This window comes from Roseibium hamelinense (assembly GCF_007830545.1).
Lineage (GTDB): Bacteria > Pseudomonadota > Alphaproteobacteria > Rhizobiales > Stappiaceae > Roseibium > Roseibium hamelinense.
On record NZ_VLLF01000008.1, the window covers coordinates 228,405 to 285,540 of the forward strand.

The window sequence follows — 57,136 nt, forward strand, 5'->3', positions numbered from 1 at the left end:
TGCGAAAAACCAGCTGCAGGATTTACGGGGAGTCAAAGGCGAAATGCTGATTGTGCGTGCCCCAGAGGTTCAGATCGGAAGGCCGGTTCGGCTGCTTCATCCGCGTATTCCGGTCTATGTGGTGCCCCGCGGGGATGGGGTCTACATGATCGGGGCCACGATGATTGAAAGTGAAGACAAATCCGGGGCGACTGTCCGGTCCGTTCTGGAGCTTTTGAGTTCCGCCTACGCGCTAAACCCTGGGTTCGGCGAGGCTGAACTCCTAGAAATTGGGGTCGATCTGAGGCCCGCATTTCCGGACAACCTACCGAGAATCCGTCGGAGAGGGCGCTATATTTATGCGAACGGTTTGTACCGGCATGGATATTTGCTTGCGCCGGCGCTTGCGAGCGGTGTTGCAGACTTAATTTTGAACAATGAACAGTCGGAGTTGGTCGATGAAGATTGTCCTTAACGGCGAAGTGCACGACGTGTCAGCCCGGACCCTAGACGCAGTCCTGGTGGAAATCGGTTTTGACGGGCTGCTTGCAACGGCTGTGAACGGTGATTTTGTACCTCAGCTAGAGCGTAAAACACGAGTTCTAAAGGACCATGACCGGGTCGAGGTTCTCGCACCCATGCAAGGAGGCTGATGTGAAGTCCTTTTATGGCGTTTCCCTTGCAAATCCTCTCATGTTGGGCACAGCGCAGTATCCAAGTCCCGCAGTGCTGGCGGAGGCTTTTAAGGCTTCCGGTGCCAGCGTTGCAACCGTGTCCCTGAGAAGGGAAGGGCGGCAGGGTCAGGGCCAGTCCTTTTGGAGCTTGATTAAAAAGTTGAATATCTGGGTTCTGCCTAACACGGCCGGCTGTCACACGGTGCGCGAGGCTGTTACGACGGCGCAAATGGCTCGTGAGGTGTTCGGTACCGACTGGATCAAACTAGAACTCATTGGGCATACGGATAGCCTTCAGCCGGATGTGTTTCAGCTTGTCGAAGCGGCAAAGTTGCTGTGCAGCGAGGGATTTAAGGTGTTTCCGTATACGACGGAGGACCTTGTGGTCGGGGAGCGGTTGTTACAGGCCGGATGCGAAGTCTTGATGCCTTGGGGTGCGCCCATTGGCTCTGCTCGCGGCCTCAGCAATGAATATGGTTTGCGGGCGATGCGCGCTGAGTTTCCCGATGTTCCTCTGGTCATTGACGCTGGTATCGGGCGTCCGTCCCATGTCAGCCAGGCAATGGAGCTGGGATATGATGCGGTCCTCATGAATACCGCAGTCGCACGCGCGGGCAATCCTGTCGCGATGGCAAGGGCGATGGCGCTTGCCGCTAAAGCGGGCCGGTTGAGTTATGAGAGCGGCGCGATGGAACCCAGAGATATGGCAGAGGCCTCGACACCGGTAATTGGAAAGGCGTTTCTTTGATGAAACTACCCAATTTTTACCCGATTTTTGACCAGAGTGAATGGCTGCACAGGACTCTGCCACTCGGGGTCAAACTGGTTCAACTTCGCATCAAGGAGCGTGACGCAGCAACGCTCGCCGGGGAAATCGCGGCATCAAGGGATCTTTGCGCGGACCACAGAGCCCTCTTGGTGGTAAATGATCACTGGCAGATTTCGATCGAACTCGGTTGTAGCTTTGTGCATTTGGGTCAGGAAGACCTGGATAGCGCGGATGTGGCCGCTATCCGCCGGGCTGGCATACGGCTAGGCGTTTCAACACACGACGAAAATGAACTTGAACGGGCGCTATCTCTTGATCCGGACTATGTCGCTCTCGGGCCGATCTTCCCAACGATCTTGAAGAAAATGAAATGGCAAGAGCAGGGTTTGCCACGGGTGCGAGAGTGGAAAAAACGAATTGGAAAACGGCCACTGGTTGCAATTGGCGGTATCAGCGTTGAAAGAGCCCCGGATGTCCTGGCTGCTGGTGCGGATGTCATTGCAGCAGTGACCGACATCACGTTGAATGCAGACCCTGAAGCGCGTGTTGCGCAATGGCTGGCGACCACTGGCGAGACCGCAAAAGCCGACGTCTAGTCTCACCGGGCAGCCGTCTTCTTGAAAGAGCGGCTTGTACTGCGTGGGCCACCCGAACCGGTGGTTCGCAGGGCATTCTGACACGCAGCGAGAAGTGCTGCGCTATGTTCATGCGTTCTAGCAACGGCTGTTACACCAATTTTACCAGTTGCTCTAACACCTGCAAGGTGGTGGGGTATCATCCCCGTGTTGGTTGTTGCATCAAACAGTAGACCGCTATGTTGGAGCATGCGAATAACTTCTTTGGGCCCTCTTGCAAATTGACTTGCAACCGCCACATGCTCTCTTGCCTCATAAACCGACTTCATGCCATGCCGGATAAGTTCACCTCTCCGTGGATCCAAGCGGCTATCCGTCAGGAACTTTGTCCATAAAAATGGATGGAAGGTTGCCGTTTTCCGAGCATTGATCTCAATGGCATAAAGTTCCGGCTGTTCCTCGGTGTTTATTGATACATCCACGACAAAGTCCACCGAAACCGGGCCACGCCAACCCCGTCTTGCACATTCCCGGGCAACTAGGAGCGACTGCGCAGCCACATTGTGCCGATAGCGGATATCAGCGGGAAATCTGCATCCTGTGTAGGCGCATCCGTCGACGATTTGGTCGTGGGTTGCAAGCAACTCAACATGCCCGTTAGCTGAGATCAGCAGTGTTCCGCTCGGCGATCGCAGGTTTCGACCGGAAACCTCACATTCAACGAGTGCTCCGCTCCCCCGCATTGCAGACTCAAATTCACAAAGTGAAACCGTCTTCGTATCAAAATGCAGCGCCTGTCTTAATGCTGTCTCCGATCGATAGATGCCATCGGATGCTAGCCGCGCTATACCCGTTCCGCCTTCCTCACGGTTGAGCTTGATCATTAAATTCCGAAAACCGCGGGCTTTCAGATCGGGGTAGCGGTCATGGTATAATCGGAAGAGATCTTGAATTGTGGAGATACATCCAAAATCGTCGGGCGTTTGGACCTTCGCTGCTTTGAAGATCGCCTTTGCGGTTGCTTTTGAGTCCGAGCCAGCGACTGTCTTTGGCTGTCCGGTGTGGCGGCATTCGAGAAGGTTTGCCAAATGATTTTCTGCGGTCCCTGCTGCCCAAAAGTCCAATAAAGCGCGACCTCGGGATACGACGGATCTCAATTGCGAAAAAGCCGCGGGACTTGCCAAGATTGCTTCCGCAAGTGGTTGCCCGCCTGTCGTTGGCACGCGGAGCAGCTGAAAGCGCGATGCGCTGTCAGTCGGCAATTTTCCAATCGCGATCAACCAGTGGAGTTGATGATACAAAAGCGTTTCATCGACGCGATCGGACAAAGCGAGCACAAGCCGAAGTGAGGGATCTTTCAACACCGCTAGCATGTATGTGCTGCGTTCTTGGAAAGTTTCTACTCCTGTCACGTGTGCCTTGGTCAGCGGCGACAGGCTTATGCTAGGGATATGAATAAGAGTACTTACTTTAGGCGAGGCAAAGGAATGCCAAGTCTCTTGCGTTATGGACGGGGAAGTGCTGCTCGAATGTCGCAAGTCTTTGGCACGAATGTCTACGATTGAGAAAATGACGCTGTGCCCGATGCAGGTGGGTAGGTGCATCGGGCACAGCGCCGTTCCATCGCCCAAAACGGGCTAGGAAACCGAAACTTTTTTGCCCAAATCGGCCAAGCCTTTGGCTTTGAGGTGCAGGGAACAGAGGAGTGACACCAGAGAAAGCAGATTGGCCGTCGGGTTATCTCGCAATCATCATCAAAATCCAGAGTTGATTTTATGTGTACTACAATTTTTACGTTACAACAAGAAATGTGAATACCCTGTCGGCGAGCCGTTAGGACGAAGTCCATATAAGGTATTTGGAATCAAGGTGATAGGGTTTGGACCTTCCAAGTTAAAAAGACGGAGTATGAATGACTGTCCTTAATGTGATTGGTGCCGGACGGGCGGGTACTGCGGTGACGTTGGCTTTGGCGGGTGTAGGTTTGTCGGTTGGCGCGATAGTCAGCCGGACCCCGGCATCGGCGCAACGGCTTTGTGATTGTCTGGCGCAGTTTGGAATCCGGGGCGAGGCCGTCGACCGGCTAGAGCAGTTGACCCAGGCGGACATAACGCTCTTGTCCGCAAGCGACGGTGCCTTGGCAGATCTTGCCGAAGAGCTCTCCGTCAGTCCAGACTGCCCCCAGCCTGGTGGGATTGTATTCCACCTGTCGGGTGCCCTGTCTTCAGCAATTCTGGCGCCGCTTTCATCCAAAGGAATCCATGTTGCCAGCGTTCATCCTGTAAAGTCGTTTTCAAGCCTGGCATCAGACCCGCAAACCCTCAGTGGAATATGGTGCGGTTTCGAAGGCGATGGCGCGGCAGTATCCACGTTAAGCAAGTGGTTTCAGGACGCGGGCGCTATCCCTTTTGCCATCGACGGAGAGCGAAAACCGCTCTATCACGCAGCGGCGGTGGTGTCCTGCAACTACCTTTACACTCTTTTAGAAGCTTCCATGCAGCTCTACGAAGCAGCCGGTATCGACCGCGACGCGGCATCCCGGCTTCTGGGCCCAATCCTTCATGAAACAATAGACAATGGCTTGAACCTGGGCCCGGCTGAAGCGCTCACCGGTCCGATTGCCCGGGGTGACGCTGCCACGGTATCAAAACACTGGGCGGCGCTGGCCAGTCAATCGGAGTCTTTGCAGGCTCTTTATGCAGCCATGGGTCATGCAACTGTGGAACTATCTGGTATCAAGGGACATGCAACGCCAACTGATCTTGCTATGATACGTGAAATATTGAGCGCCTCACCAACCCAGTATCCCCGCTAAGCGGGCGTGTAACGTCGTGCTTGAAACAACATTCTACAAAGTAGCGAGCAGTTTGATAGCTATCGCGTGTCTAGTTTTTCAATCAGTTCCGGAAGATCAGCCACCGTATCGATAACATGATCGGCGCCCGCTTCTAGAAGCGCCGTGGTCGCTTTTGCTCGAATTGCAGCAACATCGTCGACGGATAGTTGAGCGAGTTCATCCGGTGTTTTCCCGGCATAGTTCCCGGACAATGCGAGGCCAACTGTTAGGCAGCCTGCCGCCACGCCCTCGGCGATTCCAGGCTCTGTGTCATCGACTTTGATGACGGCTGACGGCGGATAGACAACAAGGTCTATGAAACATTTGTACATGCCCAATGGACCCGGCCGGCCCTCGGGTAGGTCATCGGCACAGACAAGATTGTCCGGTGCATAGCCTTGCTCCTCGGCAACCGGCAGAACCCGTTCCATTATCGAGCGCGTATAGCCTGTCGTCGAGCCGATCTTGATATCTTTGTTCCTGAGATAATGAACCGTATCAAGGGCCCCCGGAACAAGGTCCGCATAGTCGACGACGACCGCTTCATTCATTGGAACAAATACTTCGTACACTTTATCGACATCCCTGTCGGAAGGTGGGCTGCCATATTTTTCGGCCCATTGCCGAGTGATGTTCGGATCATCCATCATTGCCCGGATATGGTCCCACTTGGGCTTGCCCATAGGCGCGCGCGCCTGGTCAATCGAAACCGAAATACCGAATTTTTCGAACGCTTTTACAAAAACGCCCATCGGCGCAAAGGAGCCGAAATCGATCATGGTTCCGGCCCAGTCGAAGACCACCGCTTTGAATTTTGACATGTTATCCTATCCGAAAAGCTCTGAGACGGTTTCTTCGCCAATGGCGAAAGCAGTCGAGGCGCCGCAGCCCGCTGTCACCATGACGATCCGGGTTGCGTCGTCAGGTTTGTCGGTCAAACGCCAGCGGCCGCTGGCAGAAGCATAGGTGCCAAGCCATGCCTCGCTGACCGAATAGTCGCCGATGTCGAGAACGGCATCCATTTCTTGAAGAATGAGGTCGTTGACAGACCCATCGATAAATGGATCTGGTGTGTCCGCGTAGTGGTGGCTGTCTCCAACAACAAGGCTGCCGTCAGCGGACTGCACAACAATCAGGTGAATGCCGTTTTCCCGATAAGGCGACAGGTCGCGGTCGAGTCGTGCTTTTAGTTTTTGCGCTTCGGGCAATTCTGCATAGCCGAGATAACGGGCAAGGCCATGGTCGGACATCACCGCGGTGCCGAGTGATAGGCGAGTTTTTGGCGTGACACGCAGCATCTGTAGCTTGCAGCGTGTCACGCTGTAGTCTGCAATGCGGTGTGAAAACAGGGTTGTCTTGTCATCGCCCGGGCAGGCGACAACAGTTGCGGCTTGGAGCGGGCCACGCGAGGTTTCCAAGTGCGGCGCGCTAATCGAGCTTACGCTGGTTTGCCAAAGAAAATCGACACCATACACGTCCTCTAGCCAGCGGGCGATCCGCGGCAGGGCCTCGCGCGATTCCACGCGAAGTTCAAGGGGGGAATAAAGCGCTGAGGAGATGGTCTGCTGCCGGAGGGCCGGTGCATGTTCTGCAGCTTCGCGAGGCGTCAAGCGCTTGCAATGCGTTCCCATCTCCGTTCCGAGAAAGGCATCAATTACGTCATCTGATTCCGGCAGACGCGCCGCTACCGTTAATCCGTGATGTAAAACCGGTATTCCCGCCTTTTGGGCTACTTCCGCCCATATTTTGCGGCTTTCAAATGCTTTTTGCCAGCAATCGCCGGCTTGCTGGCCGGTGACTGTTACAAATCCGAAATTGCGTATAGAGGCACCGTTCGCGGCAGCGTCGCGCTCGACGACGACCACGCGTTTGTTGCGTTTTGCCGCCGCCAAAGCGTGGGCAAGCCCAAGGATACCCGCGCCGACCACCGCAATATCATAGGTGTTTTTTGTCATGTGCAGTCGAACTCTGTCATCAGCAGGTCCACAAGTCTGAGGTCAGGTAAACCGGCATCTATGCGTCACGCCGCTATAACGGCGTTTCGTATGACAGATCGATGAAAAAGCTCTGTTTATAGCTTTTGGCTATCAATTAGCGGCTGAGGCCGCTTTTACCCTGAAAGGTCTAGGGAGGAAAAAAAGGCATCGACTGTCGAGACCTTGGTCATGTCGCGTGGACACACAACATAGTGGGTTGCTGTGAGAACCGGATCGTCAACACCAATGGCCACGAACCCGTCGCGATCGGTGATTTCAGCCTCCATAGCCACCCCAAGGCCAACGCCGGACCGGATCAAGCTCGCAATGGAGCCCCAGGATCCGAGCGCGAGAACGGTGCGCGGTTTAACACCTGCGATAGTCGCGGCCGCGTCAAAAATTTTGCGCGTTCCGGACGAGCTCTCACGCTGGATCAAGGGAATGCCCTCAACCTGCTTCCAGCTTAGCGGACCCTGGCTTGCCAGTGGGTGCTCCGGTGGTGCGGCGAGAACTATGCGGGTCTTGACGAGTTCAAGTCCGGCCAAATGTCCTGGAATTTCCCGAGCAGTGATGAAGCCGATGTCGAGTTCGCCGTCATCCAGCAAATTCATCAAGTCTTGTGTCGCCATAGCCCGCGCTTCAATGGCAACATCCGGGTAATTGGTCATGAAATTCGAGATACGGGGTATGGCCAGCTGGTAAGTTGAATAACCGATCCGAAGCTCACCGCCGGCGAGCGCCTTTTTTTCGGTCAGGTCGCGCTCGATATCGCCGCAAAGCGCCAAAACAGAGCGAATTCTTGGAAGTAACCTTTCGAGTGCCGGAGTTGGCGCAACCGTATGACCGCTTTTCGAAAGCAAACGGGTTTTGAAGCGGGTCTCAATCGCTTGAATCTGATTGGAAACCGATGGCTGCGATACACCCAATTGTTTCGCTGCCGCAGAAAAACTGCCATGCCGGGCAACCGCTTCCAGAGCGCGCACCTGACTCAGGCTGAGTTTACCGTTTTCACGTTGTGCCATACCGTCTCATTTCTGCCGTTGAGGCGTGTCTTCCGGCGACCAAAACTTTGGCTTACAGAACAGGATAAACGTAGACCACCCACCCGTAACAAACGGCAACGGAAAAAAACGTCACTGGAATAACAAGTCTTGTGAATTGCCAAAATTGAAATGGTTTAGCGCCGAGTTTTTCAGCTTGTTGCACCACAATCACGTTGCTTGCGGCGCTTGTGATGAACAGGTTTCCGGCGAGCGTACTGATCCCGGCAAGGAGCATGAACGTTTGTGTTTCCCCGGATTTCAAAAGGTTCAGATAAATCTCGACAACCGGTACGTTTGAGAACAGCTGGCTGGCCCAGAAACTGACTTTCGCAACGATAAACGGCTCATTGAGCCGGTCCTGCCAGGATCCAAGCAGGTTTTGCAGGACGCCGGACTGTAGCACTGCCCCTGTGACAATGAACATGGCAACAAAAAAGATCAGCGTATGCCAGTCAACCTGTTTGAAAATCGTGATCCGTTCCCGCGAGAAGATATAGACCGGAAGACAGGAAAGAACGCTGATCGCCCCAAGCGGAATATCAAACCGCGGAAAGTAACCCGCCAAAACGCTGTCGGCGATAACCAGTACAGAAAGAACGCCGGTCGCAAGCAGAGCTGGCCATAACTGGTCGCTGGAAGGGGCCGGCAACGTCACTTCGGTGGTTCCGGAAGCCGAAGGTGCGCAGCTGAGACAGAAACGGTACCAGATGAAACAAAACAGCAAAGACAACAAAGTGGGAACAAACAACCAGGCGGCAAATGTGCCGACAGGGTTGCTGAAATGGCCGTCTGCGACGATCAGAATGTTTTGCGGATTGCCGACTGGCGACGTCATGCTGCCGACCGTCACAATGGCGCAGAGAGCAATCAGGGGCACCGACGGGGCAATTTTAAGGCGTGCCGCTATTGTGATTGCAATCGGCGTTCCAATTGCGGCTGCGGCATCGTTGGTCAGGACTGCCGAGATGAGCGCGACAAGCACCAGAAACAAAAACAGCGGCAGGGAGGCGCTGTCCCGGTCTTTGCAGATCCAGTCGCTCAGGCGGTGGGCGATACCGCAATCATAAAGCGCATGGGATATCGTAAATACACCGAACAGGTAGGCGATGACGTTCCAGTCGATGGCATCCAAGGCAGAAGTTGGACCGATCTGCCCTGTAACCAGAAGGATCACCGCGCCGGCTGTCATGATTTGCCAGATCCGAATCCATTCAGGGAGCCATTGGCGAATGGAGATCAATAGAAAAATGACAATCGAAACGCCAAGGCTAAAAGTCATGAGGTCGTCGTCCTGCGAAAAGAGTCCGGAAAAACTAGGGCCAGCACCCTAGGCGTCGCCAGGAGGGTTGGCGTCCCCGGCTTTGTTTTTGTCTAAGAGGTCCGGCGCGGTTTCAGGCATGGCGAAAGCGAAGATCAAGGCGCCGATAACCGCAATTCCCGCCAGAAAAAGAAAACCGCTGGAATAGCCCGCGACTTGGGAAACCCAGCCTGCGATGACATTGCTTAGTGTGGCGCCAATCCCGATCAAGGTCGTCAAGGCGCCTTGAGCTGCGTTGAACCGGCCTGTGCCCCTGGTAACGTCGGCAAGGATCAGCAGAAAGATCATCCCGAAAATGCCGTTCGCGATACCGTCCAAGGCCTGAACCGCGACCAGATAGTAGCTGTCGTCGGAAAGCGTATAAAGAAAACCTCTGATTGGCAGGATCATGAACGCGGCGAGAAACAGCGGCTTGCGGCCCCAGGTGTCTGCTTTGGCGCCGCATAACAGCGCCATCGGGATCATGAGAAATTGCGCCGCGATGATACAGGCGGAGGTGAACGCGATCCCGTCACCGGTATTTCCTCCTTGCGCGAGTTTTTGGCTTACGAGCGGAAGCATCGCGGCATTGGCGAAATGGAAAATCACAACGCTTATCGCAAATACGATGAGCCGCCGGTCCGTCAGCAGGGCCTTGATGCCCTCGGCGCTTTCGCCCCGGGTCACCCCCTCGGAAACTCCGCCGCGGGCGAGGTCATGATCGATGGCCTTGCTGTCCAGCATCAGGATGCTCGCGAGCATACCGACCGACATCCCGGCAATCAGCCAAAAGACACCGTCAGGGAGCCAGATCACCGCGACAGCGGCGCCCATTGCCGCGCCAAACACGTTCCCTGTATGGTTCCAGGCCTGGTTAGCACTGGTTTGCGCCGTAAACCGGTCCGGCCCGACGGTCCCCAAGGTTACCGCCGCAATGCCAGGCCCCAAAAATGCGCCGGCAATGCCAATTGCGATCTGGGCGGTGTACACCAGCCAAACCGGGTCGTCAGAGGCAACTATCGCCACCGAGCTTATACCGATTAAAACAGCGCAGATGGCCAGAATCAGCTTTTTTTTGCGCGTCGCGTCGATAATTGCGCCTGCCGGCGTTTGTACGATGACTGTCGCAATTGAGCCGACTGCCAGCGCCATACCAATTCCGCCCGGTTTCCAATGGTATGCAGACAGAAGGTAGATTGCTAGATAGGGGCCAAGGCCGGCAACCACGTCCCCGGCGAAGAAGTTGATGCCGAGAAGCGAACGGTTGGTGCGTGCAGTCATAGGGCTTTTTTCACTATCCGGCCGAACAAGGTTCGGTCATGAGGACGCAAAAAAGCTGCGCCCTTTATCCGCTCTCACGATAACGGATCAATCGCAGCATAACTATCGATAATTGCCATTTCCTGTTTCCGCCGTCCTTTTCAGCTGGTGATGGCTTTCAACTCAAGAAAGTCGTTCAGGCCAAATTCGCCATATTCACGGCCGTTGCCGGACTGTTTGTATCCACCGAACGGCACGTCCCAATCGGGGCTGGCGCCGTTGATGTAAACGCTCCCGGCCCTCAGTTTTTTCGCAACGCGTTTCCCGCGATCTGGATCGCCGGTTTGAACATACGCCGCCAGGCCGTAGGGCGTATCATTGGCGATATTGATTGCTTCGGCTTCACTGTCGAATAGAATAATCACCAGGACCGGGCCGAATATTTCTTCCCGGGCGACATGCATCTGGTTGGTCACGTCAGCGAACAGCGTCGGCTTGACATAATAGCCGGCGCTCAATCCGTCGGGCTTGCCCAATCCGCCGGCGAGTAGCTTGGCGCCTTCCGCAATGCCTTTTTCGATGTGGCCTTGGATCCTGTCATATTGCAACTTGCTGACAACGGGGCCGATGTGATCGCCATCCTCTTCCGGGGAGCCTACTTGGGTGTCTTCGGCGCAGGTTGTCGCAAAATCCACCACATCCTGATAAACGGATCGCTCGACAAGCAGCCGTGTTGGCGCATCACAAGATTGGCCCGAGTTCGAAAAGCAGCTTTCGATCGAAAATCGAACGGCTGTCTCAAGATCCGCATCTGCAAATAGTATGTTCGGTGACTTTCCGCCGAGCTCCAAAGCCACGCGTTTGACTGTGGGCGCCGCATTCTGGGTCACAGAAGTGCCCGCCCGTGTTGAGCCAGTGAAGGAAATCATATCAATGTCCGGGTGGCTGGACAAAGCGGATCCGACCTCAGTTCCATCACCGTTGACGTGATTGAAAACGCCCGCCGGACACCCGGCTTCATCGATGATTTCTGCGAACAATAGCGCGGAAAGCGGCGCTATTTCGCTGGGTTTGAGGATCATCGTGCAACCGGCAGCCAGTGCCGGAGCCACTTTGGCGACGATCTGATTGATCGGCCAGTTCCAGGGTGTAATCAGGCCGCACACGCCGACCGGTTCATGGCGTAGCAGGCTGCCTCCGCGCGGGCTGGGCCGTTCCCATTGGTGGGCACGCAGGGCTTCCAGGGTAGCCTCCAGATGACCAACTCCTGCAGGCGTCTGCTGTTCTTTTACAAACCTTTTCGGTGCGCCCATTTCAAGGCGGATTGCTTCATCCATGTCCGCACTTCGGCGTTGATACACCGTGAGAATCCGCTCCAATAAGGCGGCGCGCTCGTCGGGAGACGTTTCGGACCATGTTGCAAAAGCTGCCCTGGCTGCTCCGACTGCGTGGTCGACATCTTCCTGAGAACCCAGCGAAACAACGGCAATAGGCGCTTCGGTTGCCGGATTGATAACTGCGAAATCGTTGGGGACCGCTGGTTTGGTCCACCTGCCATTAATGTAAAACTGTCGGCTATCAAGCATGATCGGTCCGTTTTTTCTGGTCATTCAGCTGCGAGTGTTTGCGGCCCTTTTGGAACGACCTCATAGCCCGGTTCTTCCGGCTCGTCGTCATGCATCTCACTTGGAAAGCCCGGGGCTTCAATTTTCAGGCCGGTGGCTTCCTCAAGGCGTTTGATGATGTTGGGTGACAACTCGCGCGGTCCAAACCGGTTGATACCATCTTTAAAGATCTGGTTCAGGAGAGGCGATACTTCCAGCGGCACCTCGTGGGTTTCTGCTATAGCCTGAAAAAGGCCGATGTCTTTTGAGACAAGATCCATTGTGAAGGAGATATCGCGGGAGCCGTTCAAGATCACTTGGCTTTCGGTCTCATGCACAAAGGAGGTGCCGGAGGAAATTTTGATCGCCTCGTAGGAGATTCCCAGATCCATTCCCGCAGCTTTGCATGTAACAAGTGCCTCGGCCACTGACACGAGATTCGCGGTGGCCAGGTAGTTTGTAACCACTTTCAAAATTGATGCCGAACCGATGTCGCCGGTATGGAGAACGCGGCGCCCGAGCACCGTTAGAAACGGTAAGGCCTTATCAAACGTCGGGCGCGTGCATCCGGCGAAGATCGAAATGTTGCCCGTCGCTGCTCGGTGGCATCCGCCGGAGACCGGGCACTCGATCGCCTCGCCTCCCTTTGCGATTACAAGACCGGCGAGACGCTTGACCTCGTTCGCATCGGTGGTCGACATTTCAGCCCAAATTGTTCCTGGCCCAATTCCTTCCAAAATACCATTGGGTCCTTCAACAACGGCAGCGCAAGCAGCCGGACTGGGCAGGCATGTGATGACAACATCGCACGTTTGCGCCATCGTTTTCGGACTGCCCCCTTTAGTGGCTCCTTTTCGAGTGAACTCTTGGATGAGGCTTTCTTCCAGATCGTGTACGACCAGTTCATAGCCGTTGCGCAATATGCTCCCGGCGAGCTTGCCGCCGACATTTCCAAGCCCGATGAACCCTACGCGCATGTCCGTCTCCATTGCGAGTGCTGCTCAAATTCGATCGAAACACTGTGAGCGGCTTATCGTAGAAAGAGAAACGAATAAAAAACTGGACATTACTCGAAAAAATTTATCAATAGACGCATGTCAAAATTCCCAAACTTGCTCTGGTTGCGCAGTTTTGAAGCAGTTGGCCGGCACGGCGGTTTTACGGCGGCGGGAGAGGAATTGGGACTAACCCAAGCAGCGATCAGCACGCATATCCGCTCGCTGGAAGCGGAGCTTGGCTATGTTTTGTTTGAGCGGTCAACGCGCAAAGTCTCACTGACAGAAATCGGCAAAGCTTATCTTCCGGCCGTGCGTCAAGCGTTCGATGATCTGTCGTTGTCGACCGAGGGTTTTTTCGGGGGACGCGGCAAGGAAACAGTGACCATTCGCGCGCCGATCTCGACTGCGACTCTAATCTTGTCCCCCGAAATTCCAGCGTTGCTTCGGCAAGAGCCAGGGCTGAGCATTCGGCTTGTTTCGGCAATATGGGCTGAAAACCTGCTCGAATCCAACATTGATATCGATATCAGGCTTGGGCATGGGCGTTGGCCTGGATGCCATGCTGACCCGCTTGGGATGGACCATATTCTACCGGTCGCCAGCAGAGACCTTTGTAGGAGCATCACTGCACCCGAGGACCTCGCCGACTGTCAAAAGATCCACATTTTGGGGTTCGAAGACCACTGGGCGCGATATTTTAAGGACTTGGGAATTGCCAGCACCAGTGCGCGGGGTGAAATCACAGTTGACACAACCCTCGCAGCGATTGAAATCGCGGCTTCGGGCGGAGGAGTGGCGCTAATTCTTGAGAGGGTTGCGCGGCGGCTGGCGGATCAGGAGCGACTGGCCATTGCGTTGAACCACTGCATTCCTTTGGGCCAAGACCACTTCTTGATTGAACACTGGGATACCCGCCCGCCCCGAATGGCGGTTGAGCGAGTCCGCACCTGGCTTCAGGCACTGTTTGCCTGAACAGTGGTTATGCTGTGTGCAGCCTCGCGTTTGAGCCATTCTACGACCGTCTTTGCGGGCCCGGGGTTACGGCACCTGTGTGACAAAACTGCATGATAACCATCCCTCGGGATCAATGGTTCAAGGCCGGCGTGCACGAGATGGCTTTTTTCAACATGGTCGCCGGTGATTGAGCGCCACCCGAGCATGACGCCGTGGCCGGACATGGCCGCTTGGGTCGCCTGTACATAATTGGAAAACCTGAGTCCTTTGGCAGATTCCGCAGCGTGTTGGTTGGTTCGCGAAAGATATTGCGGCCAGTTGACCCAGTGCCGGTCGGTGAAGTCAACGTGTATCAGGAAGGCGGATGCAAGGCCGGTTGTACTTTGGGCAATCCGTTGGGCCAGGGCCGGCGCGCAGACTGGTTCTATGCGCTCCGGGAAAAGCAGTGCCACCGTGCCATCTGCCCACCTGCCATCCCCATACCGGAGCGCAATGTCCGTACCGGCGCCAAGAACGGGAACCTCTTGCTGAGTGGTCTGCACGTTGACAGCAATGTCGGGATGATCGAGGTAAAAGGCCTCCAATCGAGGCATAAGCCAATATGTTGCAAAGCCAATTGTGCAAGCGAGTGTGACGGATGAACTGTCTTCGCTTGTCAGTGTTCGAATGTCCTCAAGCGCCGCAGTTAGGCGTTCCAGATTGTCGGTGACGGCCTTGAGGAGGATGTCACCGGCCTCCGTCAGGCTTGCAGGACGTGTGGCTCGGTTCAGAAGCTGCGCGCCAATGTGTTCTTCAAGCTGGCGAAGCGCCTGGCTTACCGCTGGTTGGGAGACGTTGAGCTCCTTCGCAGCTTGTTTGACACCGCCTGCACGATGCACGGTCTCAAAGACCCCGAGAAGCCGAAGCGGTGGCAAACGGTACATATCTGTAACTTAAGCTATCGATTAATTTAAGTTCGGTTTTTATCGCCTTTTCAGATGTGTGAAGCAAGCTCATTCTTCAGATAAATATCTGCCTTGAAGGCGGGTCTGGGCAGAGTGCCGATGTTGCACTTACTCCGGGCCCGTTATTAACATAAGGAACTTGAGCGATGCTCGGGACTGGCGAAGACGGCGTGTTGATGACGGAAACCGGCTTGGAGGTGCCGATGCCGGACGGCATGTCGGCCTACTTCAATTACTATTGGCTTCGGGATAATTGCCCAACGTCCTTCGATTTCGAAACGCGTGAGCGTGTTTTTGATGTTTTTGGGTTAGACACTGGGCCAAAAGCGCAGTCTGCGGTGATCACCGGTGGGCATTTGGAAATTGTCTGGCAGGGCACGGATCATGTCACCCGTATGCCGCTGGCCTTTCTTCAGGAATATGCAACCCCCGGTCAGAGGGAGGACACCGCGAATCTGGTCAAGACACCCTGGTACTCCGACCACTATTCAAACCTGACACGGATCTCCAACGCCGAATTGACAGCGGATCAGCAGGCGCTCAAAGCATGGGTTCATGCGATGCTCACCGACGGTGTAGCGCTTCTGACTGGGCTTCCCGACACAGATGAGGCCCTGTTTGAAACAGCGCGCATGCTTGGGCATGTCCGGCCGAGCTATTTTGGTCATTCGTTTGAGGTGAAGACACACATCAAACCGACCAATCTTGCGTTTACGTCAAAGGCATTGCCTCTGCATACGGATTTGCCGTCAGAGGACTTCGCACCGGGCGTTCAGTTCCTTCATTGCCGGGCCAATTCGGTCGAAGGGGGGGACAGTCTGTTCGTCGATGGCCTCGCGGTTGCTGAGGATTTCCGCGCGCTCTATCCCGATGATTTCAAACTCTTAGTTGAGACAGATATCCCCTATTATTGCGAGCATGACACGTTCGACATGCGGGCCCGGCAGCGGGTGATCGAACTCGACGAATCCGGAAATATTTCCGGCGTAACGATAAGCCAGCATCATTCCGATGTCTCGGATTTGCCGCAAAGACTGCTCGACAGGTACTACCCTGCGTTCTGCCGGTTTGGACGGATGATGCGTGATAAGAAATACATGATGCGCTTCCGTTTGAACGCGGGAGAGTGCATCGTATTTGACAATCATCGCATCGTTCATGGCCGGGCGGCCTATTCGGCGACCAGCGGAGAGCGCCATCTGCGCGGGTGTTATATAGACCGGGGCGAAATGCGCTCGACCTATCGCGTTTTGGCCGGAACCGGGAGATTCCAGTGAATGCTGTGAGCGAACTTTCACCTGACAAGACTGGGACGGATGAGCAGGCTCTGCGTGAGGATTTGGCAGCCGCGTTCAGAATTGCAGTTATATTTGGCTGGCATGAATCCGTCGGAAATCATTTTAGCGCAGCTGTCTCAGAGGATGGGTCAAAGTTCCTCATGAACCCGAAGTGGCGGCACTTTTCGGAGGTTTGCGCGAGCAATTTGCTGCTACTGGATGCGCATAACGAACAAGGGATGGATGTGCCGGATGCGCCTGATCCGTCGGCGTGGTGTATCCACGGGACCGTTCACCGGGTAAACCCTGCTGCTCGTGTACTGTTTCACTGCCACCCGCCAAACGCCACGGCGCTCGCCACGCTTCAAGACCCGTCCTTGAAGCCTATAGATCTCAACACAGCCCGCTTTTACGGAAAAGTGGCGGTCGACTTGGGATTTGGCGGAATGGCGGATGAAGCCGAAGAAGGGCGGCGGATTGCCGAAACGCTAGGCAACAAGCCTATCCTGATCATGGGGAATCACGGTGTATCCGTGGCTGCGGCCAACATTCCCGAAGCGTTTGAGCATCTGTATTTTTTCGAGCGCGCCGCTGAAACGCTCCTGAAGGCTTACGCAACCGGCCAGCCATTGGCCGTCATGTCAGACAACTTGGCTGCCAATACAGCTGCCGAATGGGAGCCTTACAACGGCATGGGGCATGCACATTTCGATTATTGGAAGCGACGGGTTGAAGCAGAACAGCCTGACTTCAAGCGTTAGGCTCGCTGGGCGTCACCGATGATGGCGTAGAACCGTTGGTTAGCCGTGCTTTTGCAGCACGAATACGCTCATAAGAACGATGGATTTGGTCTTTGGGGATTCTGCCCGACATTACCGCGCGGACAATAGCCTGATTGATACGCCGTCCAAGATTGGGGTCATTCCGTCCGTAACTCGATGCGATGATCATGTCATTTCCGGCAGCTATTGCCGCTATGGCGGCCTGTTCAACCGTCATACGGCTGGAAATCGCATCCATTTCCAGATCGTCGGTAATCAGAATAGTGGTCTGGCCGGCAATGGCGCGTGCCTGGCGTGTTGCTTTCCGGGACATTGATGCGGGCGTTCCAGGTGCGTCTGAGAAATCCGGGTGAACGAGATGCGCCATCATGATCATGTCGGCGTGCCTTGTCTGCGCGAGCTGTTGAAATGGGACAAGTTCTTCCGGTTGCCAGACGTCGGTGATGTCTGGCAACACGGTGTGACTGTCCTGTTTCGAGCTGCCGTGGCCAGGGAAGTGTTTCAGGCTTGTTAGAATGTTGACTGCATGGTGTGCAGATATAAACATACCTCCACAACGTGACACGGTTTCGGACTTGTCAGAGTAGCTCCGGCCAAGATGGCCGATGATCGGATTATCCAGGTTAATGTTTAGATCAACCACTGGTCCGAAGTTGAGATTGATCCCGAGGGCGCGGAGGCCTCGAGCAAGTGTGGCATACTGTTCCTGCGCATTAGATCCGGCGCACCCGCCAGTGTTCTCGGCAAACTCGGCAGCGGACGGCCATCTTGGAAATCCTTTCCGCGGCTGAAGGCGCTGAACAGCACCGCCTTCTTGGTCGACCGAAATGAAAGGTGTTGGATCAACGTGATTGGTGAGATCACCAACGAGTTGATGCACCTGTGCCGGTGATTGAATGTTTCTGCCGAGCAGGATCACGCCGCCAATCGTTCCGTTGTGAAGCTGATCGGAAATGGTGCGCACACTTGCGTCATGCACACTCTGTCCATTGAAGCCGATGACAATTGTCTGCCCAACTTGTCGTTCCAAGTCAGTGAGGGCTTTGGTGACGTGATCGCTCGGCATTCGGGCGGGCTGGAATGCAAAACCGCCAGCCCAAAGAACAGCAAACACGGCGCACATTATTGAAAGTAAATTGGAATCTCGCGTTTTGGTGCTCACGTCAGATTGCCTGTAATGATTTTTCTTTGTCTACCGTTTCCTAAAAATCCGGTGAAATTACGGAAACGGTGAGCAATACAGAAAGTCAAACGGTCTTACGTATAAAAATTTACGAAAAATGTAATATTCAAAAATAGTGAAATATATATCAATGAATTATTCTGAAAACCAAATTTGTAAATGCGATAATACTGATAATTGGAAATATCTGGAGAATAAATACGAAAATTAACGCTCGAATAATTGAGTCGACGCACTATTGTGGATCAAAGGTTGCAGGTGCGGCGTTTAATATTTCGAGGCTTTAACGTGACAGGTGCCAAGCTTTCAATGACGCCACAGAAAGTCCTGACGGTCGTGTTGATCGATGAAGATGATGACGATGTGTTCTTGATGAAGCGCGCGCTTGCGCGGCTGGATAGCACAGCCCAAGTCACCATAGAGGTCGTCAGTATTCATTCTGGTCTGAGCGCGTTGAGTGATCTCAAGACGTTGCTGGCAAGAGGCATTCGTCCTTATTGCGTGTGCGTCGACACCGATGTGGAGGCTGCGGACAGTATCAACCTTTTGTCGGCCATCAAATGTCAGGGAGAAACCCGCGACCTGCCTCTGGTTGTGCTGACGAGCGGCCAAGAACGAGAACACCAAGTCGCCCGTGCGTTGGGCGCAGATCATGTTTTTACCAAACCGGCGGGTGTCCGAGAGCTGGAAAAGCTGTTTCAAACAATTTTGGCGGGTGGAACGAAATTGGGAACTTAAAAACGGCAATTTAGAGACGAGCTGATGGACGGCACAACAAACCAGCATGCGATAGGGGCATTACAGTCGAGCGCGACTTGGCAACAATTGCCTTTCGCATTCGATGGCCTGAGCGATCTCCTTGTTGCTTCCGCATGTTTGCTCATCAGCCTCGTACTGATTATCGCCGGCAAAAAAGCGGCCCAGCAGGCGAACTCTTATCTTTTCTTTATGTTGGCCAGTTTCTTATTTGCGCTGGCGATAAATTATGCAGCGGGGTTTTTGTCTCTCTGGCACGATGTTTCATCCTTGCGGGTCGTGGCTTCGGCATCGGCGGCAGCAATGTCGCTGGCGTTGGCATTGCTCTGTACCTTGTTTTCTAACCATCTGTCACAAAGTGGCACCGTGTCGGCTCCGGTCTTGCCGGATCGGTATGAAGGACCCTATCTTAAAGCCGCAGTTGCACTTGAAAGACAACAGGATTTGAACGTTCGCCTCACTGCGGATCTACAACATGCCGAACTGTGCTTGGTAGAAATGCGTCAGGAAGTCGAGTGGTTGTCAAAGGTTATTGGGGACCTGAACAGGCATCAGAGGAGACTTATTGGATGCGACCTCCGCAAAATGATTGGCTTTGCGGAAGTGTTCGAGCAGGCGATGTTGGAACAAAACAACGAAGAAGCTGCATACGCCAAGGTGCGTTTGCGCCGGATTATTGGCGAGGCACGAACTGCACTTGATCGTTCTGTCTATGATACCTCGATCGAGGATAGTGCAGGCATGTCAAGCCAAACTGATCTGGGTACCGCCCTTGCCCATGTGACGGAGTTTTTTGCTGACCGGTTAGCAGACCAGAACGTCGAACTGGTGTCCGACCTGAAAGTGCCAAAAATTATTGGAGACTCGCGGGTGATCAACCACGTGTTTGTCATTGGCATCTCTGGGATATTGCAGGCATCCAAATCCGAGTTTCCCCGTAAAATCGCGGTTCGAAGTAGGCAGGAAGCCTACCGAACTCGAATTACGGTTGCTGATGTGCCGGTGTTTACAGCCCCTTTGGTTGAAGCGGCAGACAAGGAAAGCAATAGCGGACAAGCGCAATTCCGAGAGGACCTGAAGACAGCGCTCCAGCCCGCCATCTCATTAATGGGCTGGCAGTGCTCGGTATCAAGCTTTGAGAATTTAGGGACAACGCTCACGATTGATATCGCAAACACGTCAAACCGCGATGTAGATGCCGCTTAGGTGCCGACAATAGGAGGATCAATGATCCCATGTTGATTGTGCTATCCGGCCTGCTGTAGATCGATCACACGGGCGCTCGTCATTTCCTCCGGCTTTCCCAAAAAGTACCCTTGGCCGAAGTTGACCCCGAGCGTTTTGACGAGCTCCCATTGGCTCTGTGTTTCGATGCCCTTCACCAGTACGGTTTTTTCCAGCGCCTCAGCCATTTTCAAGATGCCGGTAAGATACTTGACCTTTTCGGCCGATACCCTCTCTTCCGTGCGCTTAAATGGTTGGATTTTCAGCACATCAATCGGGAGGTCCAGGAGGTCGGATAAGACAAATTTTCCCTGCCCGAAATTGTCCAGAGCAGTGATGAAGCCGGTAGCAGATAGCCGGTGCACGAAATCCCGGCCGCGATCAGGCAGGCGCGCCAAATCGTTCTCGCTCAGATCAAGCTCAATCTGTTGAGGTGCGATTGACATTCGTTCAACGTATTCGGAAATCTGATCAATGATCGAACTACCGTTCGCCTTGGTCAGCGACACATTGACCGTCAAGGTGCAGTCAGCGACGTTTCGCGCGGTTTCTTTCGGGTTGATATGAGCGAATTCTGCCACGGCTCGCTCGAACAGCCAGGCATTGAAGCCGGCTTCCACGCGAAGATCGCGAACCCACTGAATGATTTCGTCGGTTCCGATATCATACTTTGTGTGAGGCCAGCGGCACAGGGCCTCAACTCCGCGCAAGCTGCTGTCGCATGTTCGCAGAATTTTCTGGTAACTCAGCGACAGTTCACCGCGGCCGATAGCTTCCGGAAGCTCGGATTTAAGCTCCGACGCCCGGTCGAAGGCTTCTTGATAGCTATTGGTGTAGTGCCTGAACTTTGATTTGCCGTCTTTTTTTGCTTGGTATAATGCGTCATCTGCCTGGCGGAGAAGTTCTTCCGGATCCGTTGTGGTGGTGGGGCAATGGGCAAGTCCAATCGAAGGCGCCGCATCAATCTGAAGGCCATCGATTTCAATCGGCTCTTTGAGCATTTTGAGGACAATTCCCGCGACTTTTAAAGCATCATGTTGCGTGATTTGCGGCAAAAGCACCACCAGCTCATCACCACCGAGTCGGCCGCAATGATCGGTTTTCCGGCATGTCGACTGCAAGCGCGTCGCGTAGGTTCTCAGAACCGCGTCGCCGACTTCGTGACCATAACGGTCATTGATTTCCTTAAAATGATCAATGTCGATATAGAGCAAGGCGCATTCCTGCCCATATCGCTGCGCTGACAGAACTGTATGGGTCAGCCTGTCCATAAACAAGCCGCGGTTTAGCAGCCCGGTCAAAGGGTCATTATGGGCCAAAGCCAGCATTTGTTGCTGTAGTTGGACGGTTTCGATCGCATATTGGATCGTGCGTAACAGTGTTCTGGCAGTTATTTCGCTTTTAAGCAGATAGTCCTGCGCGCCAGCTTTTAGCATCTCTTTCGCGACGTCGACGGTGTCATGCTTCGAAATTGCAATGACCGCGGGGGTCTGGTGTGCGAATTGGCTTTTCAGGGTTTTTAGGAAATTTAACGCCTTTCCATCATCGAGCTCGTATTCGAGCAAACAGCAAATCGGTTCGTGCAGAGCAATTAATTCAAGAGCCTCGCGCGCGCCGGAAGCTTCAATGATTTCCGTAAATATGTCTTTGTAATTTGCAAGAATTTCACAGTACCGGGCACGGTCTGCCTGCTCATTGTCGATAATGAGAACCGACCCAAGCGCGGTATCTTTTGTTTCATGGGCCGGTTGATTCAAAATTATGATGTCCTTTCAAAAGGCATGCACGTGCCTAACGGAGAACACCACCTTAAATACATAAAACTGAAAAAACACTAAAGCAAATTGTTTGAAAATACTTGGTATCTATATCAATCGCACGAGCCAGTGGAGGCCAGGTCAAGTGATAAGGAATGGGCCTCATTGCATCGATCAATGTTGATCCATACGAATAGTCGAATGACAACACCGGTTTTTCTCTCTGCCAAAGAGGCAGCCACGGAACTCGGCGTGCAGCCGGCAACACTGTACGCCTATGTGAGCAGGGGTCTGATCCGCTCAGAACCCGGGCCAGGCAAACAAAAAAAATACTTCGCGGCCGATGTCCGCCGCTTGCAGGAGCGCAGGGAAGTTGGAGATCTTGCGGACCCAAGGCCATTGACGGGCGCGGGTGTTTTGGAGACGCGGCTGACCCTTATCACCGAAAAAGGGCCGCATTACCGTGGGCAGCTGGCAACGGAGCTTGCCCGAACGTCGAGCCTTGAGAGCGTTGCGACGCTCCTCTGGAGATCGGAAGATGACCCGTTTGACGCAAATTGCCCCAATGACCCGGAGTCGTCACCGGCAACAATCGGTGTGCTTGACCGGTTAATGGCGGCGCTGGCCAATTGGCCAAGCCAAGACAAGGCCGCATACACACTCTCACAAACCTTGCTGCAAAAAAAGGTGCTGCTCTTGTGCGTTACGGGCTCGGCGCGTTGCTTATGCGCCCAGTTTCTTCCGATCCCATCCACACGCAAATAGCCAATGCGTGGCAAGCGCCAGCCAACGCAAAAAACGTATTGCGGGCCGCGCTTGTCCTGTCTGCCGATCATGAATTCAACACAAGTACGTTCGCGACGCGCTGTGCAGCGTCGACCCGAGCGCCATTGCATGCTGCTCTGCTATCGGGCCTGGGGGCGTTCATGGGTCCACGTCATGGGGCTTCGTCCGACCGGGTCAGTGGCTGGTTGTGGGAGGTCAAAGATCCAAAGGATGTTGAGCGCGTATTGACAGCCCGTTTGACCCGGGGTGATGGTCTGCCCGGCTTTGGTCACCAGATTTACAAATCCGGAGATCCTCGCGCGGACTGCCTTTTAGATATGATCATGGCATTTGGCCGTGATAGCCCGTTTTTGGAGGTGATTCCGGAATTGCGTGCCCAAGGCCAAGCCTTGTTTGGATTGTCTCCGAACATTGATTTCGCGCTCGCTTCTGCGCAGCGTACATTTAATTTTCCTCAAGATGCCGGAAAAGTGCTGTTTTGCACGGGCAGGATGGTCGGTTGGATTGCGCATGCTTTGGAACAGTATGAGACCAATGCGCAGATCCGGCCGCGTGCAACTTACATCGGAGACCGCCCACGTTGAGCCTTACTATTGACGGGCCAAAAAATCAGGGGCGTGATTTGAGGAAAGGGTCAAACTCCGAAAATCCGGCTGCCCGGTCGAAGCATCCGAATGACCCGCCATCCTTCATGTCTTCGGCAGCGGCTATAAAAGCACCGTAGGCCACACGGGCCAGTCCTGAACCGATCGAAACCCTGGCAACGCCCATGTCAGCCAGTTCTTTGCGCGTCATATGAAAATTCTTCCGGCCGGCCAGGATATTTATCGGCGCGTCGATGGCATGTAACACGGCCTCAATTTTGGATTTTTCATAGAGTTCGGGGGCGTAGATGCAATCTGCGCCGGCGTTTTTGAAAGCCTTGAGCCGCCTGATCGTCTCCTGAAGATCGTGATCTGAATGAACCGAACCTTCGCTCCGCGCTGTTAAAACAAAATCCGGGGCCTTTCGGTTTTTCAGGTCGACCGCTGCCTTGATCCTCTCGACCGCAAGGTCGAGCTCGTAGTAGGGCTGCTTTGGGTCAGTTGTGTAGTCTTCAATTGAACAACCGGACAGTCCCACATTGATGGCGCCCTGGACAGTCTCCACTACAGCGTCAGGCGTATCACCGAAGCCATTTTCGAGGTCACCATTTACCGGGAGGTTGGTCGCTGCCACGATGTCTTCGGCGTGCGCCAGAGCAATATCCCGACTGATCCAACCCTCCGCGTCTTTACATCCGATGCTAAAAGCGTGGCCTGCGCTCGTGGTTGCTAGGGCTTCGAACTGCAGGCCTTCCAGAATGCGTGTGGTTCCGGCGTCGAAGGGATTGGGCATCAAAAACGCACGCTTTTCGGCGTGCAATGCCTTGAAGCGCTCTCTGCGCATGTCTATCGAGATCATCCTTACCTCCCAGGCATTTGATCATTTGTTCCATGATGCCCAGATCTCAGACAAAACGATACTCCGTCACTTGAACACAGACGTGAAAAAAGCGCCGATCGATTCACCGGCGCTTCAATAAAAATCATCAAGTGTGATGCTTACACGATGCTGCCAAGCTTCATTGCGACACTCATGTCGCCATCGACTTTCATCTTTCCGCCCATGAACGCAGCCGTCGGGTTCAGGTCTCCCGAGAGCATGTCGCTCATGTCCTCTGCTGACATCGTAATCGTGCAGTCGGCGTCCGCGTCCTCGTTGGAGACGTTTGAGCCCTGAATGAAAATCTTCCCAGTGTCGCCGAGATCGAATTTGACGCTTTCATCAATGCCGCCGCCGGATACTTTTTCGCGGACACTTTCTGTAAGTTGTTCCAAGGACATTGTGTTCTCCCTAAATGTGAGGCGATCAGCCCCGTTCCCGTGTTTGAAGCATGCCGCTTACGTAATCGTCAAGTATAATTGGTCGGTGCAGAAATTTGTTTGCATTGCTGGGCCTTAGTGATTGTCCCGTGGAATCCCGCGTGTATGAGCGATGTCCTGGTATTTTTCGGCGGGTTCTAGGATCATTCCGCGATCATATTGACCAACGATTGACCGCTGAATTTCCTGCCAGGGCGTCTGGCTATCCACATAATTGTAGCCTCCGCGCGCAACCAGTTCTTCACGCCGGGCCAGGAGTTCGTCCTCCGAAATGAGGATGTTGGCTGTCCCTTTGTTCAAATCAATCCGGACGCGATCTCCGGTCCGTAGCAAGGCAAGTCCGCCCATGGCTGCCGCTTCGGGCGAGGCGTTCAGTATTGACGGAGAGCCGGAAGTGCCGGATTGCCGGCCATCGCCGATGCAAGGTAACGCATGAATGCCTCGTTTGATCAGCGCTGCCGGAGGTTGCATGTTCACCACTTCAGCCGCACCGGGATACCCGATCGGCCCTGCGCCACGAATGAACAACAGGCAATGTTCATCGATTTCAAGATCCGGATTGTCGATATTGTCGTGATAGTGTTCTGGTCCATCAAACACCACTGCCCTGCCTTCGAAGGCATCGGGGTCGTTCGGATCGGACAGATACCTGTTTCTGAACTCATCCGAGATAACGCTGGTTTTCATGATGGCGCTGTCAAAAAGATTGCCCTTGAGGTTCAAAAAGCCGGCCTTTTCCTTCAGTGGAGAGCCATAGGTTTTGATTACGTCCGGCAGTGCGATCTGCCGGTCCGCGCAGTTCTCACCGATTGATCGGCCATTGGCCGTGAGAGCGCCGGGATGCGGTAATTTACCGGCCCTTATCAGTTCGGCAACAACGGCCGGGACGCCGCCGGCATGATAATAGTCCTCGCCGAGATAGTCGCCCGCCGGCTGCAAGTTGACCAGCAAAGAAATATCATGACCGATTTGCTGCCAATCGTCATTGTCGAGCGCTATTCCAAGATGTCGCGCAATTGCGTTGAGATGGATAGGCGCATTGGTTGACCCGCCGATGGCCGAATTCAGAACGATTGCATTTTCGAAAGACTCGCGGGTCATGATGTCAGACGGCTTGAGGTCCTGTTCAACCATCTCGACGATGCGTCTTCCAGTCTCGTAGGAGATCTGACCTCTTTCTCGATAAGGTGCAGGTATTGCAGCGGATCCGGGAAGCTGCATTCCAAGGCCCTCCGCCAGTGAATTCATGGTTGTCGCCGTGCCCATCGTATTGCAATAGCCAACCGATGGGGCCGACGAGGCCACCAGCTCCATGAAACCTTCATAGTCGATTTCGCCTGCCGCGAGCATTTGGCGGGCCTTCCAGACAATTGTGCCCGATCCTGTGCGCTCGCCTTTATGCCATCCGTTGAGCATCGGCCCGACGGACAGGGCAATTGCCGGGATATTGACCGTTGCCGCGGCCATCAGGCAGGCCGGTGTGGTTTTGTCACAGCCAATTGTGAGCACCACGCCGTCAATCGGATAGCCATATAGCAGCTCGACCAATCCGAGATAGGCAAGATTGCGGTCGAGTCCCGCAGTCGGCCGCTTTCCGGTCTCTTGGATCGGGTGAACCGGAAACTCGAAGCAAATACCGCCTGCGTCTCGAATGCCTTCGCGCACACGTTTTGCAAGTTCTATGTGGTGGCGATTGCACGGAGAAAGGTCCGAGCCGGTTTGCGCAATGCCAATGATTGGCTTGCCGGACTGCAGCTCATCCCGGGTGATACCGTAGTTGAGATAGCGTTCAATGTAGAGCGCGGTCATGCCCGGATTGTCGTGATTGTTAAACCAGGCCGACGAGCGATACTTGCGATCCGGTTCAGAGGACATGCGGTTCTCCCAACAGTTCTTTTTTGCCGCAAGCGGGATGCTTCGACTACGGCAGTTTGGATTTCATCTTCGGTTTTTCACCTGAACCGTTTGCCGGATTTATGCGGTTTCGATGTTTGCCCGCGACAGCAACTCCATCGAAGGCATGAGCTTTAAAAGGTGCCGGGTATAGTCGTGTTGAGGCGATTCAAAAAGCGTGTCGCAATCTGCAACTTCACACAATTCGCCGTTCTTCATGACGGCGATGCGATTGCACATTTGGCGGATAACCGCGAGATCATGGCTTATGAACATCATGGTTAGTCCGAGCTCGTCCTGAAGGTCTTTGAGCAAGTTTAGAATTTGCGCCTGGATCGAAACGTCAAGGGCGGATGTGGGTTCATCGCACAGCAAGAAGCGTGGCCGTGTCGCGAGTGCCCGCGCGATGGAGATACGCTGGCGCTGGCCGCCGGAAAACTCATGCGGAAACTTTTTTCCTGCGGCTGCACCGAGGCCGACATGGTCCAGAAGATCCTCCACAATTTGACGGACTTCTGAGTTGCTGGAAGCAAGCCGGTGAAACTTGATCGGTTCTGCAATGATATCCCGGACCCGCATACGTGCATTTAGCGAGGAATAGGGGTCTTGAAATATCATTTGCATTTGCCGGCGCATGGCCAGAATTTGCCGCCGGTTGGTGAGGCTTGTGAGGTCGGTTCCCGCAAATCGGATGGTTCCGGCTGTAGGATGATAAAGCCCAGTGATGATGCGGGCGATTGTGGACTTTCCCGATCCGCTTTCGCCAACAACACCAAATGTTTCACCTTCTTTTATGTCGAAGCTAACGGCTTTGACTGCGTCGAAGTGTTTCCGCCTCGACGGGATCAGAGATCCCTTGACTTCAAACCGCATGGTTAGATCTTCAATTTCGACGAGTGGACCGTCAGTTTTTGTGTAGTCGCGTGTTTGGCCAAGCCAGTGTGTAGCAATGTCGATTTGCTTAGCCGGTTTGCCAGCCTTTTCGATGTAGTCAACAACAGGAAACCGTTCGACGCGCACATCGGGTCGTGGCACCGCGGAAATCAAGCTTTGTGTGTAGCGGTGTTGAGGTGCTCCAAGGACCTGATGCGTCTCGCCATATTCAACCAGTTTGCCATGATACATGACGGCGACATGGTCCGTGATGTCTGCGATCACTCCCATATCGTGCGTGATGACCATCATCGCAACGTTACGGTCCGCGCAAAGCCTCTTCATCAGTTCGAGAATTTGTGCCTGGATAGACACGTCCAGTGCGGTCGTTGGCTCATCGGCGATAACCAGCTCGGGTTCGGCACAAAGAGCAAGGGCAATGACCACCCGCTGGCGCATGCCGCCAGAGAATTGATGCGGATATTGCGAAATACGCTCGGACGGATTGGGTATTCCAACCGCATCTATCAACTCGATTGCCCGGGCCCTTGCCTGAGAAGAGGATAACGGCAAGTGCGTCCGGATCGTCTCGACAAGCTGCGACTCGACGGTTTGGAGCGGGTCCAAAGATGTCAGCGGATCCTGAAAGATCATACCAATCTTGCGGCCGCGAATATGCCGTTTTTGCTTTTCAGGCAATGTGTCGATTCGGTCGTCATGCAGACGGATCTCGCCTTGCGCGATCCGCCCGGGCTCCTGAAGCAACCCGATCACGGCGTTCCCAACGGTGGACTTTCCGGCCCCGGACTCGCCTACGACACCAAGTATCTTTCCGGCTTCCACCTCCAGATGAACGCCTTGAACGGCGACAAATGTTGATTTTCGGCCCGGGAATTCGACCTTGAGATCACGAATATCCAATACGCTCATGGTCGTCACCGCAGTTTCGGATTAAGGGCGTCGCGCAACCAGTCGCCCAGTAAATTGACGTTCAGGACCAACAGAGCCAAGGCTAAGCCGGGAAAAATCGCGATCCACCATTCACCCGAATAGAGAAAATCATTGCCGATGGCGATAAGCGTACCAAGCGAAGGCTGGGTCGGCGGCATGCCAACGCCGAGGAACGAAAGCGTTGCTTCTGTCACAATGGCCAGGGCCAGATTGATGGTTGCGATAACCAACACAGGGCCGGTCACATTCGGCAGGATATGACGCACCATTATGATGATGGACGGGATACCGATCACGCGCGCCGCCTGCACATATTCCTTGTTTTTTTCGACCATGGTCGATCCGCGAACGGTTCGCGCATATTGGACCCAAAATGACAGGGCGAGCGCAAAAATAAGGATCCAGAAAGAAAAGACTTCGCGGTCGAGCGAGCCGAAGATACCCCGTGCAGCACCGTCGATCAAAAGGGCAATCAGAATGGCCGGGAATGTGAGCTGGACATCGGCGATCCGCATGATGACGGCATCAACTCGTCCGCCCATGTAGCCGGCCACCAGCCCGAGCGAAATTCCGATGATCGCAGCCGCTATGACAGAACAGAACCCGACTATAAGCGAAATCCGCATGCCGTAGAAAATTCCGGACAACAGGTCTCTACCCTGATCGTCCGTGCCGAGCAGGAAGCGCGGATCTGCATAGTCCATCCAAATCGGCGGTACACGCGCATCGAGAATCGAAATAGATGCCAGGTCAAACGGATCATGAGGTGCGATCCACGGTGCCGTGAACGCAAGAATAAAGAACATAAAAGTTCCAATTGCGGCAATAACAGCGACTTTAGAGCGTAGGAAAGAGTGGAGGATATCGCTGTCCATGAACCTGCCGAAAGCCGACATGGTGTCTGGCGCGCCGGTATCACGATCGGTTGCAATCACGCTTTCAGTTTGTTTTTCGGAGACATCAGACATGGTGCACGCCTCCCTATGCCCGTTCCACCCGCAGCCGCGGGTCGATCAAAAAATAAAGGATATCAACGATGAAGTTGATGCTAACGAATAAAAATGCGGTAAGCAGCAGATAGGCTGACATGATCGGGATATCGACGTTCTGCACGGCCTGAAGGAACATCAAACCCATGCCAGGCCATTGGAACACCGTTTCCGTAATCGTCGCAAAAGCGATGATTGCGCCCAATTGGAGCCCGGTGATGGTTATCACCGGGATGAGTGTGTTTTTCAACGCGTGTCGGAAGTGCACCAGCCTGTCCGGCAACCCGCGTGCGCGGGCAAATTTAATATAGTCGGTTCTGATGACTTCCAGCATCTCAGCGCGGATCAAACGCATGATCAAGGTCATCTGATAAAGCCCCAGAGTGATCGACGGAAGGATCAGCGCCTTTAGACCTGAGACAGTCAGAAAGCCGGTTGTCCACCAGCCACCAATTTGAACCGTTTCGCCTCTGCCGAAGCTTGGCAGCCATTGCAGATTCACCGAAAACACGAAAATTAAGAGGATGCCGATCAGGAATGTTGGCAAAGAGATGCCCACCAGAGATACGGACAGAAACAGTTTTGAAACCGCGGACTCCCTGTTCAACCCGGCATATACCCCCATTGGGATCCCGACAATCAGTGCAAAAAGGGCCGATACGAAACTCAATTCAAGTGTTGCAGGAATACGTTTTGCAAAGAGGTCCGAGACCGGTTGCCGGAATTGGTAGGAGGTTCCGAAATCGAACTGCGCTGCGTTTGAAATGAAACGCCAGAATTGAACAGGAACCGGGTCATTGAGACCCAGGCTTTCCCGCAACGCTTCGCGTTGCTCAAGCGATGTCTCGACACCAACCATCTGATTTACGGGATCGCCAACGAAGCGGAAGAGCGTGAAGGCCAAAAGTGCCACCACGAGCATAACAATCATGGCCTGCACGAGCCGGCGCATGGCAAATCCAAGCATGTTTGCCCTTATGTGTTCTTATTTGTAAGAGCCGACCCTCTCGAAAGAGAGGGTCGGTGTTTTTTAGTTCTTCGTTACAAAGCGGAACTTAAACTGGTTGTCAGCTCGCTGAACCAATTCGAGTTTATCTGAAACACCCCAGGCAAGCCCCTGCTGATGCAAGGGTATATGGGATACTTCGTCATTGGCAATCGCGTAGGCTTGATAGATGAGTTCATCCCGGATTTCGGGATCGTTTTCACTCAAGATTTTGTCTTTCAGAGCATCAACCTCCGCATTGCAATATCCGCCGAGATTGAATGCGCCACCCGCGCCAGAATCGTCGCGGCATTGCACGAGGTTTTCAAGGATATTCCAGCTGTCAAATGAGCCTGGCGTCCAGCCAAGCAGATAAAAAGAAGTGTCGTATCCACCGGATGCCAAGACTTTTGCGAAGTATTTGGCCTTGGGCTGTGCGACCAAATCCACCTTTACGTTGATCCTGGCAAGCATTGCCGCGACAGCCTGGCAAATGGCCTCGTCGTTGACATACCGGTCGTTCGGGCAATCCATGCTCACAGTAAAGCCATCCGGATAACCTGCTTCACTCATCAGCGCTTTCGCAGCGTCCACATCGTATGGATAGCGTTCGAATTCGTCAGCCCGTCCATAAAGAAACGGCGAGATCAGAAGCGATGCCGGCGTTGCCAAGTCGCGCATGACCTTGGCTTTGATCGCCTCAATATCAATGGCCTGGTAGAAGGCTTTGCGAACGCGGATGTCTTTGAACGGGTTTTTACCCTTCACGTCGGAATAGAGCAACTCGTCGCGCATTTGGTCCATGCCGAGATGTATCGTGCGAAGTTCCGGGCCGGTCAACGCCCGCGTCCCGGAGTTGCTGTCAACGCGTTTAATGTCCTGCACCGGAACTGGATAAACCATGTCCAGTTCTCCCGAAAGAAGAGCGGCAACGCGGGTTGCATCGGACCCAATCGGGGTAAATTCGACACTCGTCAAGTTGTGCGGCGCATCATCCCACCAGCCGTCAAAGGTCTCATAGACCGTTTTGACACCCGGTTCATGGCTCACGATTTTGAACGGCCCGGTTCCGTTAGCGTTAAGTGCAGCGTAATTCGGTGTGGTATCGGACGCGGATGTTACTTTCACAGCGTCGTTTTCTTCGGTCCATTCCTTATCCATGATGTAAAATGTGTCCCATTCATAATGCAGAATGGGATTTGGACCGGGTAGGACGAAATCGATCGTGTGGTCATCGACGATCTCCACCGTGACCTCGGATCCGATACGGGTCAGAAGGTCAGACCCTTCGGAACGAACCCGTTCCACGGAAAACGCAACATCCTCTGCCGTGAAGTCGTTGCCATTGTGAAACTTCACCCCTTCGCGGAGATAAAACCGCCAGCGATTGGGCTCAATCACCTCCCATCGTTCCGCAAGCGCCGGTTCAATCTCAAGGTCTGCACCGCGACGCGTCAACCCTTCATATGCGTTGCCCAAAGCCGACAACGTGAAGGTTTCATTCAGACTGTAGGGGTCAAGCGCGTTGAGCGTCCCCTGGAAGGCAAATTTAAGCGTCTCCGCCTGAGCTGTGTTGGCAGAAACGCATGCAAATGCAGCTGCTGCAGCGACCAATACTCTTTGAGCCATGTGCCCCTCATTTTTAGTGTTGTTGCCTGCCCAATAACGTGCCTGGAAAACCCGCGAGGTTATCCAGTCAGTACACCAAGTTTGAGAGTATCGGGACGTTGTGGCAATAGGTCCGGGGTAAAGAAATGCTCTAATCTGACAGTCGCTGCGTGAGTTTTTTGAGAAAATGGGCACAATCCTGAATCTGCGACACCTCCACATACTCATCGGCTTGGTGTGCCTGGTCAATTGACCCGGGCCCGCACACCACGGTCGAAATGCCGGCATTCTGAAATTGGCCGCCCTCTGTAGCAAAGACAACATGATTTTCTGTGTTGTCGCCGGTCAATGAGCGAACCAGATGTTCAGCCGGCCCGTCCATTTCCGGTTTCAATGCCGGGACGTTGGCGATCTCCTCGAGTTCGATGTCACACATGACGGAAATTCTGCGCATGTCCGGCAAGACGGCGGTGTCGATGAATTGGCGGTAAAGCGCTACCCAGTCCTCTCCGGTTTCTTCCGGCAAAGTTCTGATGTCGGTGGTGAAGTCGCAATATTCGGCGGTGATGTTGTGCGCGCATCCGCCGGAAATCACCCCGCAGTGCAAGGTAGAATATGGAGGATCGAACAGGCAACCTGGTAGAGCTCTTGAGCGGTTTTCTAAGGTTTTGCTGTCCAGCCAGGTGATCAACCGGGCTGCGATTGAGATTGCAGACACTCCTCGGTCCAGCTGGCTAGAGTGTACCGGGAACCCTTTTACCCTTGTTTTCAAAACGATAATGCCCTTGTGGCCGGTCACCGTTTTCATCCCGCTCGGTTCGCCAACAATGGCAAGCTGCGGGAGGGGGCCGACCCTAAGCATATCGGCAATCATGTCCGGCGCGCCGAGGCACCCGACTTCTTCGTCATAAGACAGGGCGATATGGATCGGTTTCCTAAGGTCAGCAGACAGAAAATCCGGTACGGATGCAAGTACAGTCCCGGCAAAACCCTTCATATCGGCCGAGCCACGGCCGAATAGCTTGCCACCTTTTTCACATAAGCGAAATGGATCCGAACACCAGGTCTGGCCTTCAACCGGCACGACATCGGTATGTGCCGAAAGAACCACACCGCCATCGGTCTGTGGCCCAATGAAGGCGTGAAGGGACGCCTTTGTTTTATCGGCATTGTAGACCCGGTGCGCTTCGACGCCGTGGGACGCGAGATAGGCCTCGACAAAGGCAATCAGTTCAAGATTCGACTTGTGGGACACCGTGTCAAAAGCAACGAGTTTTTCGAGCATTGCTTGTGGAGAGTAGATTTCCGGCACGAAGGGCCCCTGCTGTTAGGTGACACTGTTGAGACGGTTCAGGCCGGTACGGCGAGGCCTTCAACATTGTGAAACGAAAAAAACCGCAGCGACTCAGTTTTCCCACGGAGCTTAATTTCTGAAGGCACAACACCCGGCATTTGAATGCCGGCGGCTCGAAGCACGTCTTCCGAGACTGTCATGAAGGTACCGCCGGACTTGTTTTCGGCTTCAAGCCGGCTGGCCGTGTTTACAACATCTCCGAGCGCGGTAATCGACGTTTTTTGGCCTTCGGCGCCGGCCGAACCGATCCGCCCTAGAATAGCAGTACCGGAATGCAGTCCAAGGCCGAATCTCAACCGCTCTGGAAATTGAGGGCCTCTATCCGCGTTGATCGCGTCTTCAACCTCACGGATTTTAATTGTCGCCCGAAGGGCCTGTTTTGCGCCTGTTTCTGCGCCTGTCTCCATGCCGAAAATCGCCATAATGCCATCACCGATGAACTTGTCGACATACCCGCCCTCCGCGCGGATAACCGACGATACGCCGTCCAGATAGCGGTTCAGTAGAAAAACCACATCAAAAGACAGATTGGTTTCAGTTATGCCTGTGAAGTTTCTCAGGTCCACAAACATGATTGTGACAGGTTGTTCAACGCCCCAGTGATAGGCATCACCACTGCCGCCGCGTTCAGCTTCTTTGGTCTGGGATGGCACTAGCGGTTGGATCTCGATGTCGGATTTGGGCCGGATTTGGCAGGCTAGCCGAACACCTTGTCCGGCGCCGATGCGATTTAGGACCATGGCTTCTGACGGTTCGGGCGGCAACAAGTCCTCGCCGCCGGCTTTTACGAGGACACGGCAGGTCGAACATCTGGCGCGTCCGCCGCAGACAGCTGCATGCGGGATCCCGTTGATCCTGCTGATTTCGAGGAGCGACGGGCCGACCGTGCTTTTTAATACGGTGTTGCCCGGGTATGTGACTTTGATGCGCTTGCTAAGAGTACTGGCTGCGATCCGGAAGGCCACCACCAGAATGCTGAGAATAACAAGACCGTAGACAATCGCTAGAACCTGGTAGGCGTTGTCATATAGCCAAGACAGGTGAACATCGGACACTTTCGATGGATAGGTTTTATCTGCTTGTCTGCGTGCACCTTCAATCCAACCCCATAAGGCCAAGAGTGGGAACCCAATGGCAAAGGCAAGCGCGAAGGAACGCACGCGTCGGTACATGGGATAGAGCCTCAACCAAAAATGCAGCCCGATCATGGCGTGCGTCCACACCACAATCAGCAGGATGGATTGCATAAGCGCGCCTTCCGGCCACAGCATATTCAGCATGCGCTCATAGGTTGGCGACAAACCATACGCAGTGTACAGCCCAAGCGTCGCAAACACGTGGGGGGTCAGCGTCCAAGGAATGTAAAGCCCCAGAACGAGCTGGAGAAACTCCCAGATTGGCATTTGGAATGTCCGGCGCTTGGCTGTTCGCCACAAAGCCAGCCCGACATGGGTAAAAGCGGCAAGTGCGAGCACGCTCAACCCAAGCGTATTGTGCCAGATCGCATAGTGGTATTGGGAGCCCAGATCCATCGCTCGCAGCGAGAATATGCCGAGCGCATGATTGGCAAAGTGCGACAGGCAAAAGGCAAACAGCACAAGCCCGCTCCAAAGGCGCAATCGTTGCCGCCAGTTTCCGAGCAAGAAGAAATTCGACAGCCGGTTCCGGATTTGGGTTGTTGCGAGTGAAGCTTGGGGCATGAAAATCGGTCGCGGCCAGTCTGATGTCAATTAATGAGTGTGCACGCCACCCAAACACTTCCGTTGCGCGGTTTCCAAAGGAAATCAAGCCCAAACGCCTTCACGAATGGGAATGAACTTGAAACCCGGGGCAAGTGTTGATGAAACACAAGCAAAACTTGAGAGGTATCTACCCATGATCGTTTACGGGATCAAAAATTGCGACACAGTCAAGAAGGCCCGGAAGTTTTTGGAGGAAGCTGGCATTGAGTACACCTTCCATGATTACAAGAGGGACGGAGTTGATGCCGATAAACTGAGTGGATTTGTCGGAGAGTTTGGGTGGGATACTGTGTTGAATAAGCGTGGCACCACGTGGCGGAAACTTGACGATGAGGTCAAGGAAAGCGTGACTGACGCCGAGAGTGCCATTCAGTTGATGCTAGATAATCCGTCGACGATCAAACGTCCGATCGTCGAAGGCATATCAAAGAACTTTATTGGATTTGACCCTGTATCTTGGGAAACTGCACTCGAGCTTGGTGAGTTGAGATAGCCGCTCACCAGGTGCGGCGTGGGCCGGTATCAATATGATAGTGGCCGGAGGCGTAATACTTATAGCCGCCCACCTCGCGCTGTGCCTTCAAGAATGCAAGCACAGATGACGGGTTGCCGCTAACCGAAAAATCGACGGCCTGGCAGTTGAGGTGGTAGGAATCCTTTGCTCCTCCCTTCCACCAGTTTTCCAGCCACCAGCGCTTGGTCGAGTGCACCTGGACTCTGCCATAGCGCTTGGCGACCCGGTTCAGGACCTTCTTAAGCTTCCGCGGGACACACCAAGACGTATCGTCATAGTTTATTGAACTGTAGGATCCGGTCGCCCAACCAAGGCCCGTCACACCCGCATATGTTCCGCACCCTGCCAGGCTGATACATAGCAGGGCGACGAGGATGGCTTGTTTCGGGCTGCTTCGCATATCCGGCTCTTTTTGGCGGTCTGGCTATGCTCAATAGTTGCTCGAAATTAATTAAAATTGTCATGAAAAAGAAAGTTAATCGCCAACCACTTCTGCGGCGATTTTGGGGCCGCCAGACCAGAATTGGCCCAAAACGGCACTGGAATCGAAAAAAGCAAAGGTGTAGGCATTTTGGGCGCCGGATTCCCGAAACCCAATAGAAAATAGGCCCAAAGGTCCTCAGCCATGTCTCATGTGTTTCCACGCCACACCAAAGCAAATCCTCCGATCGCTGTTGCCGGACAGGGGTGCTATATTTTTGATTCAACTGGAAAAAAGTATTTTGATGGCTCTGGTGGTGCGGCAGTTTCGTGTCTCGGGCATGGTGATCCGGATGTGACCGAAGCCATAAAGGGGCAAATCGACAAGATTGCATTTGCGCATACCGGCTTCTTTACGTCGGAACCAGCCGAAGAGCTTGCGGATATGCTGACCAGGCATGCGCCCGAGGGGCTTGATCGGGTTTATTTTGTGTCCGGCGGGTCTGAGGCAATGGAAGCTGCGCTCAAGCTTGCTCGGCAGTACTATCTGGAAAAAGGCGATACCAAACGCCATCGCGTGATCGCGCGCCGACAGAGTTATCACGGCAACACCCTTGGCGCTCTTGCAACAGGAGGCAATCTGTGGCGCCGGGAGCCTTTTGCACCGATGATGATCCAGACCTCGCACATTGCGCCCTGCTATGAATACCGTGGCCGGGAAGATGGGGAAACAGCCTTCGAATATGGCCAAAGAGTTGCCAACGAACTCGAGGCTGAAATCCAGCGTCTTGGCCCTGAAAATGTAATGGCATTTGTTGCCGAGCCAGTCGTCGGTGCGACCGCAGGCGCCGTTCCGCCCGTCGAGGGATATTTCAAGCGCATCCGGGAAATCTGTACTGCTCACGGCGTGTTGCTCATTCTTGATGAAGTGATGTGTGGGATGGGCCGTACCGGTTCCTTGTTCGCCTGTGAACAGGACGGCGTCACTGCTGACATCCTGTGTATCGCCAAGGGACTTGGTGCCGGATATCAGCCAATCGGGGCCATGCTTTGCTCGCATGACATTTATGAGGCGATCGAAAACGGATCCGGCTTCTTTCAGCACGGCCACACCTATATCGGTCATCCGACGGCTTGTGCGGCAGCTCTTGCCGTTTTGAAAAAACTGACCGGCGAGATTGGGCAACGCGTAACCCCAATGGGAGAAAAACTCGACGCATCTTTACGGGATACCTTTGGTCAGCACGAATATGTCGGAGATATCAGGGGTTGCGGGCTGTTCCGCGGGATTGAGATTGTTGAAGACCGTTCAACAAAACAGCCGTTTGACCCGAAACGCGGGATCAACAAGGCTCTGAAAAGGGCCGCATTTGAAGCGGGCTTGGCCTGCTACCCAATGGGCGGCACAATCGACGGTGTTCAGGGAGATCATATTCTTCTTGCTCCGCCGTTTATTATGACGGGTCAACAGATTGACGAGATAACGGACAAATTGTCGACCGCGTTCCGGGCGGTTTTTAAGTCATGAAACCCGCTGACATCTCAACGCTCCCGAAAATCATGGTCGCGCCCAATGGTGCGCGAAGAACAAAAAATGACCACCCTGCGCTGCCTATGACGGTTCACGAAACGGTGGAAGCCGCCAAAGCCTGCTATAGCGCCGGTGCGACCGGACTTCATGCACATGTGCGTGATAGTACCGGCACACATGTGCTCGATGCGCATCGTTATCTCGACCTGTTGTCGGAAATGAATGCTGCAGTGCCGCAAATGCAGGTTCAAATCACGACTGAAGCTGTTGGAAAATACAGCCCTGGCGATCAGCGCCAGTTGGTTCGTGATGTGGTTCCCAAATCGGTTTCAATCTCCTTGCAAGAGATGCTGTCGGACGGACAACCCGATCGGGCGCATGCGTTTTACAGGTGGGCATTTAAAGCAGGAATTGCGGTGCAGCACATTCTCTACAGCACAGAGGATCTCATGCGATTTTCAGAAATTGCCATCCGAGGAGACATTCCAGGCAATCAACATCAACTGCTGTTTGTGCTGGGACGTTACAGGGCGGATCAACAAAGCGTCGTGTCCGATCTCGATCCCTTTTTGGAAGCACTGCGGTCGGTAGAGGGCAACTGGGCTGCAGACTGGGCGTGCTGCGCTTTCGGAAAGCGGGAAACCGAGTGCCTTGTGTACGCTGTTCAAAACGGTGGCAAGGCCCGGATCGGATTTGAAAACGGCTTGTGGAATCGCAGCGGCGAGCTGGCGCGCGACAATGCCGACCGGGTGAAGGATCTGGTATCCGCGCTCGGAGACTGAAACTTGAATTTGAAAACGCCGGAACCTGAGGGTCGGCGATTTGCGGAGAATTATGAACGTGTCCAATCGCCACTATGTGCTGACGCTATCCTGCGAGGATCGGCCGGGAATCGTAGCTGCTGTCACAACCGAACTCGCCGATCTTGGCGCTAATATCGCAGAAAGTGACCAGTTTTGGGATCAGGTATCAAACCGCTTTTTCATGCGGATAGCGGTTCTGACGCCGGATAATGTGACCAAAGAGATGGTTCACAGGGCGATTGAGCCGGCAATCAATCGGTTTGATTTGAAAACAACGCTTATAGATCGTGCCCAGCGGCCAAAGATTGTCATCATGGTTTCGAAGTTTGACCATGCCATGTTGCATCTTCTCTACCAAATCCGGGTGGGGTGGCTGGACGCAGAGGTAGTCGCAATTGTCTCAAACCATCCGGACAGCGCGCGAACCGCGGAAATCGAAGGCGTGCCGTTTCACCATTGGCCGGTGAATAAGGAAAACAAGGTAGAGCAGGAGGAAAAGCTCCTGTCCTTGGTCAAGGAAACCGGTGCTGATTTGGTAATCTTGGCGCGTTACATGCAGGTTCTGTCGGACAACCTGTCGAAACGGTTATTCGGGAAGGTGATCAACATCCATCACTCATTCCTGCCAAGCTTCAAGGGAGCGAAGCCCTATCATCAGGCCCATCAGCGCGGTGTAAAGATGATCGGTGCCACCGCGCACTATGTGACGCCGGACCTCGATGAGGGACCGATCATTGAACAGGATGCGGAGCGTGTCAGCCATTCCCTGTCCGCAGATGATTTTGTTGCACGGGGCCGGGATATAGAAGCCCGCGTGCTGGCCCGCGCTGTGAAGTTCCATCTGGAAAGCCGTGTGATGATTGTCGGCAACAAGACGATTGTTTTCACACAATAGTCAATTCGCAAAAAAACACTTCATATTAAGCGTTGTATTTTTGAGCCTGTTCAGCCAGAACGCCGTCTTTTTGCAACTCAGTAAGGATCCAATCCCGGAAAAGCCGCACCTTGCGGCTTTTCTTATTCGCGGGTGGGTAGCTGAGATACCAGGCCTCATCGTCGATACTCGCTAGAATGTCGATCGGCTGCACGAGCAGGCCATTTTCAAGAGCATGCTTGCAGAAATAGGGAGTAAGGATGCCGGCGCCTTGGCCGGCAATCGCCCTGTTTGCTTCAAGAGCTTGTGAGCCCATCCGGGTTGCCGGACGATTGCTCAAATCGACATCTTTTATGCCCGCCTTATCAAACCATATCTTCCACCAAGGGTCGCCCGGATCAATGAGCGGAAGCCGCAGGATATCTTCAGCAGAGTGAACGCCACCAATGGTTTCGGCGAGCTCCGGACTGAGCATGGGAGTAAAGGTCGCATCGACCAGGCGGTGGTGGCACCATCCTTTTGGCGGAGCATAACAAGCCGAAATAGAAACGTCAGAGTTTAAAAACTCGGGGCGGGCTGCTGGTCCATAAGGCACGATGCGTATGGCAATGTCCGGATTGGCGAGTTGAAAGTGTACCAGCCGCGTTGCCAGCCAGTTCAAGGCAAACGTTGTGTTGCTTGAGACGACCAAAAGCGTATCGTTTTCGTTTCTCACGTCATAAAAGGCTTCGCGCAGCGCCTCGAATGCGTCGATCACCTTCAGGGAGAGCTGCTTGCCTTTGTCCGTTAGTTCGATGCGGCGCGCGTTCCGATGAAACAGCGGGAACCCAAGCTTTTCTTCCAGCAGCTTGATTTGGTAGCTGACGGCAGCTTGGGTCATGCCCAGTTCGGAGCCGGCCTTTGTAAAGCTGAGCAACCGCGCGGCTGCTTCAAATGCGCGTATGGCCGGGAGGGATGGCAGGGCGTTATGCATAAATCTTCCTTATGCATAAGGGCGGAGATTTAGTTGGCGCATCATAGCAAAGCGGCAGATATTTCGGTTCTAAAGAACTGGAGATACTGCCATGATTGCCATGAGATGTAATTTATGCAGCGAAAGCCGTTGGTCGGCAAGGCTCATAGATGGAGTAATCAGCCTTATAAAAAAACCGGTCGGAATAATCGGTTCCAGGCCTGTAAGATCTGGAAGTCGCACCCATCTATCGCGACACCTTTTGAAAGACATTGGCCTTGATGGAGGGGGGGACTTCGTTTCGTCCCTAGACGAGAAATGGCGGCGTGAGCTCGACTTGTTGTCGAAATAACTCGGCTCGAATGAGCATCGCCCACAAGGTGGCTGCGAACAAGCCAGCCACCATCAAAATAGTGATGGTCTTCAAAATGGGCCATCACCAACAAGGGCCGGGATCGACACACCTTGAGTGGCCCAAAGTGTATGCGGAACCATGTCGCCAACGACAACTCCAGCAGTCAAAATTGCTGCATTTTAAGACAGACCCAGTCCACTCCCAGCGAAGAAGATTGTGCAAGCGGCCAGGCATATCGCCGGGTTGTTCGGACTAAGCGGTTGAATGAAGTGTTCTTTTTGGGGGTAGGCATTCTTACATCGCCGTTTTACGAAATGTTAAGGGAGACAATCTGGAAGGCCGAAAGGTCATGTAGGTAATGCAAAGCAACCATAAGAGCAGTACAACCGTGTCGCCTGTCGCCATCATCTGTCCTGGGCCGAATGCGATACAGACATTCAAGATGAAGCGCTGCGATGTCAAAATGACTGCGAACGCGGTTCCATAGCCAGCCGAAGCACCAATGTCCAAAAATGGTGTCCGAACAAGATCCGCTCAGTATCCTGCGCTACGACTGACCATTCGCATAACAGTTTGTTGCCTAGGGGCTTACTTTCGAAAACTGACTGGAACCGAAAATGTCAGCCGGGAACCGGGCAATCCGCTAGGCATTTGGGGAAAGGGGGACGCGCGTTTGGGTAGAGCCTTGAGCGCTGCATCCAGCGTCCCGTTACCAGTACTCTTGACCAAACTGGATGACAGCACCTTTCCTGATCGCGCAATGGTAATCTTTAAAAGGCCGCGGCCGGTAATACCCCGCTCCCGCGCTTTGACCGGATACCGCTTATGCCGTTCTACCCATTGGCGAAGTGTGCGCGCATAGGATTTGTGATCGCCCTTCGCAGCGTGGGCCGCAGCAGATGTCCCTTGCCCTGCACTTCCCCGTTTGGTGGTCTCACGTGAATCCCCCTGTTGCCGGCCTTGGACAGTTTTGCGTTGGTGCTCCGCGGTGGCTTTCTGACGTGCTTTAGCGGCCGCGGTGCGCCGAGCTTCGTAATGTGTGTCCGGCGCCGGTTTTGGGACATGGAGGGTTGTTGCCGTGGAACCATCCGGTACCTTGTCCGCACTATTCGGAACGTCAATCGGATCAAGGGCCGCCACAACTGGATTTGGAGCATGAGGTGGTTCGGAGAGTGCTTCGCCCGGGTTCGAAACAACTTGTTCAGACTGCTGCTGTGGCGATTCGAGCGTTGACTGAGAGGTCGCCTCGACGACGTTTTCTACAATAGGCACAGTCTTATTCGGCGCTTGTGTTGCGGTGGTGTTGCTGGCTGCCTTTTGGTGTTTGTTTGGCTGGACTACAGATCGCGGACTTGTGATGTGAACAGCGCTCTCCAATTGAGAGGTTAAAGGTGGCTGACCGGATTGAGGTTTGTCGGCACTTTCGTCCTGCAACGGTTCCGCCAACTCCGCCGCTCTTGCGCGGTCGGGCTGCGCAGTTTCGGCTTCTGGAACCGGTTCCGCGTCACGGTCACCCGGGGCTTGCAATGGGGTGGCAGCTTCCGTTTCGGCCCCAGCGATACGGTCCGCGTCGCCGCCCATTGTCCCGGTGTCTGCTCCATCGTTCAAGGTCAGCGTCAACACGGTGTCGAAGGTGCCGCCCGTATCGGCTTCAGCCAGTCCGTCATCCTGTTGGATCAGGATTGCAGCCAAAAGGCCTGCATGAATGGTCACAGCTGCCACTAGGCCAAAAATCCAGATACGCAGGGCTTTCATTTGGCGCGGACCTGAATGGAAACGGCCTCAATCTCGAGTTCTCGCAAGCTCTCCGCGAATTGCAGAACGCGTGCAAAATCTGCCGACCTATCGACGCGCAAAGTGACCGCCGTTGGCGGTTCCCCGCCGAGAAGAAGCCGCTGCAAGGCTTCTCGAACAGGTTCTGCGCCGATAGTGTGACCGAAACCTATCACATTGGTTTTGTCGATGACCACGAGGGGCGCCGGCTCTGTGCGGTCGGCAAGGGCGGCTTCGGCCGGATCGGCGTCAAGCACTTGAGGATCGCGGATTTCGCCCATCAACATCAGGAAGATCAAAAGCAGAAAGACGACATTGATCATCGGCAAAAGAGTGTCACCAAAGCGGCCCCGGCCCGGTTCGTCGGCAATCCTCATGACCTGCGTCCGGGCCTCACGGTGAGCGCAGTGATACCCGTCGCCTTGATCTGGTCGAGATGCGTGAGCGTGTCCTGCGTCGAGACGCCGGGGGCTATGGTCACCACAACGGGGAGAGCGTTTTTGTGCGCACGTGCCAGGGCGGGTTCTGCCGGTTCATTGGTTTCGGCAACGACAAGGTCGCCAGAGCTCAGAATCTCGAGCGCAAGGATCTTGTCGATTCTTTCGGCGGATTGAGCGCCTGAAGCAACGGTCAGCGGTACCGTCGCATAGTGATCGAACGATGACACCAGCATGAAAAACACGATCAGAATAAAGATCACATCGATCAATGACGTCAGGCCGATTGCGGGACGCCGGCGCGGTGGTTCGTCCAGGATCATGCTGCGCTCTGTTGATCGGGAAACGAGGAGCGGTGCTGCCCGGTTGCGGGGTCCATCAGCGGCACTGATGACTGCGCAATCGACCGGGTGGCAACCTGTTCCAAAATCATTTTGAGATTGCCAGCCACAGCGTCGATCAGGCTGTGAAGCACGAGAGCCGCGAGTGCGACAATCATTCCAGCCGCTGTCGTAATCAGAGCTTCCCAGATCCCGCCGGCCAAATCTGCTGGACGCACGGAATCGCCGGCGCTTTGCATGGCTTGAAAGGCATCAATCATGCCAAGAACGGTTCCGAGTAGGCCTAGCAGCGGCGCGGCCGTAATGATCAGCTCCAACAAGCGCGTGCCGCTGCGGGCCTTTGCAAGGTAAGAGCGGGCGATTAGGCTGGTTTCGTCCGCCAGAGCACGGCGATCCAGACCTGACGCAGCCAGAGTATCGATTTTTTGGGCAAGCTCCCGGCATGCTCCGGACCGTGACGAAAATGGCTTCAGACCGGCAACGCGGATAAGGTTCACAAATGCCGTGGCGACAGTCAGGACAGATAGACCGACGAGGACGATTAGGGTCCAGCCACCGCGTTCGTGAAACAAAAAGAGCAAGTCCTGAAGGCTGCTGATGTCTTGCATCGTCATGACCGCTCCCCCTCGTGGCCCGGCCGGTCGGGATCGGCGTCGAGGTCCAGGTCGGGATCCTGACCGGCGGCGGCGCTGCGGTCAAACTGGCGCATCAGCAGCGCGCAAAGTTGGGTGCGCGCCTCGTCATTCGTAAGCTCGGCAAGTCGGGCCTGCTGGCGCAGCGTGTTGCGCAGGGCAACCCGTTTGACCCGCGTTTCCGGCTCGCTCAAGGCATCGCCGCGCGAGGCCTCAAGAGCGCTGAGAACTTCTGTTTTCGTGGCAACATACTCAGGGAGGCCAAACCGGTCCAGAAGGGCCTGAAAAGCGACAAACCGGCCCGTATCGAACGGGATGTCCTCTCCACGATGGCCCATGACCGGGCTTGCCGGGTGCAGATAGGCGCAAGGGATCAGGCCGTCCGGAATGAGCGTGTTGGCGGAATGCGTGCGGTTCACGCGCAACAGATTTGGCAGAACATGGGTGTGCGGACCGTCCGGAGACACACCGCCGGTGTCCGGCCCGCCGATCATTTGATAGACCTCGACCCGTCCCAGCGGGGAGATCACGACCCGGGCCGGATGGGCGTTTAGGATGGCGCTCATGGCCGGGTTATCCGGCTCGAAAAGGGACCGGCCGGTTTGCGCACGCAGCACAGATAAAAGCTTCGGATCGCATGTGCGGATGCAAAAGTCGATCTGCGGCTGGTCCAGCCCCATGTCGAACAAAACGCCGTCCCGGTCCTCGGGTTTAAGCGCGTCCGTGTCGGGGCCGAGCTCGGTGAGAACGGACCGTCGGGCGGCAACCGCTTTGTTGTCCGGCAGGCACAAGGCAAGACCCTGTCCCCAGCGCTGTGGATGGCGGCTCAAGGTTTCATAGGCAATCGGCGTGACGTCCGCGAGCCGGCCGGGGATGAGCCGAAGCCCGCCTTTTTCGCTCACACGGATCAGCTGGTCCGGATCATCGAGCGAGAGAATGTCGCATGGCCGTTGGTGAAACTCTCCAATCGCGCCGAATGAGCCGATGCTCCAGCCTGCGTCGATATCCAGCAGTTGTAGCTTCAGCACGTGGTGGAGGTTCTCACTCATCAAATCAAATCCCGGTCGTTCAAAGTCTTTTCTGTGGGCTCTCCGGCTGTGGTCCGGTTTGGCCGCCTTTTGTCAGAGCATGGAACGATTGTGAGACGCTCCGCAAGAGTGATCGTCGTCGTTTCAATGCCGTACACATGTTCGATCAAACCGCTGGTAAACAACTGATCCGGCGGGGTATTCGATTTGAGCTTGCCCTGATCCAGAAGCAGCAAGCGGTCGCACCAGCGCCCGGCGAGTGTCAGGTCGTGCAGGGAAACGAAGACAAGCCGCCCGGAGCGGGCAAAGGCTTGAAAGGTCCTCATAAAGCCGATCTGGTGCGCCGGATCCAGACCGTTGATCGGTTCGTCGGCAAGAAAGGATGGGGTGTCCTGGGCCAGCATTCTGGCGACAAGCACCCTCGCTTGCTCACCGCCTGACAGTGTGTCGAATGGACGGTCCGAAAACTCCGCAACATCCATCTGGCGCATAGCGTCTTCAGCGGCCATCCGGTCCGCTGTGGATGGGCCTGCAAACCGGCTATGATGGGGCAGACGGCCCAACAGCACGACATCCCGGCAGGGAATGGCCCAGTGAACCGTGCGCTCTTGCGGCATATAGGCGATCAGCCGGGACCGCTCACTATGCGTCATCTGAGAGATCACGCGCCCATTCCATTCCGCGCTCCCGCGATGGGGCAGCAGACCAGCCATGGCACGCAGAAGGGTTGATTTTCCGGCACCGTTCGGCCCGATGATCCCGATCAGTTCTCCCGCTTCGGCGTCGAAGGATACGCCTTCCAAAACAGTGCTGGCCCGGATCGAGGCGCTGAGGCTTTTTGCGGAAAAGCTGATCATGCACTCCGCCTCCGCAAGGAGAGCAGCAGCCAGAGGAAGAACGGCGCGCCGAGAACAGCTGTAACGACACCGAGTTTGAGATCGCGCTCCGGCATGATGATCCGCACAAGAATATCGGCAGCCAGCAGAAAAACGGCACCGCCAAGGGCGCTTGCCGGAAGCAGGCGGCTGGGTTTCTGGCCAACCAGCGGCCGCAGGAGATGCGAAACGATGAGGCCGACAAACCCGATGGCGCCGCTGACTGCCGTGGCAGCGCCAACGCCAATAGCCGTTCCGAATATGGCAAGCAGCCGTGTCAGTGTGATCGAAACCCCAAGGCTTTGAGCGACATCCGCGCCAAGGCTCAGCGCGTCGAGCGCGCGGCCGGTCATAAACAGAAGACCGCCGCCTACGATGATAAAGGGCAGGGCAAGCCCAACATGCACCATGCTGCGGTCGGCCAGAGAGCCGAGCATCCAAAAGACAATTTCCAAGGCCGCAAACGGATTGGTCGACAGGTTGAGCGCGAGTGATGTCAGGGCTGCGGCAAGTGAGGACAGCGCAACGCCCGCAAGAATAATGGTCAGAATGTCGCCGGACCGACCAACCAGGGTTTGAAGAAGAAGGACCGCAAGCAGCACGCCGGTGAGCGCGGCCAGGGGCAAGGCATAGGGGTGAAACGCGGTCAGCCCGCCATAGATCGCCAAAACCGCACCCAGCGAGGCGGTTGCCGAGATCCCGAGCAGCCCAGGTTCAGCAAGCGGGTTGCGCAAGAAACCCTGAAGCACGGCCCCGGACAGTCCGAGGATCGCACCGATAAAAAGAGCGAGCAGAGCCCGCGGAAGGCGGATTTCAGCCAGGATGATCGCCTCTGCGGTATCCGGACTGCCCCAGGATGCGATCAGGAGGCGCGGGTCTATCCAGACCTGGCCCAAGCCAAGCGACAGCACAAACAGCAGGGCCGTAGCCACCGCGAGGCTGGCAAGGAGGACGTAAAAACGGCGGTCCACCGGGATCATCCGGCCGGCTTTCCGCGCACGGCGTCCTGCAGGCGCTGAATGGCGCCGGCTGTCAGGGGCGTGCCGCAGATCCAGTAGCGGCTATCGGCGGAAATCTTGCGGTCTTCGCCGAAGCGCGCGTCGAGCGCGGGATGCGTGAGCACCGCAGCGGACCTAGATGGATTAGTGCTGTGCCGATCCCAGATCATCACATAGTCCGGGTTGGCCAGAACAAGGGCTTCCAGGGGAAGCCGCGTTGTTCCCGCAATCCCGATTTCATCGCCCAGATGCCGGAACCCGGCTTTGCCAACAATGTCGTTTTCCAGCGTTCCAGCCCCGGAGGTGTAGCTATTGGTTCCGAAGGAACCGAGAACCGGACGGTTCTGTTGATATTCCAGGCTCAGCTTGGAGACTTCTACTCTCATCTGGGCTATCAGCCGTTCAGCCGCGTCGCCGTTGCCAAGCAAGGTGCCCATTCGCTTTGTGTTGGCGGCAATATCTTCGAAACTGGTGGCCGGGTCGAATTCTTCGACTGGTTTGCCGAGCCGTTTCAGAAGGTTGATTGTTGCCCGGTCTGTATATTTTCCGGCGACCACCAAATCGGGATCCATGCGGAAAATCTCTTCTGCCAGGCCGTGATTGAGCATCAACCGATTTGCGTCGGCGCTCATAAGTGAAATGGTCTCGTCTGCAGCCAGATGAGACACGGAAATCAGCTGACCCGGCTTTGCCAGAAGCATGGCCAGTTGGTCGGTACACAGGTTGACGGAAACCACCCTTTGCGGCGCCTCTTCAGCGATTGCTGGGTCCCAGTTGAGGACCAGCGCCAAACTGAAGAGGACAGAGACTGTGCGGAGGAGGGGCAAGATTGGTCCGTTCCGGTCTTTAAAAGGTGGCTTTGAACCCGGCAAATGCGGTGAAACCTTGCGTGTTGAAGCCGTAGACTTCCTCATAATCCTGATCGAGCAGGTTCTCCACCCGGCCGAACAGCTGAAGATGATCGGTCACCTGATAATCCGCACCCGCATTGACCATGACATAGTCGTTCAGTGTCACCCGCTGAGAGCCTGACGGCGTGAACCGGTTGTCCTCCATCTGGCCGTTGTAGATCGCGTCCACAAACACGGTCCCGCGGTTTTCGTGAAACCCGTAAGTGAGACCAAAGGACCCGGAATGCGGCGGGCGGCGCACCTCTTCTGCACCTGAGGGCTCCTGAGCATCCAGGTAGGTGTAGGAGGCACGGGCGTAGAGGTTTTGCAGGATTTCAACGCCGAGCGAGATTTCCACGCCCTGCCGTTTGCTCGTGCCATCGCGATTGACGGGGGTTGATGCGAAACTCGGCAGGAACTGCGTCTGGATTTCGTCTTCCAGCCGCTCATTGAAATAGGCCACATCGATCATGGCCCGATCCTGCCAGAACCGCTGCTCGATCCCGATGTCCCAGCCGAAATTCGTTTCCGGCTTGAGGTCCGGGTTGCCGACGAAGCTGGAGGGAATAAACCCGAATTGTTCAAAGAAGGTTGGATTGGTGGATCCGGTCCCGAGGGAGGCGTGCAACCGGGTACCGAACTGGGGAAAAAGATAGGCGCCGCTGACGCTGTAGGTCACTGTGTCTTTGAACCTGTCGTTTTGATCATAGCGCAGTGCGCCGGTGACAAAGGCCCGGTCAAAGAACTCGCCGCGGTACTCCGCAACCGTTCCGAACAGGTCGCGTTCCTGCGCTGCAGCTTGAGACGGGTTGGACGGGTAAGCGTTCTGGTAGGTTTCCCGCTCCCATTCGATAGCACCCGTTAAACTATGCGCGCTGTCCCAGAATTGCGGCGTGTCGAAAGCGTAGGTCCCCTGATAGCTCAGATGGTAGCGTGTTCCATCGTCGCCGTACTGTCCGTTACTGTTCCGGCCCCGTGTTTCAAGATCGGCAAATTCTCCGCGGAACTTCTGGACAAACCGGTCGTCGAACAGCTCCCAGGTCAAGCCGCCGCCGCCGAAAATGTCGGTCGACTCGACCTTGCCTGGCGTGTCGATGACCTGTCCATAGGTGGGTGACCCCCAAGTGAAGTCCTGATCGTCGGTATCGGAGTCCCTGTCGGTCAGCCGCAAGGTGCCATCGAAGAAAAGGTCATCGGTAATGTCCCACCGGGCCTTACCGTTGAGCGTGACATTGCGATCCCCATCCTTTTCCGACCCGAAGTCGGAGAGGTTGAATCCTTCGGTACCGCGGGCCGCGCCCGACAAGGCAATATCAAAGGTCTCGCCGCCGCCCTGGACAAGCACATTGCCTAGAACGCTTTTGTCCGACCCAACTTCGGACCGGCCGGTCACCCTGTAGCCGTTGCGTATGCCGCCCTTGGTGATGATCTGGATGACACCAGCTGCCGCGTTTGACCCATAAAGCGCACTTTGCGGGCCACGGATCACTTCGATCCGGTCTATGTCGGCCACCTGCAGGGTGCCGAAATCGAACTCGCCGCTTGAGGTGCCTGCGACTTCGACGCCGTCGATCAGAACCAGAACGTGGTTGGCTTCCGAGCCTCTGATCCTGATTTGAGTAAAACCGCCAACTGATCCTGAGCGCGATACGGCAACACCGGGCACACGCCGCAGCGCATCGGCCACATAGCGAACCTGGGACGTCTCCAGCTCATGTGATGTGACGACGGTGCTGGCGCGGCCCACTTTTTCGGCCACAACCGGGTTTCGGCCAGCCGTTACAACAATTTCTTCCAATTCGAGAACAATGCCATTGTCCTGCGCAAGGGCCGGAGGCATGACAATTCCGGTGAGGGACGATGTGGAAAGAAAGAACACTAAAAACGCCGATTGTGTCCGGCTGTTCTGATTGGTCGACACGACACACCCCAAGGTTTGCCCAGCAGCCTTTTGCGCAAGCCGGGCCATGCATGCTTCTTGAGGCCGAGAGGATGCTGGGTGTTGAGGCCATTGAGGCAGCACCACCCGGTCCTTTCGGCCCGAATTCGGGTGTCACCTCAACGGAAAGCCGCACCTTGACACACCCCGTATCAAAGGTCGGGTGACCGACAAGTGGCAGGTCTCCTGGCTCACGGGTCTTGGCTGATGCTCACCTTCCCAACACCGGCATGGCCAGTATCAGTGGTGTCTGGAGCACCTACTCTCCGTTTACAGTTGCGGGGGCAGCCACGGTTTTGGTCCCTGTTGGGTTCGCCGCACCGTGTTCCCTTTTCATCCGCAATTTTGCGGAGCCACTTTCACGATGGCAAAAAGGCAGAATATTTTAGTGCTGTCAACGATGACCTATTCTAGGGGTATCCTTTGGGAGGAAATCCCTGATCTCCTTAGGGGGTGTTTGAATGGATCAGGTTTGCCAACAAGTTCATCAATGTGCGACCGGGAGGCGTACCGCAGAACATGCCCGCAAAGCTGGCTGGCGTGCGCGCAGACTGCACAAAATTCGGCCCCAAACGCATGGCAAGAGCTTCGAACGGGATCAGCGCCTACCAAATCGGTCGGATGCTCATCTTCCATACCTTAAAAACCGCCGAAGCCTATACAGATCTTGCCAGTTATGGTGGCACTCCGATTAACAATACGCTCATTCTGGATAAATGGGACGCTCTCCTGCGTCTTTGCGCATCGATCACCACGCGAGCTGTTGCGCCATCAACTTTCCTCAAGGTGTTTGCCTCCACATAGAAAGCCAATGACCTGGTTAAGGCGCTTCATGAGATTAGTCGCCTTGAACGGACCCTGTTTGTGATCGAATGGTATTCGAGCCAATCGCTGCGCCGGCAGTGTCAGGCTGGTCTCAACAAGGGAGAGGCCGCCCATGAGCTCAAGCGTGCCGTCTTGTTCCACGGACGCAACGAAAACCGCGATCGCTCTTGTGATAACTAGGCATTCCGGGCTTGTGGGCTCAACCTCATTATCAGCATCAACGTGCATTCGAATACTGTCTAACTCTGCCGCCCCATCGCCCTTTTGCGCCAGCATGGCCGGAACATTACCGACGATGTGCTCAAACACGTGTTGCCGCTGTTCTGAAGGCGTATCAATTTGACCGCCATCGACTATCAGGACACCGAGCAACACATTCGCGAAGGTTTCAAATCCTTGCGAGATCCATGAGTGCAAAATCGATACAATTTCGCTTTCGGCAAAATTGTTTGTGGCTGTTTATAAAAAATGTATCTATTGTTACCATGACAATCTGGATTCCAAATCTCGGTTCTGCGAGCGGTCCGATATATCTCGCGATTGCGGACGCAATTGAAACCGATATCGGTGCGGGCGTTTTGAAGCACGGTGAAAAGCTGCCGCCTCAGCGTGAGCTCGCCTATCAGCTCGGTGTTACGTTGGGCACGATCACCCGGGCCTATAGAGAAGCGGAACGGCGGCGGCTTTTGAGGGGTGAGACTGGACGGGGGACATTTGTTGTACCGGAAAGCCAGCCAATATCGCCTTTAGTACCGAAGGAAGAGGCTTCGGGAAACATCGACCTTGCCTGCAGTTTTGCCTATCCGCATTTGAACCCTGATTTGGGGCACGGTCTCACGCGACTCGCTCGGACGCCTGGAATTGAGCGTCTTAACGGCTTTGTGCCGTCCGAAGGGCTGCGCACACACCGGGAAACAGGCGCTTATCTGTTTAGCCAGTTCGGCCTCGATGCTGACCCGGATCAAGTGGCTGTTACGTGCGGTGCCCAGCATGGTATTCAAGTGTTGCTGCAAGCGCTCTTCAAACCTGGCGACAGCATTGCGGTTGATGCATTCACGTACCCATCAATTTTGAATTCGGCGCCGCATTTGGGTTTGCGGCTGGTGCCGGTATCTGCAGCAAGGAATGCAGCAGGCGAATTCTTGTCGATGGACCCGGACGCGCTCGAAAAAGCAGCATCGCAAGATGGCGTGAAGGGCGTGTTTCTCATGCCAAACATGCAGAATCCGACAACCCATACCATGACGCTGGATGAGCGACGGGCCTTGGCAGAGGTCGCGTGCAAGTACGGCTTGACTATTATCGAAGACGATCCGTACACGCCCTTCATTTCGGAGAGCTTGCCGTCCTTTGGGGCTCTGGTTCCGGAGCAGACCGGCTCGATCGCAAGTATTTCGAAATTGATTTCACCTGGGAGCCGCATCGGGTTTGTGCACGTACCGGCCAAGAACGGAACGGCAGTTCGGAATTTGATCGGCGAGAGTACATGGATGGCTTCACCGATTACTGCAGAACTAATATCTGGCTGGATTCGCGACGGATCATTGTTCAAGGTCATCGAGAAAAAGTGCTGGGCCAATCGAGTGAGATTTGAATATGCGCTGGAAAAGCTGAGCGGCTACAGCTTTCAAAGCGGCCAAAACAAGGTTTTCGGCTGGCTGACGCTCCCGGGTCAAACGGATGGGGATGCTTTGGAGGCGAGTCTACGCCATCAGGGTGTTGGAGTGCTTGCAGCACGCCATTTCCAAGTTCATGCAGCGCGGTCTGCCCCGCATGTGAGATTGACCTTCGGGTCTGTACAGGATGACAGAAAGTTTCAGACGGCAATTGATCTCGTGGCCTCCATGCTAAACAGGGAGGCTCTTTTTCAAGTCGATCATGGGCCGGTAGGGTAGCTCTTCGGCCTTTGACAACTGCCGTTTTGCGGTGAATAAGCGACGCAACAAACAATGCCTTTTAATCAAGAGACCGTATGGCACTTTGGCATCCACTTCGTCGCAAAGACGCAAAAAAAGAACTTAATCCGAACCAAGATGTTTACGCCCGGTTTGATCGGGTCAAGCTGACGCTTGGCAACAGGCAGGTTCTGAGCGACGTCAGCCTTTCATTGTCCGAGAAGCGCATTGGCGTTGTTGGCCTCAATGGTTCAGGTAAAAGTTCTTTTGTCCGTCTGGTGAACGGCCTCCGCCGCGCGGACAGCGGTACGGTAAAGGTATTCGGCTCGGATATTGATGACGTTGCCGCCGATCTTCCACGCTTTGTCGGATTTGTTTTTCAGAACCCGGATCACCAAGCGATTTTTCCTACTGTCGGCGAGGAGATCGCGTTCGGTCTTCGGCAGCTTGGCTTTGACAAGGCGAAGGCCCGGGACGACGCCTTGCGGTTCTTGGAGTTGCACAGCTGTTCTGCCTTGGTAGATAAGCCATTTGCGGAGTTGTCTGAGGGCCAAAAACAACTCATCTGTATTCTTGCGGTGTTGGTCATGGAGCCGAAAGTGCTCATTCTCGATGAGCCCATGGCCAGCTTGGATGGTCTTGCCGGCCGCAAAATTATGCAAAAGCTCAAAAAGCTTGACCAGAAGCTGCTCATGATAAGCCACGATCTCAGCTTTTTGGCGGACTTCGACCGGATTCTATGGCTCGAAGATGGGTCGATTCGGATGGACAGTGTCCCAGGGGATGTTTTGCCCGCATTCCGGGCAGATGTAGAGCGGCGCTCTGCTCTGGAATTGGGCGGAGATGATTTGTGATATCCGTCTATCTCGATCGCCCGACTTGGGCGCACCGCCGTTCCGCTGGGATGAAGCTCGGTCTTCTTGCCTTGTGTAGTGTTTTGCTCTTGCCGCAAGACAGCCTGATCTTGTTCATCGGCTGTCTTGCGGGCGCGCTAACCCTTTACGCTTCCCTAGGCCGGGACGGGTTGTCTCAAGTCCTTCTTCTCAAGCCAATGATTGTGTTTTTCGGGATCATACTCGTCTTTCATGGCTTGTTCACGGGCTGGCAAGAGGGATTTGTGGTCGTCTTGCGGCTCATCGTCATGGTTTTGCTGGCGAATTTTGTTTCGATTACAACCCGAATGGATGACATGATGGATGCCGTCATGCCTCTGTTCGTTCCGCTAAAGTGGCTTGGCGGGTCGCCGCGAACGATTGCGCTGGCTGTTGCCTTGGTTCTCCGGTTTGTACCAGTTCTCATGACCGTATATGGAGGGTTGTCTGAAAGCTACCGGGCGCGCGGTGGCAAACAAGGAAGCTGGCGATTGATTGCGCCGTTTGCACTTCAATCGCTCCGCCTGTCGGAAAACGTCGCCGAGGCGCTGTCGGCACGCGGCGGCGCCCGTGGTGTGTTTGAGCAAAATAGATCGGCGGGTCGCAATGTGCGACTTACCGGACTTCAAGTTGGAAAATAGTGGATAGACAATAAGAATGACTGACCGTTCGATAGTTCAGATCGCATTTTACGCCGCACTGATGGCAGCGCTTGGGCTCCTGCCGAAAGTCGCTATTCCCGTTCTTGCAGGCGTTCCGATCACCGCGCAGTCAATGGGTGTGATGCTGGCTGGCGTCATGCTCGGCTCTGTGCGCGGGAGCCTCGCAATTTTGCTGTTTTTGTTTTTGGTCGCCCTTGGCGCGCCGCTGCTCGCCGGCGGAAATGGCGGGCTTGGCGTCTTTGCTGGGGCTTCTGTTGGATACCTGATCGGCTGGCCCGTGGGCGCCTTCGTAACCGGGTTGATTATGGAGCGCACAAAAACTCTGCCGGTCATGCCTGCGGCGGCCTTATCCGCAATCATCGGCGGTATTGGCGTCGTTTACCTTTTTGGCATCGTCGGTCTTGTCATCGTTGCGAAGCTGCCGGTCATGGCTGCAATCGTTGGAAACGGCGTCTACATCCCCGGCGATCTCATCAAAGTTGCTATAGTTGCAGTGGTTGCTCAGACGATCGCGCGTGGATTGCCCTCCGCTTTGGCATCGCGAGCGTGACGTCCCATTTCGAGCCTGGAGTGTCACGTAAGTCAACTGGGCTTGTTTAAACGGTGCTGCCCTGAACCCTTGTTCAGGGCGGGTCTCCCAACCCCTTTTCGGGCCCTGGTCGGTGTTGGATAAAAACCGTGGTTTGTTTCCATCTCAGGGGGCGTAATAACAGGTCGAAACCGAATATATTCGTTCGGCCCGCCAGTCCGTAACGCGCGCCTTTACAAAGCCAGTTTTTTGTTTTGTCCCTTGACCAATCAGGCGTCGGGGCTACGTGATGAGCACACTGCCGTTATTCTGACTCAGGGCTTTCATATGACCAAAGGCATACCGCCTTCGTCCGTTCGTGCGGATGACTTGTCTTCCGATGAAATCGTCATCGAGAATCTTTTGGTCGACACGCATATAGGCGTGCTCGACAGTGAAAAGGGGCGGACGCAAAAGGTCTGCTTTAACGTGAGCATCCGTACAGTCCCCGGTTATGCAGAAACAGTCCGTGATACTGGCGCGTATGTGTCCTATGCCGATACGGTTCTGTTCATAGAGGAGAAAGCGCGCTTCGGCGCTCACGTTGAACTGGTGGAGACGTGGGCCGAAGACGTTGCGGCCTTCGTGTTGAGAAACCCGCTGGCGGAAGAGGTGTCCGTCCGGGTCACGAAATCTGAGATTTTCCAGAATGCGCAAGGCGTGGGGATCTCCATCCGGCGCCGCCGTACGGCACCGTGACACATCCCGTTCCTTATTCTGTTCTGCAGTACCTGCGAAAGCACTCAAAGTGACACCTGCACTCATAGCTCTTGGCTCAAACCTCGGTGACCGCCGCAGTCAAATGATCGCGGGCCTGAAACAACTTTCGACATTGATCAGGACACGGGTTGTCGATGTATCACCACTGTATGAAACAGCACCGGTTGGCGGCCCTGACAACCAAGGCGCCTATTTGAACGCTGCCGCGCTTGTTGAGACACATCTTGATCCGAAATCATTGCTTGAAGAGCTGCAAAAGATTGAAAAAGCACAGCGCCGCGAACGGATCGTGCGTTGGGGCCCGCGCACACTCGATCTCGATATATTGGTTTATGGTGACCTCGTTACGGACGACGAAGATCTGACACTGCCGCATCCGCGCATGCACGATCGGCGGTTTGTGATGGTGCCGGCCGCAGACATTGCCGCGGATTACATCCATCCGGGCCTCAACCAAACCATGGGTGCGCTGCTTGCCGCGCTTCCCGTGGAGCCCGGCGATTTGACCGCGGTAGAGGCGGACTGGGGGTGTTCGTTTATTCATCCAACAACCACAGAAAAAGCGACCTGACATGATTTCTGCCGACCGTTTATTGCCTCTTTGGACCAAGTATCAAGACGCTCTAGAAGCGCCAGTCCGTAGCTTCGAATTTCCAAGGTTTAAGAAACGGTTTGAAGACCGCACTTACCAAATGGGTGTCCTGAACCTGTCGCCCGACAGCAGCTACCGAGAGACCGTTTGCCACACATTCGAAGCAGCGCTCTATCGCGGAAAGCGCATGACCCTTGAAGGTGCAGCGATGGTAGACGTTGGTGGCGAATCGACCGGTGAAACCGCCGAAATAGTTGCTGTGGCACGACAGATCGATCGCATGCGCCCGGTTGTTGCTGCTCTTGCGTCTGAAAACATTCTGGTCTCGGTTGAAACCTATCACCCTGAAGTTGCTGCAGCGCTGCTTGAGGCTGGTGCCGGGGTTGTGAATCTGACCGGCAGGGTAGATGACCGGTCCTTTTATGAAATGATCGCAAAGCACGAGGCCGGTTTAATCCTGTGCTACACGCCTGGCGAAAATGCCCGGTCGAGTGATGTATTGCCGCCAGCCGACGACATATTCGATCACCAATTGGTGTTTTTTAAAGAACGGCTCAGTCTCGCAGAGGCGGCTGGCATTGAAAGACTTTGGGTCGATCCCGGGTTCGGTTTTGCGCTCAATCTGCCTGACAGCCCTGACCGGATCCGGTACCAGACTGACAGCATTCTGCAGTCTTTCCGTCTGCGGCAACTTGGATGGCCTGTCACGGTTCAGTTGACCGGCGCTGTCTATCTATTCCGGGACGAAGTTCGCGTTGCTCAGACGAGCGCCGCGACAATTGCCTTAATGTCGAAGGCCAATCTCGTGCGCAGCCATGAAGTGCCACGGGTGCAGCCGGTTTTAAATCTTCAAGACTACGCCTGAAATACATAGTCGTCCGGAGACGCAGATGAGCAACAAAAACATAGCGTTGGTCACAGGTGCGGGAAAAAGACTTGGTAAAGTGATTGCCCAAGGGTTGGCGGACAGTGGCTATGCCGTAGGGCTGCACTTCAACTCTTCGGCCGGCGGCGCGCAGCAGCTTTATGATCAAATCCGTGCCGACGGAGGCGAGGCGGCGCTTTTGCAAAAAGATCTCAGCCAGCCACAGCACGCCGGGCAGTTGATTTCCGAAACATCGCAAGCCTTGGGCGGTCCGGTCACTTTGCTGATTAACTCCGCGTCCGCGTTCAACACCGACGCGTTGGGAGATCTGAGTCTCGATAGTTGGCAATTCTTGATGAACGTAAATGCTGCTGCACCGGTGTTTCTCATGCAGGCCTTTGCGGCGCAGGAGGGTCTGGATTCGGGCGGATGCATTATTAACATCCTGGACACGCAAATGACTTCGCCGTCGCCGGAGCGGTTCAGTTATTTTTGCAGCAAATATGCACTTGATGGTGCGACGAGGCTTGCCGCTTATGATCTCGGGCCGCGAGGAATTCGAGTGAATGCGATCGCACCAGGATTGATACTGCCAAGCGACCAGACCCAGGAAAACTTCGATAGCCGCCAAAAGCTGACCCCCTTGGGGCCGGGGCTTGGTCCGGAACATGTTATTCAGGCTGTCCACTACCTTTGTGAAGCTGACCAGGTAACAGGTCACACCCTCGTTGTTGACGCTGGTCAGCGCCTAATGGGGTTCGGCAACGCTCCAATTGGATAATTGGCAGCAATCCACGGCTTT

The 57,136-nt window shown here is 54.8% G+C and carries 55 protein-coding genes, 1 pseudogene and 1 riboswitch (1 of these 57 running past the window's edge); of the genes and pseudogenes, 25 read left to right on the forward strand and 31 right to left on the reverse strand.

The window, feature by feature from the left end; genetic code table 11:
• The 4 genes in view from JM93_RS16635 to JM93_RS16650 are tightly spaced (at most 1 nt apart) and all read left to right on the forward strand, a layout consistent with a single transcriptional unit that may run on beyond the window.
• Positions 1-454: the 3' end of an FAD-dependent oxidoreductase gene (locus JM93_RS16635; RefSeq protein WP_145345707.1), read on the forward strand. It extends 527 nt beyond the left edge of the window; only the last 454 of its 981 coding nucleotides appear in the window; its start codon lies beyond the left edge, outside the window; the stop codon is at positions 452-454.
• The gene (gene thiS / locus JM93_RS16640) at positions 438-632 is read left to right on the forward strand and encodes a sulfur carrier protein ThiS (protein ID WP_145345709.1); all 195 of its coding nucleotides are present in this window, start codon (positions 438-440) and stop codon (positions 630-632) included. The genes JM93_RS16635 and thiS overlap by 17 nt, the downstream gene beginning before the upstream one ends.
• 1 nt (position 633) lies before the next feature.
• A complete protein-coding gene (locus tag JM93_RS16645) occupies positions 634-1,401 on the forward strand; it encodes a thiazole synthase (protein ID WP_145345711.1) in 768 nt (255 codons plus the stop codon).
• Positions 1,401-2,018 (forward strand): thiamine phosphate synthase, encoded by a 618-nt coding sequence (locus JM93_RS16650; protein WP_145345713.1) that lies wholly within the window; start codon positions 1,401-1,403, stop codon positions 2,016-2,018. The genes JM93_RS16645 and JM93_RS16650 overlap by 1 nt, the downstream gene beginning before the upstream one ends.
• Positions 2,019-2,020: 2 nt before the next feature.
• On the opposite strand, the gene JM93_RS16655 is transcribed toward JM93_RS16650, so the two are convergent.
• Complete coding sequence (locus JM93_RS16655) at positions 2,021-3,325, reverse strand: peptide ligase PGM1-related protein (RefSeq protein WP_145345715.1); 1,305 nt, start codon at positions 3,323-3,325, stop codon at positions 2,021-2,023.
• 584 nt (positions 3,326-3,909) lie between these two features.
• Between JM93_RS16655 and JM93_RS16660 the strand changes: the two genes are divergently transcribed.
• On the forward strand, positions 3,910-4,812 hold the full coding sequence (locus JM93_RS16660) for a Rossmann-like and DUF2520 domain-containing protein (RefSeq protein ID WP_145345717.1): 903 nt from the start codon (positions 3,910-3,912) through the stop codon (positions 4,810-4,812).
• 59 nt (positions 4,813-4,871) lie between these two features.
• Here JM93_RS16660 and phnX read toward each other — a convergent pair whose 3' ends face one another.
• The 7 genes from phnX to JM93_RS16695 form a co-directional block, all read right to left on the reverse strand.
• Positions 4,872-5,654 (reverse strand): phosphonoacetaldehyde hydrolase, encoded by a 783-nt coding sequence (gene phnX, locus JM93_RS16665; RefSeq protein ID WP_145345718.1) that lies wholly within the window; start codon positions 5,652-5,654, stop codon positions 4,872-4,874.
• A gap of 6 nt (positions 5,655-5,660) precedes the next feature.
• Positions 5,661-6,788 (reverse strand): TIGR03364 family FAD-dependent oxidoreductase, encoded by a 1,128-nt coding sequence (locus JM93_RS16670; protein ID WP_145345720.1) that lies wholly within the window; start codon positions 6,786-6,788, stop codon positions 5,661-5,663.
• Between the two features lie 155 nt (positions 6,789-6,943).
• Positions 6,944-7,831, reverse strand: coding sequence for a LysR family transcriptional regulator (locus tag JM93_RS16675; protein ID WP_145345722.1), 888 nt, complete (start codon positions 7,829-7,831; stop codon positions 6,944-6,946).
• A 52-nt stretch (positions 7,832-7,883) separates the two neighbouring features.
• Complete coding sequence (locus tag JM93_RS16680) at positions 7,884-9,131, reverse strand: ArsB/NhaD family transporter (RefSeq protein ID WP_145345724.1); 1,248 nt, start codon at positions 9,129-9,131, stop codon at positions 7,884-7,886.
• A 48-nt stretch (positions 9,132-9,179) separates the two neighbouring features.
• Positions 9,180-10,430 carry an MFS transporter gene (locus JM93_RS16685; protein ID WP_145345726.1) on the reverse strand — a complete coding sequence of 417 codons (1,251 nt, stop codon included), beginning with the start codon at positions 10,428-10,430 and terminating at the stop codon, positions 9,180-9,182.
• Between the two features lie 140 nt (positions 10,431-10,570).
• Complete coding sequence (locus JM93_RS16690) at positions 10,571-11,995, reverse strand: aldehyde dehydrogenase family protein (protein ID WP_145345728.1); 1,425 nt, start codon at positions 11,993-11,995, stop codon at positions 10,571-10,573.
• A 20-nt stretch (positions 11,996-12,015) separates the two neighbouring features.
• Positions 12,016-12,990 (reverse strand): NAD(P)-dependent oxidoreductase, encoded by a 975-nt coding sequence (locus JM93_RS16695; RefSeq protein ID WP_145345730.1) that lies wholly within the window; start codon positions 12,988-12,990, stop codon positions 12,016-12,018.
• A gap of 117 nt (positions 12,991-13,107) precedes the next feature.
• Here JM93_RS16695 and JM93_RS16700 point away from each other — a divergent pair, with 117 nt between their 5' ends.
• The gene (locus tag JM93_RS16700) at positions 13,108-13,983 is read left to right on the forward strand and encodes a LysR family transcriptional regulator (protein WP_145345732.1); all 876 of its coding nucleotides are present in this window, start codon (positions 13,108-13,110) and stop codon (positions 13,981-13,983) included.
• On the opposite strand, the gene JM93_RS16705 is transcribed toward JM93_RS16700, so the two are convergent.
• On the reverse strand, positions 13,965-14,888 hold the full coding sequence (locus tag JM93_RS16705) for a LysR substrate-binding domain-containing protein (protein ID WP_145345734.1): 924 nt from the start codon (positions 14,886-14,888) through the stop codon (positions 13,965-13,967). The two genes, JM93_RS16700 and JM93_RS16705, sit on opposite strands and share 19 nt — an antisense overlap.
• Positions 14,889-15,055: 167 nt before the next feature.
• On the opposite strand from JM93_RS16705, the gene JM93_RS16710 reads away from it, so the two are divergent.
• Positions 15,056-16,186 (forward strand): TauD/TfdA family dioxygenase, encoded by a 1,131-nt coding sequence (locus tag JM93_RS16710; RefSeq protein ID WP_145345735.1) that lies wholly within the window; start codon positions 15,056-15,058, stop codon positions 16,184-16,186.
• Positions 16,183-16,947 (forward strand): class II aldolase/adducin family protein, encoded by a 765-nt coding sequence (locus tag JM93_RS16715; RefSeq protein ID WP_145345737.1) that lies wholly within the window; start codon positions 16,183-16,185, stop codon positions 16,945-16,947. Before JM93_RS16710 ends, JM93_RS16715 begins: the two co-directional genes overlap by 4 nt.
• Here JM93_RS16715 and JM93_RS16720 read toward each other — a convergent pair.
• Positions 16,937-18,034 (reverse strand): glycoside hydrolase family 3 protein, encoded by a 1,098-nt coding sequence (locus JM93_RS16720; protein ID WP_170230708.1) that lies wholly within the window; start codon positions 18,032-18,034, stop codon positions 16,937-16,939. The two genes, JM93_RS16715 and JM93_RS16720, sit on opposite strands and share 11 nt — an antisense overlap.
• Before the next feature lie 426 nt (positions 18,035-18,460).
• On the opposite strand from JM93_RS16720, the gene JM93_RS16725 reads away from it, so the two are divergent.
• The gene (locus tag JM93_RS16725) at positions 18,461-18,889 is read left to right on the forward strand and encodes a response regulator (RefSeq protein WP_145345742.1); all 429 of its coding nucleotides are present in this window, start codon (positions 18,461-18,463) and stop codon (positions 18,887-18,889) included.
• Positions 18,890-18,913: 24 nt separating this feature from the next.
• Positions 18,914-20,113, forward strand: a complete 1,200-nt coding sequence (locus JM93_RS16730) for a sensor histidine kinase (RefSeq protein ID WP_145345743.1) — start codon at positions 18,914-18,916, stop codon at positions 20,111-20,113.
• Positions 20,114-20,154: 41 nt separating this feature from the next.
• Here the strand turns inward: JM93_RS16730 and JM93_RS16735 are convergent, their stop codons facing one another.
• The gene (locus tag JM93_RS16735; protein ID WP_145345745.1) at positions 20,155-21,888 is read right to left on the reverse strand and encodes a putative bifunctional diguanylate cyclase/phosphodiesterase; all 1,734 of its coding nucleotides are present in this window, start codon (positions 21,886-21,888) and stop codon (positions 20,155-20,157) included.
• A gap of 201 nt (positions 21,889-22,089) precedes the next feature.
• Between JM93_RS16735 and JM93_RS21990 the strand changes: the two genes are divergently transcribed.
• Both JM93_RS21990 and JM93_RS21995 read left to right on the forward strand, forming a co-directional pair.
• Positions 22,090-22,653: a helix-turn-helix domain-containing protein gene (locus JM93_RS21990; protein ID WP_208995235.1), complete on the forward strand. Its 564-nt coding sequence runs from the start codon at positions 22,090-22,092 to the stop codon at positions 22,651-22,653.
• Positions 22,614-23,258 (forward strand): citrate synthase, encoded by a 645-nt coding sequence (locus JM93_RS21995; protein ID WP_208995236.1) that lies wholly within the window; start codon positions 22,614-22,616, stop codon positions 23,256-23,258. The genes JM93_RS21990 and JM93_RS21995 overlap by 40 nt, the downstream gene beginning before the upstream one ends.
• 25 nt (positions 23,259-23,283) lie before the next feature.
• Here the strand turns inward: JM93_RS21995 and JM93_RS16745 are convergent, their stop codons facing one another.
• From JM93_RS16745 to JM93_RS16785, 9 genes are all read right to left on the reverse strand, one after another.
• On the reverse strand, positions 23,284-24,117 hold the full coding sequence (locus tag JM93_RS16745; protein WP_145345747.1) for an isocitrate lyase/PEP mutase family protein: 834 nt from the start codon (positions 24,115-24,117) through the stop codon (positions 23,284-23,286).
• Between the two features lie 140 nt (positions 24,118-24,257).
• A complete protein-coding gene (locus JM93_RS16750) occupies positions 24,258-24,539 on the reverse strand; it encodes an SCP2 sterol-binding domain-containing protein (RefSeq protein WP_145345749.1) in 282 nt (93 codons plus the stop codon).
• Between the two features lie 114 nt (positions 24,540-24,653).
• Entirely contained in the window at positions 24,654-26,453 is a 1,800-nt protein-coding gene (locus tag JM93_RS16755) for an IlvD/Edd family dehydratase (protein ID WP_145345751.1), read from the reverse strand.
• 99 nt (positions 26,454-26,552) lie between these two features.
• Positions 26,553-28,274, reverse strand: a complete 1,722-nt coding sequence (locus JM93_RS16760) for an ABC transporter ATP-binding protein (RefSeq protein ID WP_145345753.1) — start codon at positions 28,272-28,274, stop codon at positions 26,553-26,555.
• A 5-nt stretch (positions 28,275-28,279) separates the two neighbouring features.
• Complete coding sequence (locus tag JM93_RS16765; protein ID WP_145345849.1) at positions 28,280-29,191, reverse strand: ABC transporter permease; 912 nt, start codon at positions 29,189-29,191, stop codon at positions 28,280-28,282.
• A gap of 85 nt (positions 29,192-29,276) precedes the next feature.
• Positions 29,277-30,251, reverse strand: coding sequence for an ABC transporter permease (locus tag JM93_RS16770; RefSeq protein ID WP_145345755.1), 975 nt, complete (start codon positions 30,249-30,251; stop codon positions 29,277-29,279).
• 63 nt (positions 30,252-30,314) lie between these two features.
• Positions 30,315-31,898, reverse strand: a complete 1,584-nt coding sequence (locus JM93_RS16775) for an ABC transporter substrate-binding protein (RefSeq protein WP_145345757.1) — start codon at positions 31,896-31,898, stop codon at positions 30,315-30,317.
• Positions 31,899-32,028: 130 nt separating this feature from the next.
• Positions 32,029-33,189, reverse strand: coding sequence for an acetylornithine deacetylase (gene argE, locus JM93_RS16780; RefSeq protein WP_244300871.1), 1,161 nt, complete (start codon positions 33,187-33,189; stop codon positions 32,029-32,031).
• Positions 33,190-33,227: 38 nt separating this feature from the next.
• Positions 33,228-34,931, reverse strand: a complete 1,704-nt coding sequence (locus tag JM93_RS16785; protein ID WP_208995238.1) for an adenylate/guanylate cyclase domain-containing protein — start codon at positions 34,929-34,931, stop codon at positions 33,228-33,230.
• A 175-nt stretch (positions 34,932-35,106) separates the two neighbouring features.
• Between JM93_RS16785 and JM93_RS16790 the strand changes: the two genes are divergently transcribed.
• Positions 35,107-35,466 (forward strand): ArsC family reductase, encoded by a 360-nt coding sequence (locus tag JM93_RS16790; RefSeq protein ID WP_145345854.1) that lies wholly within the window; start codon positions 35,107-35,109, stop codon positions 35,464-35,466.
• A gap of 4 nt (positions 35,467-35,470) precedes the next feature.
• Here JM93_RS16790 and JM93_RS16795 read toward each other — a convergent pair whose 3' ends face one another.
• Positions 35,471-35,887, reverse strand: a complete 417-nt coding sequence (locus JM93_RS16795) for a YcbK family protein (RefSeq protein WP_145345759.1) — start codon at positions 35,885-35,887, stop codon at positions 35,471-35,473.
• A gap of 225 nt (positions 35,888-36,112) precedes the next feature.
• Between JM93_RS16795 and JM93_RS16800 the strand changes: the two genes are divergently transcribed.
• From JM93_RS16800 to purU, 3 genes are read left to right on the forward strand one after another with little or no spacing between them, the layout of a single operon-like run.
• Positions 36,113-37,435 (forward strand): aspartate aminotransferase family protein, encoded by a 1,323-nt coding sequence (locus JM93_RS16800; protein ID WP_145345760.1) that lies wholly within the window; start codon positions 36,113-36,115, stop codon positions 37,433-37,435.
• Positions 37,432-38,220, forward strand: a complete 789-nt coding sequence (locus JM93_RS16805) for a beta-keto acid cleavage family enzyme (RefSeq protein ID WP_208995240.1) — start codon at positions 37,432-37,434, stop codon at positions 38,218-38,220. The genes JM93_RS16800 and JM93_RS16805 overlap by 4 nt, the downstream gene beginning before the upstream one ends.
• A gap of 52 nt (positions 38,221-38,272) precedes the next feature.
• Positions 38,273-39,136, forward strand: a complete 864-nt coding sequence (purU, locus tag JM93_RS16810) for a formyltetrahydrofolate deformylase (protein WP_155197603.1) — start codon at positions 38,273-38,275, stop codon at positions 39,134-39,136.
• Between the two features lie 25 nt (positions 39,137-39,161).
• Here the strand turns inward: purU and JM93_RS16815 are convergent, their stop codons facing one another.
• From JM93_RS16815 to JM93_RS16860, 10 genes are all read right to left on the reverse strand, one after another.
• Entirely contained in the window at positions 39,162-40,088 is a 927-nt protein-coding gene (locus tag JM93_RS16815) for a LysR family transcriptional regulator (RefSeq protein WP_145345762.1), read from the reverse strand.
• 922 nt (positions 40,089-41,010) lie between these two features.
• On the reverse strand, positions 41,011-42,177 hold the full coding sequence (locus tag JM93_RS16820; RefSeq protein WP_145345765.1) for an energy transducer TonB: 1,167 nt from the start codon (positions 42,175-42,177) through the stop codon (positions 41,011-41,013).
• Entirely contained in the window at positions 42,174-42,572 is a 399-nt protein-coding gene (locus JM93_RS16825; protein ID WP_145345767.1) for a biopolymer transporter ExbD, read from the reverse strand. The genes JM93_RS16820 and JM93_RS16825 overlap by 4 nt, the downstream gene beginning before the upstream one ends.
• Positions 42,569-42,955 carry an ExbD/TolR family protein gene (locus JM93_RS16830; protein ID WP_145345769.1) on the reverse strand — a complete coding sequence of 129 codons (387 nt, stop codon included), beginning with the start codon at positions 42,953-42,955 and terminating at the stop codon, positions 42,569-42,571. The genes JM93_RS16825 and JM93_RS16830 overlap by 4 nt, the downstream gene beginning before the upstream one ends.
• Positions 42,952-43,587 carry a MotA/TolQ/ExbB proton channel family protein gene (locus tag JM93_RS16835; protein ID WP_145345771.1) on the reverse strand — a complete coding sequence of 212 codons (636 nt, stop codon included), beginning with the start codon at positions 43,585-43,587 and terminating at the stop codon, positions 42,952-42,954. Before JM93_RS16835 ends, JM93_RS16830 begins: the two co-directional genes overlap by 4 nt.
• Positions 43,584-44,654 (reverse strand): DUF6925 family protein, encoded by a 1,071-nt coding sequence (locus JM93_RS16840; protein WP_145345773.1) that lies wholly within the window; start codon positions 44,652-44,654, stop codon positions 43,584-43,586. Before JM93_RS16840 ends, JM93_RS16835 begins: the two co-directional genes overlap by 4 nt.
• Positions 44,654-45,490, reverse strand: coding sequence for an ABC transporter ATP-binding protein (locus JM93_RS16845; protein WP_145345775.1), 837 nt, complete (start codon positions 45,488-45,490; stop codon positions 44,654-44,656). The genes JM93_RS16840 and JM93_RS16845 overlap by 1 nt, the downstream gene beginning before the upstream one ends.
• Positions 45,487-46,488 carry a FecCD family ABC transporter permease gene (locus JM93_RS16850; RefSeq protein ID WP_145345777.1) on the reverse strand — a complete coding sequence of 334 codons (1,002 nt, stop codon included), beginning with the start codon at positions 46,486-46,488 and terminating at the stop codon, positions 45,487-45,489. Before JM93_RS16850 ends, JM93_RS16845 begins: the two co-directional genes overlap by 4 nt.
• Positions 46,485-47,333, reverse strand: a complete 849-nt coding sequence (locus tag JM93_RS16855) for an ABC transporter substrate-binding protein (RefSeq protein ID WP_170230710.1) — start codon at positions 47,331-47,333, stop codon at positions 46,485-46,487. Before JM93_RS16855 ends, JM93_RS16850 begins: the two co-directional genes overlap by 4 nt.
• Before the next feature lie 19 nt (positions 47,334-47,352).
• Positions 47,353-49,365: a TonB-dependent receptor plug domain-containing protein gene (locus JM93_RS16860; protein WP_145345781.1), complete on the reverse strand. Its 2,013-nt coding sequence runs from the start codon at positions 49,363-49,365 to the stop codon at positions 47,353-47,355.
• A gap of 129 nt (positions 49,366-49,494) precedes the next feature.
• Positions 49,495-49,708, reverse strand: a riboswitch (cobalamin riboswitch).
• A gap of 257 nt (positions 49,709-49,965) precedes the next feature.
• Here JM93_RS16860 and JM93_RS22345 point away from each other — a divergent pair.
• The 9 genes and pseudogenes from JM93_RS22345 to JM93_RS16910 all read left to right on the forward strand — a co-directional run.
• Positions 49,966-50,571, forward strand: a pseudogene (locus tag JM93_RS22345) (Tn3 family transposase); the annotation flags it as partial.
• Positions 50,572-50,645: 74 nt separating this feature from the next.
• Positions 50,646-52,055 (forward strand): aminotransferase-like domain-containing protein, encoded by a 1,410-nt coding sequence (locus JM93_RS16875; protein ID WP_145345785.1) that lies wholly within the window; start codon positions 50,646-50,648, stop codon positions 52,053-52,055.
• A gap of 77 nt (positions 52,056-52,132) precedes the next feature.
• On the forward strand, positions 52,133-52,909 hold the full coding sequence (locus JM93_RS16880) for an energy-coupling factor ABC transporter ATP-binding protein (protein ID WP_145345787.1): 777 nt from the start codon (positions 52,133-52,135) through the stop codon (positions 52,907-52,909).
• Positions 52,906-53,568, forward strand: a complete 663-nt coding sequence (locus JM93_RS16885) for an energy-coupling factor transporter transmembrane component T family protein (protein WP_145345789.1) — start codon at positions 52,906-52,908, stop codon at positions 53,566-53,568. Before JM93_RS16880 ends, JM93_RS16885 begins: the two co-directional genes overlap by 4 nt.
• 16 nt (positions 53,569-53,584) lie before the next feature.
• A complete protein-coding gene (locus JM93_RS16890; RefSeq protein ID WP_145345791.1) occupies positions 53,585-54,139 on the forward strand; it encodes a biotin transporter BioY in 555 nt (184 codons plus the stop codon).
• Positions 54,140-54,445: 306 nt separating this feature from the next.
• The gene (locus tag JM93_RS16895; RefSeq protein ID WP_145345793.1) at positions 54,446-54,856 is read left to right on the forward strand and encodes a dihydroneopterin aldolase; all 411 of its coding nucleotides are present in this window, start codon (positions 54,446-54,448) and stop codon (positions 54,854-54,856) included.
• A 49-nt stretch (positions 54,857-54,905) separates the two neighbouring features.
• Positions 54,906-55,448 carry a 2-amino-4-hydroxy-6-hydroxymethyldihydropteridine diphosphokinase gene (folK, locus tag JM93_RS16900; RefSeq protein ID WP_208995241.1) on the forward strand — a complete coding sequence of 181 codons (543 nt, stop codon included), beginning with the start codon at positions 54,906-54,908 and terminating at the stop codon, positions 55,446-55,448.
• A 1-nt stretch (position 55,449) separates the two neighbouring features.
• Positions 55,450-56,334, forward strand: coding sequence for a dihydropteroate synthase (locus JM93_RS16905; protein WP_145345797.1), 885 nt, complete (start codon positions 55,450-55,452; stop codon positions 56,332-56,334).
• A 25-nt stretch (positions 56,335-56,359) separates the two neighbouring features.
• Entirely contained in the window at positions 56,360-57,115 is a 756-nt protein-coding gene (locus JM93_RS16910) for an SDR family oxidoreductase (RefSeq protein WP_145345799.1), read from the forward strand.
• Positions 57,116-57,136: the final 21 nt, after the last annotated feature.

Excerpts from the sequence above, each read along its gene's own strand:
- thiS (WP_145345709.1), top strand. The coding sequence starts at position 438 with ATGAAGATTGTCCTTAACGGCGAAGTGCACGACGTGTCAGCCCGGACC.
- JM93_RS16650 (WP_145345713.1), top strand. The coding sequence starts at position 1,401 with ATGAAACTACCCAATTTTTACCCGATTTTTGACCAGAGTGAATGGCTG.
- JM93_RS16660 (WP_145345717.1), top strand. The coding sequence starts at position 3,910 with ATGACTGTCCTTAATGTGATTGGTGCCGGACGGGCGGGTACTGCGGTG.
- phnX (WP_145345718.1), bottom strand. The coding sequence starts at position 5,654 with ATGTCAAAATTCAAAGCGGTGGTCTTCGACTGGGCCGGAACCATGATC.
- JM93_RS16670 (WP_145345720.1), bottom strand. The coding sequence starts at position 6,788 with ATGACAAAAAACACCTATGATATTGCGGTGGTCGGCGCGGGTATCCTT.
- JM93_RS16675 (WP_145345722.1), bottom strand. The coding sequence starts at position 7,831 with ATGGCACAACGTGAAAACGGTAAACTCAGCCTGAGTCAGGTGCGCGCT.
- JM93_RS16680 (WP_145345724.1), bottom strand. The coding sequence starts at position 9,131 with ATGACTTTTAGCCTTGGCGTTTCGATTGTCATTTTTCTATTGATCTCC.
- JM93_RS16685 (WP_145345726.1), bottom strand. The coding sequence starts at position 10,430 with ATGACTGCACGCACCAACCGTTCGCTTCTCGGCATCAACTTCTTCGCC.
- JM93_RS16690 (WP_145345728.1), bottom strand. The coding sequence starts at position 11,995 with ATGCTTGATAGCCGACAGTTTTACATTAATGGCAGGTGGACCAAACCA.
- JM93_RS16695 (WP_145345730.1), bottom strand. The coding sequence starts at position 12,990 with ATGCGCGTAGGGTTCATCGGGCTTGGAAATGTCGGCGGCAAGCTCGCC.
- JM93_RS16700 (WP_145345732.1), top strand. The coding sequence starts at position 13,108 with ATGTCAAAATTCCCAAACTTGCTCTGGTTGCGCAGTTTTGAAGCAGTT.
- JM93_RS16705 (WP_145345734.1), bottom strand. The coding sequence starts at position 14,888 with ATGTACCGTTTGCCACCGCTTCGGCTTCTCGGGGTCTTTGAGACCGTG.
- JM93_RS16710 (WP_145345735.1), top strand. The coding sequence starts at position 15,056 with ATGCTCGGGACTGGCGAAGACGGCGTGTTGATGACGGAAACCGGCTTG.
- JM93_RS16720 (WP_170230708.1), bottom strand. The coding sequence starts at position 18,034 with ATGCCGAGCGATCACGTCACCAAAGCCCTCACTGACTTGGAACGACAA.
- JM93_RS16725 (WP_145345742.1), top strand. The coding sequence starts at position 18,461 with ATGACGCCACAGAAAGTCCTGACGGTCGTGTTGATCGATGAAGATGAT.
- JM93_RS16730 (WP_145345743.1), top strand. The coding sequence starts at position 18,914 with ATGGACGGCACAACAAACCAGCATGCGATAGGGGCATTACAGTCGAGC.
- JM93_RS21990 (WP_208995235.1), top strand. The coding sequence starts at position 22,090 with ATGACAACACCGGTTTTTCTCTCTGCCAAAGAGGCAGCCACGGAACTC.
- JM93_RS21995 (WP_208995236.1), top strand. The coding sequence starts at position 22,614 with ATGCGCCCAGTTTCTTCCGATCCCATCCACACGCAAATAGCCAATGCG.
- JM93_RS16745 (WP_145345747.1), bottom strand. The coding sequence starts at position 24,117 with ATGATCTCGATAGACATGCGCAGAGAGCGCTTCAAGGCATTGCACGCC.
- JM93_RS16750 (WP_145345749.1), bottom strand. The coding sequence starts at position 24,539 with ATGTCCTTGGAACAACTTACAGAAAGTGTCCGCGAAAAAGTATCCGGC.
- JM93_RS16755 (WP_145345751.1), bottom strand. The coding sequence starts at position 26,453 with ATGTCCTCTGAACCGGATCGCAAGTATCGCTCGTCGGCCTGGTTTAAC.
- JM93_RS16760 (WP_145345753.1), bottom strand. The coding sequence starts at position 28,274 with ATGAGCGTATTGGATATTCGTGATCTCAAGGTCGAATTCCCGGGCCGA.
- JM93_RS16765 (WP_145345849.1), bottom strand. The coding sequence starts at position 29,191 with ATGTCGGCTTTCGGCAGGTTCATGGACAGCGATATCCTCCACTCTTTC.
- JM93_RS16770 (WP_145345755.1), bottom strand. The coding sequence starts at position 30,251 with ATGCTTGGATTTGCCATGCGCCGGCTCGTGCAGGCCATGATTGTTATG.
- JM93_RS16775 (WP_145345757.1), bottom strand. The coding sequence starts at position 31,898 with ATGGCTCAAAGAGTATTGGTCGCTGCAGCAGCTGCATTTGCATGCGTT.
- JM93_RS16785 (WP_208995238.1), bottom strand. The coding sequence starts at position 34,931 with ATGCCCCAAGCTTCACTCGCAACAACCCAAATCCGGAACCGGCTGTCG.
- JM93_RS16790 (WP_145345854.1), top strand. The coding sequence starts at position 35,107 with ATGATCGTTTACGGGATCAAAAATTGCGACACAGTCAAGAAGGCCCGG.
- JM93_RS16795 (WP_145345759.1), bottom strand. The coding sequence starts at position 35,887 with ATGCGAAGCAGCCCGAAACAAGCCATCCTCGTCGCCCTGCTATGTATC.
- JM93_RS16800 (WP_145345760.1), top strand. The coding sequence starts at position 36,113 with ATGTCTCATGTGTTTCCACGCCACACCAAAGCAAATCCTCCGATCGCT.
- JM93_RS16805 (WP_208995240.1), top strand. The coding sequence starts at position 37,432 with ATGAAACCCGCTGACATCTCAACGCTCCCGAAAATCATGGTCGCGCCC.
- purU (WP_155197603.1), top strand. The coding sequence starts at position 38,273 with ATGAACGTGTCCAATCGCCACTATGTGCTGACGCTATCCTGCGAGGAT.
- JM93_RS16815 (WP_145345762.1), bottom strand. The coding sequence starts at position 40,088 with ATGCATAACGCCCTGCCATCCCTCCCGGCCATACGCGCATTTGAAGCA.
- JM93_RS16820 (WP_145345765.1), bottom strand. The coding sequence starts at position 42,177 with ATGAAAGCCCTGCGTATCTGGATTTTTGGCCTAGTGGCAGCTGTGACC.
- JM93_RS16825 (WP_145345767.1), bottom strand. The coding sequence starts at position 42,572 with ATGAGGATTGCCGACGAACCGGGCCGGGGCCGCTTTGGTGACACTCTT.
- JM93_RS16830 (WP_145345769.1), bottom strand. The coding sequence starts at position 42,955 with ATGATCCTGGACGAACCACCGCGCCGGCGTCCCGCAATCGGCCTGACG.
- JM93_RS16835 (WP_145345771.1), bottom strand. The coding sequence starts at position 43,587 with ATGACGATGCAAGACATCAGCAGCCTTCAGGACTTGCTCTTTTTGTTT.
- JM93_RS16840 (WP_145345773.1), bottom strand. The coding sequence starts at position 44,654 with ATGAGTGAGAACCTCCACCACGTGCTGAAGCTACAACTGCTGGATATC.
- JM93_RS16845 (WP_145345775.1), bottom strand. The coding sequence starts at position 45,490 with ATGATCAGCTTTTCCGCAAAAAGCCTCAGCGCCTCGATCCGGGCCAGC.
- JM93_RS16850 (WP_145345777.1), bottom strand. The coding sequence starts at position 46,488 with ATGATCCCGGTGGACCGCCGTTTTTACGTCCTCCTTGCCAGCCTCGCG.
- JM93_RS16860 (WP_145345781.1), bottom strand. The coding sequence starts at position 49,365 with ATGGCCCGGCTTGCGCAAAAGGCTGCTGGGCAAACCTTGGGGTGTGTC.
- JM93_RS16875 (WP_145345785.1), top strand. The coding sequence starts at position 50,646 with ATGACAATCTGGATTCCAAATCTCGGTTCTGCGAGCGGTCCGATATAT.
- JM93_RS16880 (WP_145345787.1), top strand. The coding sequence starts at position 52,133 with ATGGCACTTTGGCATCCACTTCGTCGCAAAGACGCAAAAAAAGAACTT.
- JM93_RS16890 (WP_145345791.1), top strand. The coding sequence starts at position 53,585 with ATGACTGACCGTTCGATAGTTCAGATCGCATTTTACGCCGCACTGATG.
- JM93_RS16895 (WP_145345793.1), top strand. The coding sequence starts at position 54,446 with ATGACCAAAGGCATACCGCCTTCGTCCGTTCGTGCGGATGACTTGTCT.
- JM93_RS16905 (WP_145345797.1), top strand. The coding sequence starts at position 55,450 with ATGATTTCTGCCGACCGTTTATTGCCTCTTTGGACCAAGTATCAAGAC.
- JM93_RS16910 (WP_145345799.1), top strand. The coding sequence starts at position 56,360 with ATGAGCAACAAAAACATAGCGTTGGTCACAGGTGCGGGAAAAAGACTT.